This window comes from Ruegeria sp. CG4 (assembly GCF_056537185.1).
Map to the genome: position 1 here is coordinate 169908 of NZ_JBQFRB010000008.1, position 55489 is coordinate 225396.

Annotated in this window: 61 protein-coding genes, 1 tRNA gene and 1 pseudogene (2 of these 63 only partly in view); 26 read left to right on the forward strand and 37 right to left on the reverse strand. The window is 55.3% G+C overall.

Annotated features, from left to right (window positions below; genetic code table 11):
- From ACR0J2_RS18885 to ACR0J2_RS18950, 14 genes are all read right to left on the reverse strand, one after another.
- On the reverse strand, positions 1–718 hold the 5' portion of the coding sequence (locus tag ACR0J2_RS18885) for a TraB/TrbI/VirB10 family type IV secretion system protein (protein ID WP_170575215.1). Its footprint begins 116 nt before the window's first position; only the first 718 of its 834 coding nucleotides appear in the window; its start codon is at positions 716–718; the stop codon falls past the left edge of the window.
- Positions 719–729: 11 nt separating this feature from the next.
- Positions 730–1410, reverse strand: coding sequence for a hypothetical protein (locus ACR0J2_RS18890; RefSeq protein ID WP_152460677.1), 681 nt, complete (start codon positions 1408–1410; stop codon positions 730–732).
- Positions 1410–2225 (reverse strand): TrbG/VirB9 family P-type conjugative transfer protein, encoded by an 816-nt coding sequence (locus ACR0J2_RS18895; protein ID WP_152460678.1) that lies wholly within the window; start codon positions 2223–2225, stop codon positions 1410–1412. The genes ACR0J2_RS18890 and ACR0J2_RS18895 overlap by 1 nt, the downstream gene beginning before the upstream one ends.
- Positions 2225–2869: a VirB8 family type IV secretion system protein gene (locus ACR0J2_RS18900; protein ID WP_152460679.1), complete on the reverse strand. Its 645-nt coding sequence runs from the start codon at positions 2867–2869 to the stop codon at positions 2225–2227. Before ACR0J2_RS18900 ends, ACR0J2_RS18895 begins: the two co-directional genes overlap by 1 nt.
- A gap of 17 nt (positions 2870–2886) precedes the next feature.
- A complete protein-coding gene (locus tag ACR0J2_RS18905; protein WP_152460680.1) occupies positions 2887–3942 on the reverse strand; it encodes a TrbL/VirB6 family protein in 1056 nt (351 codons plus the stop codon).
- Positions 3939–4439: a hypothetical protein gene (locus tag ACR0J2_RS18910; protein ID WP_152460681.1), complete on the reverse strand. Its 501-nt coding sequence runs from the start codon at positions 4437–4439 to the stop codon at positions 3939–3941. The genes ACR0J2_RS18905 and ACR0J2_RS18910 overlap by 4 nt, the downstream gene beginning before the upstream one ends.
- Positions 4436–5182 carry a type IV secretion system protein gene (locus tag ACR0J2_RS18915; RefSeq protein WP_152460682.1) on the reverse strand — a complete coding sequence of 249 codons (747 nt, stop codon included), beginning with the start codon at positions 5180–5182 and terminating at the stop codon, positions 4436–4438. The genes ACR0J2_RS18910 and ACR0J2_RS18915 overlap by 4 nt, the downstream gene beginning before the upstream one ends.
- A complete protein-coding gene (locus ACR0J2_RS18920; protein ID WP_170425207.1) occupies positions 5182–5319 on the reverse strand; it encodes a hypothetical protein in 138 nt (45 codons plus the stop codon). Before ACR0J2_RS18920 ends, ACR0J2_RS18915 begins: the two co-directional genes overlap by 1 nt.
- On the reverse strand, positions 5316–7700 hold the full coding sequence (locus tag ACR0J2_RS18925; RefSeq protein ID WP_480813478.1) for a VirB4 family type IV secretion/conjugal transfer ATPase: 2385 nt from the start codon (positions 7698–7700) through the stop codon (positions 5316–5318). The genes ACR0J2_RS18920 and ACR0J2_RS18925 overlap by 4 nt, the downstream gene beginning before the upstream one ends.
- Positions 7675–7953 (reverse strand): VirB3 family type IV secretion system protein, encoded by a 279-nt coding sequence (locus ACR0J2_RS18930; RefSeq protein WP_170474365.1) that lies wholly within the window; start codon positions 7951–7953, stop codon positions 7675–7677. The genes ACR0J2_RS18925 and ACR0J2_RS18930 overlap by 26 nt, the downstream gene beginning before the upstream one ends.
- Before the next feature lie 3 nt (positions 7954–7956).
- Positions 7957–8238: a hypothetical protein gene (locus ACR0J2_RS18935; protein ID WP_170474368.1), complete on the reverse strand. Its 282-nt coding sequence runs from the start codon at positions 8236–8238 to the stop codon at positions 7957–7959.
- The gene (locus ACR0J2_RS18940) at positions 8235–8918 is read right to left on the reverse strand and encodes a lytic transglycosylase domain-containing protein (RefSeq protein WP_367396996.1); all 684 of its coding nucleotides are present in this window, start codon (positions 8916–8918) and stop codon (positions 8235–8237) included. Before ACR0J2_RS18940 ends, ACR0J2_RS18935 begins: the two co-directional genes overlap by 4 nt.
- A gap of 466 nt (positions 8919–9384) precedes the next feature.
- Positions 9385–9696, reverse strand: a complete 312-nt coding sequence (locus ACR0J2_RS18945) for a thermonuclease family protein (protein ID WP_171676710.1) — start codon at positions 9694–9696, stop codon at positions 9385–9387.
- 153 nt (positions 9697–9849) lie between these two features.
- Positions 9850–10206, reverse strand: a complete 357-nt coding sequence (locus tag ACR0J2_RS18950) for a hypothetical protein (RefSeq protein ID WP_171676708.1) — start codon at positions 10204–10206, stop codon at positions 9850–9852.
- 491 nt (positions 10207–10697) lie between these two features.
- Between ACR0J2_RS18950 and ACR0J2_RS18955 the strand changes: the two genes are divergently transcribed.
- The 3 genes from ACR0J2_RS18955 to ACR0J2_RS18965 all read left to right on the forward strand — a co-directional run bounded on the left by ACR0J2_RS18955 (position 10698) and on the right by ACR0J2_RS18965 (position 13884).
- The gene (locus tag ACR0J2_RS18955) at positions 10698–11084 is read left to right on the forward strand and encodes a hypothetical protein (RefSeq protein ID WP_171676706.1); all 387 of its coding nucleotides are present in this window, start codon (positions 10698–10700) and stop codon (positions 11082–11084) included.
- Between the two features lie 369 nt (positions 11085–11453).
- Positions 11454–12722: a helix-turn-helix domain-containing protein gene (locus ACR0J2_RS18960; protein ID WP_171676704.1), complete on the forward strand. Its 1269-nt coding sequence runs from the start codon at positions 11454–11456 to the stop codon at positions 12720–12722.
- Positions 12723–12930: 208 nt separating this feature from the next.
- Positions 12931–13884, forward strand: coding sequence for a helix-turn-helix transcriptional regulator (locus ACR0J2_RS18965; protein ID WP_171676703.1), 954 nt, complete (start codon positions 12931–12933; stop codon positions 13882–13884).
- Between the two features lie 417 nt (positions 13885–14301).
- On the opposite strand, the gene ACR0J2_RS18970 is transcribed toward ACR0J2_RS18965, so the two are convergent.
- Together ACR0J2_RS18970 and mntR are read right to left on the reverse strand one after the other, a co-directional pair.
- The gene (locus ACR0J2_RS18970) at positions 14302–14799 is read right to left on the reverse strand and encodes a L,D-transpeptidase family protein (RefSeq protein ID WP_171676746.1); all 498 of its coding nucleotides are present in this window, start codon (positions 14797–14799) and stop codon (positions 14302–14304) included.
- 472 nt (positions 14800–15271) lie between these two features.
- Positions 15272–15724 carry a manganese-binding transcriptional regulator MntR gene (gene mntR / locus ACR0J2_RS18975; protein WP_171676701.1) on the reverse strand — a complete coding sequence of 151 codons (453 nt, stop codon included), beginning with the start codon at positions 15722–15724 and terminating at the stop codon, positions 15272–15274.
- Between the two features lie 116 nt (positions 15725–15840).
- Between mntR and ACR0J2_RS18980 the strand changes: the two genes are divergently transcribed.
- From ACR0J2_RS18980 to phnE, 4 genes are read left to right on the forward strand one after another with little or no spacing between them, the layout of a single operon-like run.
- Positions 15841–17694, forward strand: a complete 1854-nt coding sequence (locus ACR0J2_RS18980) for a cytochrome c peroxidase (RefSeq protein WP_170634649.1) — start codon at positions 15841–15843, stop codon at positions 17692–17694.
- Positions 17694–18554 carry a phosphate/phosphite/phosphonate ABC transporter substrate-binding protein gene (locus ACR0J2_RS18985; protein ID WP_171676699.1) on the forward strand — a complete coding sequence of 287 codons (861 nt, stop codon included), beginning with the start codon at positions 17694–17696 and terminating at the stop codon, positions 18552–18554. The genes ACR0J2_RS18980 and ACR0J2_RS18985 overlap by 1 nt, the downstream gene beginning before the upstream one ends.
- Positions 18551–19321, forward strand: coding sequence for a phosphonate ABC transporter ATP-binding protein (locus ACR0J2_RS18990; RefSeq protein ID WP_171676697.1), 771 nt, complete (start codon positions 18551–18553; stop codon positions 19319–19321). The genes ACR0J2_RS18985 and ACR0J2_RS18990 overlap by 4 nt, the downstream gene beginning before the upstream one ends.
- A complete protein-coding gene (phnE, locus tag ACR0J2_RS18995; RefSeq protein WP_171676695.1) occupies positions 19321–20064 on the forward strand; it encodes a phosphonate ABC transporter, permease protein PhnE in 744 nt (247 codons plus the stop codon). The genes ACR0J2_RS18990 and phnE overlap by 1 nt, the downstream gene beginning before the upstream one ends.
- Positions 20065–20266: 202 nt before the next feature.
- On the opposite strand, the gene ACR0J2_RS19000 is transcribed toward phnE, so the two are convergent.
- Together ACR0J2_RS19000 and ACR0J2_RS19005 are read right to left on the reverse strand one after the other, a co-directional pair.
- Positions 20267–21028: a transglutaminase-like domain-containing protein gene (locus tag ACR0J2_RS19000; protein WP_171676693.1), complete on the reverse strand. Its 762-nt coding sequence runs from the start codon at positions 21026–21028 to the stop codon at positions 20267–20269.
- 97 nt (positions 21029–21125) lie between these two features.
- Positions 21126–21554 (reverse strand): MerR family transcriptional regulator, encoded by a 429-nt coding sequence (locus tag ACR0J2_RS19005; protein WP_170424832.1) that lies wholly within the window; start codon positions 21552–21554, stop codon positions 21126–21128.
- A 249-nt stretch (positions 21555–21803) separates the two neighbouring features.
- On the opposite strand from ACR0J2_RS19005, the gene ACR0J2_RS19010 reads away from it, so the two are divergent.
- The 7 genes from ACR0J2_RS19010 to ACR0J2_RS19040 all read left to right on the forward strand — a co-directional run bounded on the left by ACR0J2_RS19010 (position 21804) and on the right by ACR0J2_RS19040 (position 26167).
- A complete protein-coding gene (locus ACR0J2_RS19010) occupies positions 21804–22331 on the forward strand; it encodes an SCO family protein (protein WP_171676744.1) in 528 nt (175 codons plus the stop codon).
- A 5-nt stretch (positions 22332–22336) separates the two neighbouring features.
- Complete coding sequence (locus ACR0J2_RS19015; RefSeq protein WP_171676691.1) at positions 22337–22759, forward strand: disulfide bond formation protein B; 423 nt, start codon at positions 22337–22339, stop codon at positions 22757–22759.
- Positions 22756–23415 (forward strand): DsbA family protein, encoded by a 660-nt coding sequence (locus ACR0J2_RS19020; RefSeq protein WP_171676689.1) that lies wholly within the window; start codon positions 22756–22758, stop codon positions 23413–23415. Before ACR0J2_RS19015 ends, ACR0J2_RS19020 begins: the two co-directional genes overlap by 4 nt.
- Before the next feature lie 54 nt (positions 23416–23469).
- Positions 23470–23913, forward strand: coding sequence for a copper chaperone PCu(A)C (locus ACR0J2_RS19025; RefSeq protein ID WP_171676687.1), 444 nt, complete (start codon positions 23470–23472; stop codon positions 23911–23913).
- Positions 23913–24539 (forward strand): SCO family protein, encoded by a 627-nt coding sequence (locus ACR0J2_RS19030; RefSeq protein ID WP_171676685.1) that lies wholly within the window; start codon positions 23913–23915, stop codon positions 24537–24539. Before ACR0J2_RS19025 ends, ACR0J2_RS19030 begins: the two co-directional genes overlap by 1 nt.
- Positions 24536–25903, forward strand: coding sequence for a M23 family metallopeptidase (locus ACR0J2_RS19035; RefSeq protein ID WP_171676683.1), 1368 nt, complete (start codon positions 24536–24538; stop codon positions 25901–25903). The genes ACR0J2_RS19030 and ACR0J2_RS19035 overlap by 4 nt, the downstream gene beginning before the upstream one ends.
- Before the next feature lie 99 nt (positions 25904–26002).
- Complete coding sequence (locus tag ACR0J2_RS19040; protein WP_170481525.1) at positions 26003–26167, forward strand: hypothetical protein; 165 nt, start codon at positions 26003–26005, stop codon at positions 26165–26167.
- 52 nt (positions 26168–26219) lie between these two features.
- Here the strand turns inward: ACR0J2_RS19040 and ACR0J2_RS19045 are convergent, their stop codons facing one another.
- On the reverse strand, positions 26220–28553 hold the full coding sequence (locus ACR0J2_RS19045; RefSeq protein ID WP_171676681.1) for a heavy metal translocating P-type ATPase: 2334 nt from the start codon (positions 28551–28553) through the stop codon (positions 26220–26222).
- A gap of 188 nt (positions 28554–28741) precedes the next feature.
- Between ACR0J2_RS19045 and ACR0J2_RS19050 the strand changes: the two genes are divergently transcribed.
- On the forward strand, positions 28742–29014 hold the full coding sequence (locus ACR0J2_RS19050; protein WP_171676679.1) for a hypothetical protein: 273 nt from the start codon (positions 28742–28744) through the stop codon (positions 29012–29014).
- 42 nt (positions 29015–29056) lie between these two features.
- Here ACR0J2_RS19050 and ACR0J2_RS19055 read toward each other — a convergent pair whose 3' ends face one another.
- Entirely contained in the window at positions 29057–29719 is a 663-nt protein-coding gene (locus ACR0J2_RS19055) for a L,D-transpeptidase (protein WP_171676677.1), read from the reverse strand.
- A 511-nt stretch (positions 29720–30230) separates the two neighbouring features.
- Positions 30231–31175, reverse strand: a complete 945-nt coding sequence (locus tag ACR0J2_RS19060) for an aldo/keto reductase (protein ID WP_480813479.1) — start codon at positions 31173–31175, stop codon at positions 30231–30233.
- A gap of 33 nt (positions 31176–31208) precedes the next feature.
- Here ACR0J2_RS19060 and ACR0J2_RS19065 point away from each other — a divergent pair, with 33 nt between their 5' ends.
- Both ACR0J2_RS19065 and mgrA read left to right on the forward strand, forming a co-directional pair.
- On the forward strand, positions 31209–31415 hold the full coding sequence (locus ACR0J2_RS19065; protein ID WP_480813480.1) for a hypothetical protein: 207 nt from the start codon (positions 31209–31211) through the stop codon (positions 31413–31415).
- A gap of 76 nt (positions 31416–31491) precedes the next feature.
- Positions 31492–32559, forward strand: coding sequence for an L-glyceraldehyde 3-phosphate reductase (gene mgrA / locus ACR0J2_RS19070; protein WP_170808341.1), 1068 nt, complete (start codon positions 31492–31494; stop codon positions 32557–32559).
- 336 nt (positions 32560–32895) lie between these two features.
- Here the strand turns inward: mgrA and istB are convergent, their stop codons facing one another.
- The 4 genes and pseudogenes from istB to ACR0J2_RS19090 all read right to left on the reverse strand — a co-directional run bounded on the left by istB (position 32896) and on the right by ACR0J2_RS19090 (position 38021).
- Positions 32896–33651 (reverse strand): IS21-like element helper ATPase IstB, encoded by a 756-nt coding sequence (gene istB, locus ACR0J2_RS19075; protein ID WP_480813481.1) that lies wholly within the window; start codon positions 33649–33651, stop codon positions 32896–32898.
- Positions 33648–35129 (reverse strand): annotated as a pseudogene (gene istA, locus ACR0J2_RS19080) (IS21 family transposase). Before istA ends, istB begins: the two are co-directional and overlap by 4 nt.
- Positions 35130–35605: 476 nt before the next feature.
- Positions 35606–36895, reverse strand: a complete 1290-nt coding sequence (locus ACR0J2_RS19085) for a glycosyltransferase (protein WP_170808343.1) — start codon at positions 36893–36895, stop codon at positions 35606–35608.
- A 7-nt stretch (positions 36896–36902) separates the two neighbouring features.
- On the reverse strand, positions 36903–38021 hold the full coding sequence (locus ACR0J2_RS19090; protein WP_480813482.1) for a GntR family transcriptional regulator: 1119 nt from the start codon (positions 38019–38021) through the stop codon (positions 36903–36905).
- Between ACR0J2_RS19090 and ACR0J2_RS19095 the strand changes: the two genes are divergently transcribed.
- The 8 genes from ACR0J2_RS19095 to ACR0J2_RS19130 all read left to right on the forward strand — a co-directional run bounded on the left by ACR0J2_RS19095 (position 38005) and on the right by ACR0J2_RS19130 (position 45414).
- Entirely contained in the window at positions 38005–39075 is a 1071-nt protein-coding gene (locus tag ACR0J2_RS19095; protein ID WP_170808339.1) for a polyamine ABC transporter substrate-binding protein, read from the forward strand. The two genes, ACR0J2_RS19090 and ACR0J2_RS19095, sit on opposite strands and share 17 nt — an antisense overlap.
- 78 nt (positions 39076–39153) lie before the next feature.
- Positions 39154–40008 (forward strand): ABC transporter permease, encoded by an 855-nt coding sequence (locus tag ACR0J2_RS19100; protein ID WP_480813483.1) that lies wholly within the window; start codon positions 39154–39156, stop codon positions 40006–40008.
- A complete protein-coding gene (locus ACR0J2_RS19105) occupies positions 40008–40790 on the forward strand; it encodes an ABC transporter permease (RefSeq protein WP_170808337.1) in 783 nt (260 codons plus the stop codon). The genes ACR0J2_RS19100 and ACR0J2_RS19105 overlap by 1 nt, the downstream gene beginning before the upstream one ends.
- 44 nt (positions 40791–40834) lie before the next feature.
- Positions 40835–41848: an ABC transporter ATP-binding protein gene (locus tag ACR0J2_RS19110; RefSeq protein ID WP_480813484.1), complete on the forward strand. Its 1014-nt coding sequence runs from the start codon at positions 40835–40837 to the stop codon at positions 41846–41848.
- 24 nt (positions 41849–41872) lie between these two features.
- A complete protein-coding gene (locus ACR0J2_RS19115; RefSeq protein ID WP_480813485.1) occupies positions 41873–43159 on the forward strand; it encodes a nucleotide disphospho-sugar-binding domain-containing protein in 1287 nt (428 codons plus the stop codon).
- On the forward strand, positions 43156–43521 hold the full coding sequence (locus ACR0J2_RS19120; protein WP_170808334.1) for a cupin domain-containing protein: 366 nt from the start codon (positions 43156–43158) through the stop codon (positions 43519–43521). Before ACR0J2_RS19115 ends, ACR0J2_RS19120 begins: the two co-directional genes overlap by 4 nt.
- Positions 43518–43862 (forward strand): cupin domain-containing protein, encoded by a 345-nt coding sequence (locus ACR0J2_RS19125; RefSeq protein WP_480813486.1) that lies wholly within the window; start codon positions 43518–43520, stop codon positions 43860–43862. The genes ACR0J2_RS19120 and ACR0J2_RS19125 overlap by 4 nt, the downstream gene beginning before the upstream one ends.
- A 34-nt stretch (positions 43863–43896) precedes the next feature.
- Positions 43897–45414: an aldehyde dehydrogenase family protein gene (locus ACR0J2_RS19130; RefSeq protein WP_170808333.1), complete on the forward strand. Its 1518-nt coding sequence runs from the start codon at positions 43897–43899 to the stop codon at positions 45412–45414.
- A 236-nt stretch (positions 45415–45650) separates the two neighbouring features.
- Here ACR0J2_RS19130 and ACR0J2_RS19135 read toward each other — a convergent pair whose 3' ends face one another.
- From ACR0J2_RS19135 to ACR0J2_RS19185, 11 genes are all read right to left on the reverse strand, one after another.
- The gene (locus ACR0J2_RS19135) at positions 45651–46025 is read right to left on the reverse strand and encodes an HGGxSTG domain-containing protein (RefSeq protein ID WP_480813500.1); all 375 of its coding nucleotides are present in this window, start codon (positions 46023–46025) and stop codon (positions 45651–45653) included.
- Positions 46026–46203: 178 nt separating this feature from the next.
- On the reverse strand, positions 46204–46935 hold the full coding sequence (locus tag ACR0J2_RS19140) for a hypothetical protein (protein ID WP_480813487.1): 732 nt from the start codon (positions 46933–46935) through the stop codon (positions 46204–46206).
- 125 nt (positions 46936–47060) lie between these two features.
- Positions 47061–47270 (reverse strand): helix-turn-helix transcriptional regulator, encoded by a 210-nt coding sequence (locus ACR0J2_RS19145; RefSeq protein WP_170546573.1) that lies wholly within the window; start codon positions 47268–47270, stop codon positions 47061–47063.
- Positions 47271–47370: 100 nt separating this feature from the next.
- Positions 47371–48021, reverse strand: coding sequence for a hypothetical protein (locus tag ACR0J2_RS19150; RefSeq protein WP_480813488.1), 651 nt, complete (start codon positions 48019–48021; stop codon positions 47371–47373).
- Positions 48018–49205: a tyrosine-type recombinase/integrase gene (locus ACR0J2_RS19155; RefSeq protein ID WP_480813489.1), complete on the reverse strand. Its 1188-nt coding sequence runs from the start codon at positions 49203–49205 to the stop codon at positions 48018–48020. The genes ACR0J2_RS19150 and ACR0J2_RS19155 overlap by 4 nt, the downstream gene beginning before the upstream one ends.
- 250 nt (positions 49206–49455) lie before the next feature.
- Positions 49456–49974, reverse strand: a complete 519-nt coding sequence (locus tag ACR0J2_RS19160) for a GNAT family N-acetyltransferase (RefSeq protein WP_170611015.1) — start codon at positions 49972–49974, stop codon at positions 49456–49458.
- Positions 49971–50525, reverse strand: a complete 555-nt coding sequence (locus tag ACR0J2_RS19165) for a helix-turn-helix domain-containing protein (RefSeq protein ID WP_480813490.1) — start codon at positions 50523–50525, stop codon at positions 49971–49973. The genes ACR0J2_RS19160 and ACR0J2_RS19165 overlap by 4 nt, the downstream gene beginning before the upstream one ends.
- A gap of 115 nt (positions 50526–50640) precedes the next feature.
- A complete protein-coding gene (locus tag ACR0J2_RS19170; protein ID WP_480813491.1) occupies positions 50641–51657 on the reverse strand; it encodes a Fe(3+) ABC transporter substrate-binding protein in 1017 nt (338 codons plus the stop codon).
- 193 nt (positions 51658–51850) lie between these two features.
- Positions 51851–53011: a WD40/YVTN/BNR-like repeat-containing protein gene (locus ACR0J2_RS19175; protein ID WP_480813492.1), complete on the reverse strand. Its 1161-nt coding sequence runs from the start codon at positions 53009–53011 to the stop codon at positions 51851–51853.
- A gap of 113 nt (positions 53012–53124) precedes the next feature.
- The gene (ykgO, locus tag ACR0J2_RS19180; protein ID WP_005648635.1) at positions 53125–53250 is read right to left on the reverse strand and encodes a type B 50S ribosomal protein L36; all 126 of its coding nucleotides are present in this window, start codon (positions 53248–53250) and stop codon (positions 53125–53127) included.
- A gap of 93 nt (positions 53251–53343) precedes the next feature.
- Positions 53344–53418, reverse strand: a tRNA-Val gene (locus tag ACR0J2_RS19185).
- Between the two features lie 147 nt (positions 53419–53565).
- Between ACR0J2_RS19185 and ACR0J2_RS19190 the strand changes: the two genes are divergently transcribed.
- A complete protein-coding gene (locus tag ACR0J2_RS19190; protein WP_480813493.1) occupies positions 53566–54426 on the forward strand; it encodes an N-formylglutamate amidohydrolase in 861 nt (286 codons plus the stop codon).
- Between the two features lie 2 nt (positions 54427–54428).
- On the opposite strand, the gene ACR0J2_RS19195 is transcribed toward ACR0J2_RS19190, so the two are convergent.
- On the reverse strand, positions 54429–55489 hold the 3' portion of the coding sequence (locus tag ACR0J2_RS19195) for a DNA polymerase IV (RefSeq protein ID WP_480813494.1). 193 nt of this gene lie beyond the right edge of the window; 1061 of the gene's 1254 nt are visible here — the last part of the coding sequence; its start codon lies beyond the right edge, outside the window; its stop codon occupies positions 54429–54431.

Consider the following 55489-nt stretch of genomic DNA (forward strand, 5'->3'; position numbering starts at 1 on the left):
TCTGCAGGTTAGACCCCACTTGCGTTGCCAGATCAGTGCGAACCGAGTTGTTGCTATCGTTGTCAGAGACCAGTGCCACCGGCGCAATGCCGATGATGGACAACAGCGCTGCAGTTCCGAACCGTTTCCCAAAGTGTGTGTTCACCCTGCCGGTCGCACCAGTCCGGCCTTGACCGTCCGTACCAGCCGATCCGACCTGAGTTGACAGGCCGTCAGGCGTGATGACACGGCTCCAAACGATCATGATGCGCGTTTGCGCCAATGTCGTGTCCGCTCGATACTCGCCAAAGAGCTTCGATCCGCGCGGCAGAAGCAAACGCGTGCCGTCCATCGAGTAGACGCCACGTGTAATCGTCGCCACGACACTGCCGGGCAACTCCGAGCTGACCGCGCCACCGAACACAGCCGACAAAACCGTGCCTTGCGTCAGGGTGCGCGACGGATCGTCAATGATCGAGGCCCCGACGATGGGGGGATATTCTTCGACCAGATTGTTTTGCCATGTCGTGTTTTGGTTTTCCTGATAGCCGCGTTGATCTTCAGGCAGGCGGGTGTCGTCTGGCTGGACTTGAACCGGCTGCGGCGCTGCAGGGAAGGGTTGGAAAATGACCGGCTGCGATCCACCATTGATCGGCTGGTAGTTTTGACCGGGTGCGTCCTGTGCCATCGCGCTTGAGGCCAACGTGACCAGGGCGAGGGTGAGTGCTGTTCTGTTCATCGTCAGCTCCATCAGTTTCTGCCGTATGGGTTTTCATCGAACACAATGCCGTCCGACTGGTTCTGCCGCTGGCGCATCTTCTTCAGTTCTTCGAGTCTGCGCCGCTCGTCATCGGTCAGACCTTGCGCCTGAAGGTGGCTTACGCTGGCAAGTGCCCGGGCCTCCGCATCTGCGATGGCCTGGGCAAGTTCCGTCTGGAACTTCTTCTCTCGCTCATCATATCTGACCTGAAGGCGTTCATTGGTCAGGTTCAGCGTTGCGATTTCACCGTCTTTTTCGGACAGCGAAACTTTGGCGTCCGTCAGCTCGTCTTGCAGATCGGAAATCCGACCGTTCTGTTGCTCGATAGTTTTCAAGGCTTGTTTCAGCCCTTCGGAATCGACCTGCGGCACTGTTGCCGGTGTTGCCACCTCAATTTCCTCGGGCAAAGCCTCTGGTTCCGGCTCATCGGCCTCTGGTCCCCGTGCGGTCAAAAGCCCGTATCGCTCGCCACCACCTTGTTGCAAAGCGTCAACGCGGACACCCGTGTTCGTGCTTTTGTTTTCATGGCCCATGACAAACCATACAAAGCCCAGGAACACCGCTCCTGCGATCGCAACGGTTATCAGCTTCTTTGGGTCGAACTTCTTCCGGACACGTTGCGACGGCTGTTCAGCCGCCGCCCGTGCCGCAATTGTCTGATTGCGATCCATTACTTGCTGCCCCCCGGTTTAACTGTCTGTGAAGTAACGGGCCTGCCCGTTGCACTCGCCTGCTGAAACGCGTCGCCATCGTTTCGTACACAGATCGAAGTGTCTTCGATGCGCAGTGTCCAAAGGTCGGAAAGGCCCTGCACCTGGATAATGCCGCGCTCTTTGACTGTGGTGTTCACCATCAGCTCGCGGCCATCAGGCAGGACACGGAAAATCCCCGGCAACTCCGCATCCTGCGGGATTTGCATATAGGTGTGAACGCCATCATCCCACACGGCGGTGGGCGCAAAGTCCGCTTTGCCCGAGCGCGAATAGTTCTGGTTCACAAACCGGCCAGTTGGCTTCGGCTCGCTCCGAGCGACTGTGCCGCGACGCGTTGTGGTCCCGCCGCTGTTGTTTTTGTTGTAGAACGTGACCCGAAATGGAACACGTTTGCGTTCGGCGGCGCTCTCGGCCGGAACCAGATAGAAGTTGTATGTCCCGCGATTGGTCAGGACGGTCAGGTTTGAATCCGAGTTCAGGATTTCTGGCTTGAACGCAATAACGCGACCTTCCTGCAGGCGGGTGATCTGAAAACTCTCAGTGTCGCCCGCGCCAATGCTGCGGACGGTCTCGCCCTGCGGAAAGTGAACATAGGTAATCAGGCGTTCACCTACAGTGATGCGGTACACCTGGTTCTCGACGTAATGGAAATGCGTGATGCGATGATCCGCATTCTTTCCGTCTGGCGTCGGTGTGATTTCAGCGAGCAGAGGCGTAGAGAATGCCAAAACTGCTGCGGCGGTGGCGGTGAGTGTTTTGAAAGAACGCTGCATCAGACCTTCCCTATGGCGTCTACGCGGTAGTTGGTGACGACGAAGCCGAACGGATTTTCCAGAAGCTCATCCATCGACGTCACGATTTTTTCCTCAAACCCGTAGGTCACAGTGACCACGTAGCGGGCTGAGGCCGTTGCTTGGTTTGGCACGATCAGGGACTTGCGGATCTCGACCTGCACCGTCTCATCGTTGACCGGCGAGACGCCCAGAATTTCGGTCTGCACCTTTGTCTTGGGCGTATAGATTTCGTCAGGATGGTTGTCGTTCGAACCGTCCCACAGTTCGCGGTAGGACGTTTCGGCCAGCTCATCAGAACGACGCAGCACCGATTTCAGGCGCTCGTTGTTGTCCTGGACATCATAGGTTTCCCGGTCGCGCACATAATTTGCGACTTCACGGAAGGCCATCGCCTCAGAAGGTTCCAGTTCTTCGACTTTTTCAGTCAGCAGGACCGGCAGTTTCGTGTCCGGATCAATGGAGAATGGCACCGCGCGGATTTCCTTCAGGGGAAGGAGCATCGCCCAGCCAATCATAGAGGCCACGCCCATTGCCATGCCGACCATGCCGAATACCTGCCATTTGAAGGCATCGCGGCGTGCGCCCAGAAAGAGTTCTTTTTCGTGATCTGTCACGTGTGACATTTGCTCTGTACCTCGATTTATGAAGATTTATTGGCGCGAGCTTGTCGAATGCTCTGCCGGTAACGGTCAGCGGCGTAGCTCTGACGAGCTGCCCCATCCTGATTTCGGGCTCTGTGCGCTATGTCCCGACGCGCTTGCATTGCGCGAGACGCGCTGTCACGAACGCCAGTCCCGTCACGTGCTGCGGAAGCCATAGCAGCGGCAGTTTTCCCACCGGCTACTGCACCCCTTGCGCCGTCGCTTGCAGTGCCCAATGCACTTCTTGCGGCTGCTGCAGCACCAGTTGCCACGGCAAGACCCGAGGATGCCGAAACGATTGCACCCGACATCCCGCCCGCGAGCGACGGGATCTGCGTGAGCATCACGATTGAAACAATGCAGATCGCCAAAAACCGGCCACTGGCCTCCATATTGTTCACATCCTCAACAGCGGTCAGTTCGGAGCTGAAAAGGGCCTGAATAAGAGAAACGATGCCTGTCAGAACGACGATGACCATGATCAGGCCAACAGTCGTTTTCGCCCAGGCTGCGAAGATATTGGCTGTTGCCGAGCTGAGCAGCGTTGCGATGAAAACAGGCGCTAGACCCAGCAGGACCGCTAGACCGCCTTTTGCGATCAGCGCCATGCCGGTGCCAAAAGCAACGATGACAGCCCCAACAACCCAGAGAATAGCCCCGGTGATGCTCAGACCCCAGGTTGCGTTTTCAATAGCCTGCTGGCCCATCAAGAAACACTGAAGCGCAATGTCATCGAGTGCTTCCCAGACATTTGTTGTGCCGGTCAGTTCTCCGGCAATCGTGTCTGGGAGGCTCGAAATGCCCTGATAAATGGGTTGAAAGAAGCTCCAGCTAGAAGCCATACCAATGATGATCGTCGCCCGAATGATCCAGCCGACATAGCCACCAAACCCGATTTCTCGGATTTGAAGCACACCGTTGATCAGCATTGCCACGAAGATCAGCGCGGCTATTGCCCAGAGGGCGGATGCTAGATCCGCCGCCAGGCTGTTGTATGCTTGCTGCGAGAAGTTATTTAGCGCAGCCTCAATCGAGCTGACGAAATCTTGGATCACGGCCCACAAGCCTCCTCAATTGCAGGGCGCAGAGCTTCCAGACGGGTCCGTTGCTCTTTTTTCAGCGCGGCAAGATTGTCGGACGGTTGGGTCCAAAACTCGTCTTGGTCAGCTCCGACCTTTTGGGCGGCGTCCTCACGGCTTAAACCGCCCAGCGGACATTCGGTGCTGAAGGTCTCGCCAGATTTGCGCAGAATGCATTGCTCGATGGTGGCCTCGTGCGCAGCGATGACCTGTTCATTCAGGATCACCACCGACCAGTTGGTCACAAGAGGCTGCTTGTCTGCGGATTGGCCCGCTTCGGCCATGCGCGCTTGATCGTTTTTGACGAATTGACGACCGTACTCACGCGCACCCGAGTACCCAAGGCACTTACGATATTCACCGAACGGCATATCGACCTTGGGTGATGGGCGCAGCTTCACCTGTGCCGATGCAGCCCCCGACATAACGGCGGCGGCTGCAATGGTCAGGATGAGAGTTGAGCGGAGTTTCATTGTGAGGTTCCTCGTACATAGTTGCTGAGTGTCGAAAGATCGGCAGCGGTTGCAGCCAGATCCGTGCCCGACGCCAGAGCATTAGCCGAGGTTGCGCGTAAGATTTCAATTTCAACCTGAAGGAGTTTAAGGAGAACCGCCGTGTTGTAGTCGATTGCATCCTTCAGATCTTCTTGCTGACCGATTTCACCGCGCAGCTTTTCTGCATCTTCGGAGAGCTGACCGGCCATGTCATAGCCATTCTCACCCAAGGCCGATGCCATCAAGCCAGCGCCACCTCGCTCCGAGAGAATGCGCCGGGCTGGCACGTCTGACGTACTGAATTCTTTAAGGATTCCATTGTTCAGCCCCAGGCTGATTGATCGGCGTTCCATCGCGAGTCCGGCGACGCCTGGAAGATCGCCAATCGTATCTTCGGTCGCGTTCAAGGCGTATCCAAGCGTGTCAGCTGCCGTTGCCAGTTTCAGAAAGCTGCGGCTGTTGAACTGGTCCAGATCCGTCAGACCACTGATGGTTTTGAGGGAGTTTTCGAGCAGTGCCCTCTGCTGCTCGAGCTTCTCATATTGTTGCATCAGCTGTTCGTATTGGCGGACCATTTCCGCGACTTCGCGGGCCGAATTGGCTGCGTCCTGTGCAATGGCCGTGGCGTCGATGGTCGGAACACCTTGGGCTGCCGTCATAACTGGCAGGGCGGCCAGAACCGAAACAGCAATGGTTGTGCGGAATTTCTTTGAAATATCCATCAGACAAACTCCAAGTTTTCAGGGGAGGTCATGCGCTCAAAGTCACAGGCGCATTTGCTGCGATAGCCCGAATAGGTGCTGGTGCAGGCCGAGACAGCGGCCAGAACTACAAGGGTGATGACAAGGCGGGCTTTCATGTGATTTCCTTCCAGAAGTTGGGGTTTTTTCGCCAGTCAGGATCAGGGAACGATTTTCCGTCTGATCCGCTCAGAACACGAAGAAGCGGGCCGAGCGCGCCGACATCGACATCGAGCCAAACACTCTCATCACCTTTCTTCATGAGCATTACGCGGTCGCCAAAATGCGCCCTCAGCGCGCCCAGCTCTGAATCGTTCAAGCCGATTGCCCGGTAGTCTGCTTCATTGCCGGATCGAGAGGGGAACAAGAGTTGCGTGCTGGTGTTTTCCAGGATCGACTTACTTGCCGCTGACGACAGGAGGTGATCGGGGATCTGCGTCATCATCATCATCATGACGTTCAGCTTCCGATACGTGGTGTAGGCATTTATGAGGATGCCAGCGCCATAAGGGTTGCCAGCAATTACCCATGCTTCATCAATCACAAAGACAGTGGGTATCTTGGTGGCGCAGCGGCGTTCAATCTGGCGCATGACGTAGCTGATCCATGCCAGCCGCACCAATTCGTCATCCAGAACCTCAGAAATATCGAACACAAGATGACGGTCGCCAGCAGCAAACGGATCTGAGCCACCCTCGCCAAACATCCAGGACAAGCGGCCTTCGCCCGCCCATTCACTTGCACGCTTGTACAGGTTCTTGTCATCGTCAAAGGCTCTGAACCGTTCCACCAGTGAATCGAAGTTCTGAAGCGCAGGCGGCAAAGTGGCATTGGCTTGGCAAGCCCTTGTGATTTCATCCTTCTGATCGGTGGTCAGTGGTTCGTCATAGCTCAACAGGGCAATGACCCAATTGGCGAGCCAGCTTTGCCCAGCCTCATCCGTCTCGGTCTGAAAAGGGTTCATGCCGGTTGGCTCACCAACTCGGACGCGGATGTACTGCGCACCGAGCGCCCGCATTGGAGCCTCCATTGCCCGGTCTTTGTCAAAAGCGATGATCCGCGCGCCCTGTGCAACCGCCATTGTTGCCAGCAGCATCGCGATCACAGTTTTACCCGAGCCGTTCGGTCCAAGAACGATCGTATGCCCGGAGGGCAGGTTTTCAGGGTCGTTACTGGTCTTGGGAAGGTGCAGCGAAACATCGTAGCTGTCCCCGTGTGTCGTCGGGAAAGTCGCCAATGGCCCCGGCCAAGGTAGCTTTTCCGCATCCAACCCTTTGGGGCGCATGTGGAACGCAACCATATCCGCAAAGTTCTGGTCCGTGATCAGTTCTTCACGGGCGCGGAACGCGAAATTGCCGGGGTGCTGTGCGAAGTACACGGCACGGGCCGACATCGCTTCGCGCTTCACCGTGCCACCCGAAATCTGGATTTCACCGATGATGTGTTTTTCGGCGGTTTTCAGATCTTCCTCGTTCCCAAACACGCAGATCGACAGGTGGTGCTTGCCGAGTGACATGGTGCCGGAGGCAATGCCGTCCGCCAGAATGGACAAATCCTCTTCAAGCGACTTTGCCTTGTCGCCTGCCGAGCGCATTTGTCCCGACTTGCGGCGTTCCATTTCCTGCGCCTGGGCGCGGCTGATCGGCAGGAAGGATTGCGAAATCACAACATCAACCGGCAGGTCCAGCCCGTCGAAAATGCCGGGGAACGAAACCATCGGGTAATTCTTCAGGGAATACACACGGATGGAGCGTTCCTGATCGTCGCCTGTGACCAGTTTGCCGGTCTTGCCCTGAAACAGCACATCCTCTTGCGGCATGTTGAAGGCGATGGGTTCTGCAATGTTTGTGTGAATGATCGGCTGATACCGACCGTTCAACAGCATTCCATAATAACCGAGCCAATGCCCCTCGCTGAGCTTCAGCCGGCGCACACGGGCCTCGCCCAGCGTGCCCGCCAGTGTTGTGAACACACCGTCGAGCTGTTCCATCATTTCTCGGCGTTCCTCGTCTATCGTTCCAGACGACATGCCGAACATCTGTTTTGCCCGCTCATCCTGCCGCTTTTGGAGAATGGCGCTGATGATGATCTTGCGTTCTTTCAGCTCTGCATCGACGGACGCTGAGCGCATGGCCTGCGCCACTGCACCGGCAAAACCGGTTGGATCTGTGATGACATGACCAGTCTCAGCCGGGACGGTCAGTCGATGGATATAAAAAGCCACCTCATTAGGTGTTGTGCGCAACACACGCTCAAACCGTTCGGCCAGGAACTCGAACTCGTTTTCGTCCAGCGTGTTTGCGTTGACACCGGTGATTTCCGCAGCGGCGATAAGACCACCGTTGCGTGTGGAAATGACCTCATCATCCACGACATAGCCATACGGCAACATCTGAAAGAGGCTCATTTCATCCTTGCGCCAGCTCGGCTCGATCAACGAGCGGGCAAGGGTCCACATGCCTCGGGCAGCAGGCTTAGGCACTATAGTAATCTCCCCCATGATGCTGGCGGTTTTTGGTGCGCGGAGTTTTGGAAAGGGTTACAGACAGGACGCGGAAGAAAGCCGGTTCCCATTCGTAAAAGAGGCGAAGCACGGTGTAGAAAGCAAAACCCGCAATGATTGCTGGCGCTATTCCGAACATGAAGAACGAAAGCATGGTCATCCCGAGGATCACCAGCAGATAGATCACGGGTAGGCCGCCCCATTCTGCGGGACGGCTTAGGCCGCGAAAGACGGTATTTCGGCGCGGCATCGATCAGGCTCCGATGAATGTATCGGCAAGGCCAATGACGGCACCCACAACAATCGCGACCACTGGACCCTTCAGCGAGCCCCAACCGAACACATAGGCAAGACAGCCCCAGATGAAGCCGACAGCGGCAAGGCTGACGCCAACAACCTTGGAGTCGGCCAGCGTTTCGTTGATAAAATCGCCAATGGCATCTTGCAGCCAGCCAGCGGAGGCGGGAGCTGCACTGACGATAATCATTGCCAGCGCGAAGAACGCGGTCTGTTGGATGAAGTGGGTTCTTTTCATGAGGAAGTGCTCACTTTGCTTAGGATGATCCGCACGTAGTTGCGGGTTTCGGTGAAGGGGGGGACGCCGCCGTATTCGACGACGCGGTGAGGCCCGGCGTTGTAGGCGGCAAGCGCCAGCTTCCAGGTTCCGAACTCGCGGTACTGCGCCGCCAAATAGCGGGCACCACCGTCGAGGTTTTCTGCAGGGTTCTTTGGGTTCACGCCCAGGTCTTTCGCCGTTCCGGGCATGAGCTGTGCGAAGCCATAGGCACCCTTGGGCGACAGAGCATCAGCCTGATACCGGCTTTCCTGCCAGACCAGCGCCATGAACAACTCTGCCGGAATGTCATGGCGTTCCGCCGCTGCGTGGATTTCTTTAACGATCCGCTCCTGCGACCAGCCGCCCGAGGATCTGCGAGGCCGCGGTGCCTTGCCCGCAATCTCGATCTTTTTCTGTGGCTTGGCCTTCGGAGCTTCCGGTTTTTCATCGAGAGTGTACTCGCGCATCCGGATTGGACAGACGATGCCATTAACGATTTCTGCCCGCGCACCGTTCAGATACACGCTGCCGTCCGGTTCGTATTCGATGACCTGTGCACTGGCATCCGTTCCCAAAGTCGCCGTCAAGAATGCCAACAACGGCCAAACGGCGTTGATCCGACATCTGTTTTCGGTGAAGCTTTTGATGGAGCTGGTCACTAATTTGTCCTCCAAATTAGGTCAGTAGTTTTTACATAATTACTATTATGGGGCGCGGCGTTGGGTCATCGGGGCAGCGGGTATTCAGGTGCCACGAAACAGCACTGTGCCCGTCACGGGCTTTGTAGAAAGCCAGCGTTTTGCTCGGATCAATCAGCCTGAAACTTTGGCCGAAGTGTTGGGATACCCTGCTCGCCTCGGTTGTCAGTCAGCGCTAAGCGGTCGGAGGTGCAGATACCTTGTCCAGGGTCGCACCCATTGACTCTGGCGCGGTGCTGTCCAATCTAGGATCGGCATCTGGGGTTACTGTTTTTACCATAGTACAGTTCTCTCTTGATGTTGGAGGAATGCCCGGATGGATTTGGGGCGTTTCTTGTCCTGTCGGTTGTTGGCGCAATCGACAGGACCGCTCACTGCTCGGTGGTTTTGTTCAGTTTTTCTTTAAGCCGTCGTTCAGTCCTTTCGTCTAACCGCACCAGGACCCGCGTTTTCCGCCCGCGTATGGGCGCGCGAGGCCTTCAGAAATCAGGATTGATCCAACCTCTTTTCCGCTGACACGCGCGGTCGCGAGGAGGCGGCCGTACCTGTCCATTTCCGGGTTAATTTCCAATTCCACCTGGCCGTTGGTTTGAATGATTTCCCTCAGGCGATCTTTGGCTCTCAGTCCCAAAGCTTTTTCGGCGTCGCATTGTGCGCGGAAGGTCTCAGGCGCATCAAACCCAACAAGCCGATACCGGTCGTCACCATGGTCGATCGTGTCGCCGTCAACGGCGATCACCTCAGATGCGCCAAGATTTTTTGTTTGCCTAGTTGGTTCAATCCAAACCGCAGCAATGAACAAAGACGTGAGTACAGCGCTGAGAAGCAAGAGCCGTCTCATGCGCGCAACCCAAAGACACAAGGCGGCAGCTCGTTCGCGCGTGGCCAGTCGTTAGGTTTTGGATTCCGCGTCCAGGGCTTGGGCTGCTTCGAGACCCTCCGGAGTGATCGACTCGATCGTATAATCCGACTTGACGCAGAGAATGCGCCCATCCCCAAATTCCTGGTGATGCTTAAAAAGCCCCGGCCAAAGATCGAACTCTCTGGGCTCAGCCCCCGCGCGTGAGATCTTCGACTTGCACAAGGCCCCGACATAATTCGGTGAGCTGTATATGCAGTGGTACTTAGGTCGTCCAAGGGAAGCGAGTCCGATAAATTCGTAGCGGCATGTAAAGGGAACCTGATCCTCTTTCAGGCCCCGGACCATCTCGATGGTTACCACAGTGTATTGTCTCTTGTTGTCCGCCATGACGACCCCCTATGGGCCGTCTTCTACATCCAAAAGTTGTGGACTAAAACACAATCTACGTCAATATAAGAAAGTCAGCCAATATACGAAATTGGATTGTCAGAAATATATTGGCCGGATATTGCTTAAGCGATTCGCAAGCAGGAGAGACCATCTTGAAACACTCAAAATCCGGAAATCGAACTCGCGCGAAGGCCCTTGCAGTCGCACTCGCCACACTGCCGGCATCGCAGGCCAGTGCCTATCCAATTGACTGCGCGATATTTCTTTGTCTCGCCGGAGGTTGGCCCGCTTCACCCGATTGCACCGCAGCCAGGGCGGAATTCATTCGGCGCATCACACCCTATCCGGTCGAGCCCCCGCTCCAACTCTGGCGCTGTCCGATGAACGCGTCACACAACACCTCAGGTCGGGGTCCAGTGGAAAGGCTGGAAGCTATCAAGCGCACGAGTGCCAGCCCTATTCCAGAGCTTCCATCTGACGATACGACAGTGCCATTGCTGGTAGATGCTGCGATCTCGATAGAAGCAATCCAGGCATTTCATGGCCAGTCCGGCGATAGCTTTCAAGCCACACCGATCAGCGTCGATCTTTCCTCACCCGATTTCGACGTTGTGAGATCCATCAGGGTTTGGGATGTGCGTCACTACAGCTATCGCCGTCGGTCACGGGAGGGAGATTGCGAGCGTTCGCTTGATCTGGTCGTTGGTAGCTATGACGACAACGTAAGCTTTCAATGGTCCGATCAGGCTCCCGCGCCAATCCCAGCCTGGCTGCCCCTTGGCAATCGATGTGAGCCTCCCAGCACCTTTCGCGGTGTTGGTGTTGAGTGGACAGACATATTCGGGTTCAGCGATTACGAACTCATCCGATACTGACGTTGTTTGCCTGGTAGGTGAATGCATTGCCACTGCAGAAGTCAGTGAACGTGCCAGCCGCATTGGCAACGAGGCCGTCTGGGCCAGAGGAACACCCCAAACCCTAAAACAAAAAAACCCCCGCAAGGCGGGGCCTCAGCGGGGATCTTCTTAAGTCAAGTTTGATCACCTGATTTATAGGAAATTCCCAAAATTCTGACAAGGATAAACGCATCTGTGCGAACGGTTTTTCTCTGTCTTTTTGCTGAGGTTCGACGCGCCTTGCTTCCCCGATGAGAAGCAGACCATGAGACCGTTGAACCATACCGAATACCCTGCCCCGCGAAGCTGCGATGACAATTCCGGCCTTTTAAAAGCGAGGCCAAAGCCATGAGCTTTCGGCACATTTCATCTGCCAAACTTCAAAGTGCGCGACGCTACCACAACGGCCTTCCCGAAGGCTGGAACCGTGACAGGTTTCGGCAGCTCTGTGTATGCTATGCCCAGATCAGGGGCGCATCGGCCCAGTGTATTCGCACCTATGAGATAATAATCGACATGATCTCGCCATCTGCTTTTCGGGACCCGTCTCTGGAACCCTTTTGCTACGCGCGACAGGAAACACTCATTGCCGGGCGTGGATTGACAGATCGGACAATCCACAATCATGAACGCGAGCTGGAAGCCATTGGCCTGATCGAGCGCAGGCTCGGCGCTAATGGCGCGCGGTGTAAGCGCAAGGGGCTTGGCCTATTCCTGACCCCTGCCCTGAACCTCATTCCCGAGATGCGCGACGCAGAAGTGCGGAGCAAGGCCGAGAAGAAAGAGCATGATGCGTTGCGCGGTGATCGATCACGGCTTTATCGATATGTAAAGTGCAGCCTCGCAGTGCTTACTTCACTTCCCTGCCCTCCTGACGGCGTGGAAGACATGATGAAGGAATTTCGATCCTGGCCGCGCGCCGACAAGCTGAAATACATGTCGCTGGAGGCGCTTAGGCTACATGTTCAGGCGGCTCACGACCTTTGGAAGCGGATCGAAGATCATATCGCAAAACCCGGTGAAATTTCGGGTGAACCCGAAGCTGGTTTCGGGTCCCATATACAAGACCATATTGAAGAAAAAATTCTGTCCTGTAACGCCGATGGCGAAGTAACAATGTCCTCGGCTGAAGCCTCGGAACCAGATTGTTCTGGCTCTGGGCCTGACGGCCCTCCGAATTGCTTAGAAAGCAATCATCCGACGGATCTGATATCATGCAAGGCCCAAAACCTGCCTCGGGTGAACAATCACATCCTGTATGACCTGGCCTCACCTGAGCTGCGCATGCATATCGATATTGCCGGGGGTGGAGTTCAGAATTCCTCTCCGACACTCTATGCGATCGAGACCGGCGTTTGGTCCCGGCTTTCGGAAATCGGCACCAATATCTCCGCTTGGCATGCGGCAATCGAACGGTTGACCATCATGGGGGCAATCGTGGCTGGAGTGGTCACGGATGCGAGGCTGAGTGATCCGCGGCTGCCGCCCGTGGTTAATCCGGGCGGATATCTTCGCGGAATGGTTAAGGCGGATGAACGAGGTGAATTGAACCTGATTTCCAGTTTCATGGGGCTGTTGGCGCGAAGGGCGCGGGAGGAGGACGACGGGCTTCGCTAGGATACGAGATCGTTGCTCCAACCCTGCTCGTTGGTATGTTGCCAGCTTCGCAAATTCATGGGCCTCACCGGCAAGATTTTGCTCTGTTTCCGCCTCCAGAACAGAACTGTATACAAACCTATGATTGGCTACGGGAATTCCCGAGTGGTTTGTTCGGCTTTAGGTTGCTACTGGGTCGCGAAGGCGACGCGGAACAGAAAGACGACCTATGAAAATCGCAGATATTGGCAATTCTGAACTGGATTTCCGGCAAACCGGGGAGGCACGCCTCCAGGAGATTTGCCAAAGGTTTGGATTGGAAAATGCTTCCTATGCCCATATCGACAAACATCACAACGTTGTCCACGGCTGCACCACGTTTTCAGCCGAATGGGTCAGGTATTACGTTGACAACGATCTGGTTCTGGCCGATCCCCTCATTCGGTTTGGCGCCACAATGATCGCACCGATCGACTGGTCAGTGTTCGACAACCAGGCTGACTACGCAGCGCTTTTTGAGGCAGCCCGAAAATTTGGCGTTGGACGTAACGGTCTTTCCATTCCGGTTATCAACCCCTTCGGGGAGCGGGGCGTATTTACCGTCACGTCCAATGCTCCTCGCACCGAATGGGACGCATTGGTCGCGAAAATGCTCCCTGCCCTGCGCCATGAGGCACAGGTTCTGCACCTGCTTGCCCTAGATGTCATTGAAACTGTATTCAACTTTCCCTCGGATTCCCTGTCAGGCGATGAGCTGGATGTGTTGAAGATGCTCGCGTCGGGTTTGATACCGTCTGTCATTGCCAGGCAGACGGGGCATTCTTCGCGAATGTTAGAGGCACTGACTGCTTCAATCACCACCAAGCTCAAAAGCCGGACGATTGAACAAGCAGTGGCGCGGGCAGTCAGTACTGGATTTCTTAAGTGGAGCGATTTCTTTGCCGACCCTGTGGCCGAACTGGTCAATATGGAAAGTCAGCGACTATGCGGTGGGATTGTCCGTTGGGGTGGCAGGTCTCACGAGTTTATCGCTTTTGAAGACGGCAGACTGGTTCGGAACGCTGATAGCTTTCAGCCGGTCCAGATCACGGATCTCGCGAGAGAGTTTAACTTGAGTGCAAACGAGGTGGTCGAGGAACTTGCGTGTAACCGTGATCAAAGATTGCGGATTAGGTATCTCTGAATTCGGCTAAAACGCACTGCTTTGTCTTTGAAAAAGCCCGCAGGTGCATGTTTCACATAATTTACCTTACGCCGCTGTGCCACCGTAGTAGAGCTCACTCTAACTCTGGTTTCTAAATCTCCTATTCTGCTGAAAATGCGTCACGTTCAAAGCTTGACTACAGAGCCCTTAGACGCGAAGGCAGTAGACGCTGTCACCTTCGTTCGAACAGCCAAAAATTGGAGATTGAGGCCGTATCTCTGCAATGCCCTAGTATAACGGAGGATCTTGCCCAGCGTGGTTTCACAGGACGTGCTTACCAGTTCGCCGAAACAGCGAGTCTGGCGTTGGCCGTGAAAGCTCCAGTAATAGCTTCTGACGCCGTCAACGTAGCGCCAAGGCAAGTCCGCAATCGTTGTCTATTTGGAACCTGTCCCTCTATGAATAGATTTCGATTGGCGTTCCGTCTTTGACCATAGCGTAGATCTCTTCAATCTCCTGATCTGTGACAGCGACGCACCCTGCGGTCCAGTCACGCTTGTTCGTGGGATCAATTCCAGGGCGAGGGCCGCCATGTATAAAAATATCACCGCCCGGAGAACGACCCCGAGCTCGGGCAAACGCAGAATCCGCCTCGTTCGGATAAGAGATTCCGATTGAAAGATGGAAAAGACTTTCGGGATTGCGACGGTCAATTACATAGGAGCCTTCAGGTGTTCGCCCGTCTCCTTCGAATTGCTTGTGACCTTCGGGGGCAAATCCGAGTCCAATCGGAAAAGTTCGCAAGACACGCTCACTACCATCGAGGATAAGTAGGCGCTGCCCTTTGTATAGTCGAAGCCGAGTCACAACCGGCCCATTGTAAGTACGGAACTTGCTTGCACAGCCAGACAAAAAGGCGGCTATGCAGCCAGAGAGAAACAGACGTCTTTTCATAGGAACTGCTCGGCTCATTTTGATTTTTGTCAAAAGAATACCACTAAAGGCCAGTTGAACAAAGGTGTATTGGATCTCGCTAGGACAGGAACCGAAAACTAACTGATCAGTTGTGGCCACCTCGTCAGCAGTGCAATGAGTGCCACTTTGATTTCGACATATGTTATTCTTACGCAGTCTTTTAGTTTCGCCCATTCAGTATGGAGATCGCTGCTTTATTCAGATATTTTGCCGCTGGAAATCTTAACGCCGATTATTAAGTGAGCCAGATCGTCTACCGAATTGGATTCTTGTTCTAAGGGTTCGTTCACTACGCTGCACCTGTGTCGATTTTCAGGTACCACGTAGTTTCGTGCCGCGGGCCACTCACCCTCAGATAGCGTCACTATCTAGCTGCAACTTAGGACAATCTCTGTCGATCTGAAATTAGATCTGCCAAATTTCGCAAACATATTTGAGGCTCTATTTGCTTCTACTTTGCTTCATCGGCCCGCCCAACGAACCGTTCAAACACTGCAAGAGTTTCGTCACTTACATGATGCTCAATGCCTTCAGCGTCATGCTCTGCGACTTCCGGTGAAACGCCCAAGGCGATCAGGAACTCCACGACAATCCGGTGACGCCTTCTACAAGCTTCCGCCAATTGACGCCCGGCATCGGTCAGCTGAAGTGAGCGGTAGGGTATTTGCTCAATGAAACCCTCTCGTTTTAAACGAGCCAAATTCTTGGAAACCGTAGGTTGGGTCACGCCCAATCGCTCGGCTATTTCGACCGGGCGCGCCGCGCCATTCTGATGGATCAGCTCCGCGATAAGTTCAACGTAGTCTTCAACCATTTCGCTTTGGTGGGCCTGTCGCACAGCCTCAAACCCGCTCGCCTGGGTATCAATACTACGATCTGAATTTACCGGTTTTGTTTCGGTCATCGGCTCATGATTACGTCGCTGGTCTAGTCTCCAGTGTATGCACCTGAAAGCCGAGCTTGACAATGAGCATGCCTTCATCATTAAATTAGACAAGGCTAACTTTAATAGACAGTGCTATGAAACATCTGATAGCGTCCACACTTCTTTGCGCACTGCCAGTGATCGCGGATGCCACGGCGATTGAAGAATCGCCTTGGGCCCCACGCGCTGCCGCGTATCGACTGACCTTGTTCATGGGGAACCTAACCCCGGTTCCCTGGGATGAAATTGAGAGGAGTTGGACTTCGCCCGCACCTGGCAGTGACATTCAGGTCGCTCCCCTATCACGCGTCTCCGACAACGAAGCGCTTGCGATCAACCAAGCTATGCAAGCCGAAGATCGGCAGGCGCTGTTCGAAGCAAGCACAACTGCCATTGCGGAGGGAATCCTGCGCCATCTGGATGTCGCAAAGACCGCGCTGGGTCAGCCTGAGGCGGCCCGCGAGGTCGCGCAAGCGGCTGCTCTGTTCCGCGCATTCGAAGATGGTATCAAGGCTGCGGACACGTCGGCGGCTCGCGACCTGGGTCGGGCATGGCTGGTTCTGAACTCCACCCTTGGCAGCGCAGGAGTACTGGGCAACGGCGCCCAAACGGTGGATGCCGACCAATTTGCAGAAGCTCAGGCCATTGTCGCTGCCTATATTCGTGCCAACTATCTGCCATCCGAGTATGCCCAACGCGACAAGTTAACACCGCTGCCTGAAACAGTTGTGCTTTCCGGCGAACAAATCACAATGCCCGCCACGCTGCCGCCAGGGTCAAACATCGGAGATCAGGCGCAGCTGCCGCGGCTGGTTCTTCAGTTTGAGGAGGCGGGTGAGGATGAAGCTAATCTACCGCTGGTGGCCTACGGTGACATGCTGTTCGACAGCCCCGAAATCTTCGGCGGCCCGGCGCGTGAGTTGGGCATCGCCTGCTCGACCTGCCACAACCGCTCCGACGTGAACCGGGATTTCTTCATTCCGGGCCTTTCATCCCATCCGGGTGGGATGGATGTGGACGGATCGTTTTTCAATCCAATGTTCAATGACCGGACCGATGATCACTTGGACACGCCTTCTATGCGTGGCATCCGCTTTACCGCACCTTATGGCCGCGACGGGCGCGAACCCAGCCTGCGCCGGTTCATCCGAAATGTGATTGTGACCGAATTCGCGGGAAAGGAACCAACGCCGTTCCAACTGGACGCGCTGGAAGCCTATGTCAAACAGTTCGACTTTCTTCCCAACCCAAAGATCGACCGGTCCGGCAAGCTGACCGATCTGGCGTCAGATGCCGCCAAGCGCGGGGAGTTGCTGTTCAACACCAAATTTGCCGGACTTGGTGACAAATCCTGCGCTTCGTGTCACACGCCTGACCGTCAGTTCCGCGATGGTCTGACCTACGACATCGGCAGCGCTGAACCACCATTCCCCGGCGGCACGGCTTCTGCGTTCGAAACCCCGACGCTGCGCAACGTCAATTTCACTGCACCTTACATGCATGACGGATCGCTGCCGACGCTGGCCAGCGTTGTTGACTGGTTCAATGATACCAAAAATTTGGGTTTGGACGAAGCACAGCGCGCAGATCTGACGGCCTACGTCGAAGCTGTTGGAGACGGTGAAGACCCCTATCAAGTATTCGAAGGTCGCAACAGCGTATTCCGCTTGTCCTGGGAAGAGCTGACGACATTCGCCAGTACGCTCGATACCCTGCTGCCGATGCAGGATGCCGAAAACATAGCGGTTCTGATCGACACGGTAGCTCCTGATCTGGCCGCGGATGCCAGTGTCATGGTCAATCAGAACGCCAAGCCCGAAATCTACGAATTCGCCGCGATCCTGCGAGCGGTTGGCGATGCCAGCGCCGAAGGAAACTGGACCGAAGCCATCCGCCAGTGGGAACTGTTCAAGTCCATGCAGGCCGAAATTGACGAGAGGATGTTCTGATGTTGTCGCGCCGCAATTTTCTGGTCGCTGCAGCCGCATCTGCAGCCATGCCCGTAATGGCTGCAACTGACCAGGGGCTGAAGCTGGCCTTCATCCCGCAGGAGAACCCCGAAAAGCTGTTGGGTGACATCAACGTCATCACCGGCTGGCTTTCAGAGCAGATGGGCGTCCCGGTCACGGGGTTTGTCACGTTCGACCACGCTGCTGCCGTTGAGGCGCTGCGCAACGGTGATGCCGATATCTCGTTCATGGGAGCGTTGCCCTTTGTGTTGGCCGAAGACCAGATCGGCGCCGTACCGCTATTGTCCGAGGTTTATCGCGGGCAACCCAGCTATTCGGGCCGGGTCTTCGTGCGGCGTGACAGCGGAATCGAAACGCTGGCCGATCTCCGGGGACGTGACATCGCCTTTTCCGATCCGGTCTCGGAATCCGGTTACATCTATCCGCTTGATCTGTTTGTGCGCGCCGGGCTGTTCGCGGGCACGGGCGATGCCGACAGCTTTTTCGGGCAGAAATTCTTTGCTGGCGGATATCAGCAAGCGATGCAGGCCATGGCCAACGGACTGGTCGATGCGGCAGGCGCAAGCCAGTATGCCGATCTCTATCTGACCCCGGATCAGCAGGCCGAGGTCAAGGTGCTGGCGGAATCAGAACAAATTCCCAGCCACGCAATCATTGCCCGCCCTGATCTGGACGCCGGGCTGCAGGCAAAGTTCATTGAAACCATGCTGCGCCTCAACGAGAGTGAGAACCGTCATCTGTTGGCCTACCTCTATGGCCCGGATGGCTATCTTCCTGCTGATCCATCGGTTTACGAGGGCGTGCGCGAGACTGCGCGGCGGTATGGGTTTCTGAAATGAACCCTGTAGTTTCACTCAACGCGGTATCGCAGCACTTTGCCAGTGCGGCAGCTCTTACAGATGTTTCAATATCAGTGCAGCCCGGTGAAAGCGTCGCGCTACTCGGTCCTTCGGGTGCGGGCAAATCAACGTTGCTGGCGTTGTTGGACGGTCGTTTGAGCGGTTGGCAGGGCGAGGCTCAGGTTTTGGGCCAGCCACTTTTGGCAACAGGAATTCCATCCCGCGAGGACCGTGCCAATACTGGCTTTGTCTTCCAGGAATTCGCATTGGTTGATCGGCAGAGTGTTTATCAGAATGTGATGAACGGTCGGATGGGCCGGATGAATATCTGGTCCTCACTCTGGGGTCGGTTCCGGGAAGAGGACCATATGTGCGTGACACGAGCGCTTCAGGATACGGGGCTGTCCGATCTGGCAAGCCGCCGTGCCGATCAGTTGTCGGGTGGACAACGGCAGCGCGTTGCGATTGCCAGATGTCTGGCACAAGAACCCGAGTTGATCCTTGCGGATGAGCCCGTCAGCAATTTGGATCCTGCTCACGCCGAACGAATTCTGAGCCTGATCACCAGCTCTGCACGTAGCCGCGGAATCGGCGTCATTTTCAGTTCGCATCAGCCAGACCTGTCGCGCCGCTTTGCTGAGCGCATCATAGGCCTGCGAGATGGCGTGGTATTGTTCGACAAACCGTCGGCTCAATTGACCAACGGGGACATCGATGAACTGTATCACGGTGCCGGTGTCACATCGGGGCTGCGTGTAGTCAGTTGATGGGCCGATCTGTCATTTGGGTCATGCTGGCACTGGCGATCCTATGGTCGTTGACCAGCGGGGATATGGGATTGGGCAAGCTGCCAGGCGCGGGCCCCCGTCTGGCAGAGTTTCTGGGGCGTATGATTCCACCTGACCTGTCCGTTTGGCGCGAGGTTCTGACGGGGCTGGCCGAGACACTGAGGATCGCCATTCTGGGAACATTGTTTGCTGTAATCCTGTCCGCGGGACTGGCCGTTCTGGCGTCTGAAACTATGGTGTCACCAGCGATCTGGCGTCCCGTCCGTGCCTTGCTTGCGGTTATCCGTTCGATCCCGCTGATCCTGGTCGCTATGCTAATGGTGGGCGCTGTTGGGTTGGGTCCACTTCCCGGTATTCTGGCAATCACATTTCACGCGACCGGCATGTTGGCAAAGTTCTATGCGGAAGCCATCGACAACGTTGCTATCGCTCCTGTGGCGGCGCTTGAAAGCGCGGGAGCCAACAGAATTCAACAGTTGCGTTGGGCGATCTGGCCGCAGATGGCGCCTGTGATCATGCGCGATACCGTATTTCGGTTTGAACTAAATCTGCGCGAAAGCCTGATACTGGGCATTGTCGGTGCCGGTGGCATCGGGTTGTATGTGCAAACCTATGTACGGTCGTTTCAGTATGAAAAGGCTGCGACCGTGACGTTGGCAATCATTGTTCTGGTTTTATTGTCAGAGGCGCTGAATACGGCCTTGCAAAAACGATTCAACTAAGCCGGAATTTCCGAATTCTCCAAAGAAAAGGCTCGCGTCTTTCCTTTTCTTCCATCGCGGTTGAAGGTTGGATGCTTCGCTTGAAACCGGGACGGTGTAGTCTGCTACACACGCCCTCACGCTGGTTTGTTAAAGCCTCAAGCTTGCTTGATTGATTGAAAATCGCCTGCGTTGAGGAAAATTCTTGGTTCCAATCTAGCGTTCAAACGGATTCACCGCTGTTTCCATGGGAATGTGTTGCCGAAACAATTGCTACCAGCCTGCCAGTGCGTAGTGCTCTGACACGTGCGTTCATCCAATGCCTCACGACGACTCGGTACATCAGTTCACGGAAAAAGCCAAAGTTCTGCCTGTGACGGACATAGAAGGAGTCAGGGGAGTCAAAGACCCCAAAATCCTGCACGATGCCGTTTCTTTGAATGTATGTGTCACGGCCTTCCCATTCGACCTGGGGATCGCTCAGGCAATCCGTCCCCACACCATACCCACACAGGCTTTCTGTTTTGGGAAATGTCTGCTGCAACACGCGTAAGAAAAGCTCATCCAGAATAAAGCCTTCCAGCTTTAGCCACGTACCCTCTGCTTCGACTTCGACCCATGAATGCACAATCTCCGTCGGCGCCATCGGATAGAAAAGCTCGGGAACCACACCCCTCTGCAATTCTTTGTGGATCGTAAAGCCATGCAAACGGCATCGGATACCGCTGCCGCGAAACAGTGCCATCAGAAGAGTGCCCTTGGTATTGCATTGCCCATAGCCATTGGCGAGTACCTCTGACGCCGGGATATCGTCTGCACGGTTGTAACCAAAGGCAATCTCGTTACGCACGAAATCATAAATAGCGCCAATTCGATCCAATACAGGCAGATCGGGCCAGCTCCGTTCAGTTATGAGCCCCAAAATTGCGGGTGTTTCAAAATCAAGCAGAGGTGTGGCGGTTAGCAACGGGTCTCGGTTCAGCATTTGGTCTCTCGTCGAATCAACTCAGAAAGACTTGTAATTGCTATAGTGACTATAGCTTCAAGAGGCTAATTCCAGTTCGCAATAACGCTGCCCGGAGTTAGGCGCCGATGTCTTCGTGATCAGTAAGACATTCGGAATGATCGCGTAGAACTTCGAGAACGCGACAATCCGAGGTGTTGCCGCCACTGCATTCATGCACCATGCGCTCTAGCTCGGTCCGCAACGCTTCTAGCCGCGCCATTCTTTGCTCAATCTGTTTGAGTTGTCGGCGCGCGATACTGTCGGCTTCATGACATGGGCGATCCGGATCGTCGGACAAATCAAGCAGTTCGCGTATCGCCTCAAGCGAAAACCCCAATTGGCGGGAATGACGGATGAATGCAAGGCGATCCAGTTCGGCATGGCCGTAACGCCTCTGGCCACCTTCGGTGCGCCCCGGTTCCGGCATAAGTCCGATCTGCTCGTAGTAGCGGATCGTCTGAACCTTGGTTCCGGTCTTTTTTCCAAGCGTTCCGATCGTCAGCATCTGGGTCTCCTTACAAAGCTACAGCTTATGTAGGCTCGGGTTGACGCCGCACAATAGCACCTTCTAGACGGTGGACCTGTGACACCCAGCCGCAGGCTCAAAATCCCCTTTGAACCTCTAGCAGGTAGAGGGTGTACATGCCGTTCTGAACCAAGAATCACAGGCGGACGGCTAACTTTGAAACTGACCGTATTTCAAAAAATCTTATGGGTACTGGCTGGTGTCGCAACGGTGGCATTTGCCTATCTGATGCTGTGGTCAGAATATAGACCTGCGCGGATTGAGGAGGGGTCTGTTCCGTTCGAAGCCAGGTTCGAACTGACAGATCACTCTGGTGTTGTCCGTACCCAGAACGACTTTGCAGGCAAGTGGATGTTGGTGTTTTTCGGTTTCACCAACTGCCCCGACGTTTGCCCTACAACACTGTCCGAGGTGGCAGCAGTGCAGGAAGGTCTGGGAAATCAATCAACCCAAGTGCAACCTATCTTCATATCCATCGACCCCGAGCGCGACACTCCGACCGTCCTGGCCGAGTATATACCACTTTTCGATGCGGGGATCATTGGGCTTACAGGCACGCCAGAACAGATTGCGCAAACGTCCAAGACCTTTCCGATTTTCTACGAACGGATCGAACAAGCCACTGCGCCGGACGGTTATACGATGGGGCATACCTCTCATCTGTTTCTGTTCAACAAGGACGCTGGATTCGTTCAGTCCTGGTCATATGGCACGCCTGCCGAAGAAATTCTTGCGGATCTGAAACAGAGACTCTGAGCACCATGTCCCGGTTTTCCAAAGATACACTTCTTGGCCTGGCCTGGGCGATTGCCCTGGTTGCGTCTCTTTCTGTTCTGTTCATTGGAGAGATCCTGGGGCAGACGCCCTGTGTGCTGTGCTGGTTCCAGCGTGCGTTCATGTTCCCATTGGCGATCGTACTGGGGCTTGGCCTGTGGTGGCAGGACCAGAACGTGGGCCGATATGGGATAGCACTGGCATTGGGGGGCGCTGCTGTCGCCTTGTGGCACATGGGCCTGTATGCTGGTCTAATCCCCGAAAAAATCCAACCATGCTCGGCCAGTGGTCCGTCCTGCACGGACGCAAATCAAAGTGTTTTGGGCATCCCGATTCCGCTGATGGCGCTCGTTTCATTCGCGCTAATCGGCGTTCTGTGCGCCCTTTCACTCAAGGAGAAACAAGTATGAACAGACGTGGCCTGATTTTGTCCGTTCTCGCATTCGGTGGTGCCGGATTCGGAGCCGCTTCCTGGTACGTGAACCGAACGACCGCTTCAGGCAATACCGAGCCTGTCGCACCCGAAATCGCTGAAACACTTATCCGTTCCTACTCGCCTGTTCTCGGCCCAAAGGACGCACCGGTTACAATCGTCGAATTTTTCGATCCGGCTTGTGAAGCCTGCCGCGCCTTTCATCCGGTCGTGAAGGACATCATGGCACAGCATGGAGACGCCGTGCGCGTTGTGATCCGGTACACCCCTTTCCATGGCGAGGGCTCAGAGGAGGCGATCCGCGTGCTTGAAGCGGCACGCATGCAGGGGGTCTTTGAACCAGTGCTGGAAGCCGTGTTGCGAGAGCAGCCCAAATGGGCCGCGCATGGTGCGCCTGAACCTGGTCTTATTATTCGAATTGCAGCAGCAGCGGGACTGGATGCCGAGGCCGCGCAGGCACAAATGCTCGCACCCCAGACAGTCGGTGTGCTCAATCAGGATCGCGCTGATGTCGAAGCGGTCGGTATACGGCAAACTCCGACATTCTTCGTCAATGGCAAATCTCTGGATCCGTTTGGTGAGGCTGAATTGAGACGCCTGGTCGCTGCAGAAGTTGCAGCACTGCAAAGCTGAGCAGTAGCGAGAGGTACTATGAGACTCACTGCAAAAAATACATTTCCAGCAGGAATGCTAAGTGCATTCGGTCTGACGGCCATTCTATCGGCACCGGTACTGGCAGGGGTCGATGATGTTGTCGTTGAAGATGCCTGGTCGCGCGCTTCTATTGGTACCAACCGACCTGGCGTCGCTTACATGACGATCCGCAACACCGGCAACGAGGCCGTAACGCTGACGTCTATCCGCACCGATCTTGCGATGATGCCCGAGATCCATCAGACATCGACCAATGCAGAGGGCGTCAGTTCCATGGCACCAGCTGGCGAGCTGGAAATTGCGCCGGGCGGTTCCGTAGCGCTTGAGCCGGGCGGGCTCCACGCAATGCTCATGCGGCTGCAACGCCCTATGACCGAAGGCGAGAGCTTTACGCTGACTCTTATCTTTGCCGATGGCGCAGAAAAGACTGTCAACGTGCCGATATTTGGCATTGCTGCGCGAGGCCCTGGGAACTGATGCAGCGGCGACGCGTTCTCAAATTCGGGGCTGCTGGACTTGGTGTAATCGGCCTGACACTCTTTGCTGGATGGTGGCAAGTGGATGGGCCGGGAGCGGCTCAATCTGATCGCCTTCGTCCCCTTGCGTTGTCGGGCATGAGTTTTCGCATGGTCGATCACGAAGGGACTACCGTCACCCCGCAATCGCTGGTCGGACGTGCAACAATGGTGTTCTTCGGCTTTACCTACTGTCCGGATGTTTGCCCGACGACACTCTCAGATATTTCCCTCTGGCTGGATGATCTGGGCAATGACGCGGATGAGGTGAACGTCGTGTTCATAACTGTAGACCCTGAAAGAGACACCGTTGAAGCCATGGCCGATTATGTCAGCTACTTTCATCCGGCAATTCGCGGATGGGTCGGCGTTTCGGACCAAATCGCTCAGGCCGCGGACGATTTTCGCGCCACTTATGAAAAAGTTCCAATGGAAGATGGCGACTACACAATGAACCACACTGCAAGTGTATTTCTGTTTAGCCCCACAGGCGAATTTGTCAGCACCATCGACTATCATGAGCAGAAAGAATTCGCTGTACCCAAGATCCGCCGCGCTTTGAAAAGTGGAGCGGATACAACATCATGAACGCACGATTTCTAGCAACCTCGGCGATCGCGATCAGCAGCGTCTCGATTGCTTCGATCATGTTCATTGCCTCGAACAGGTCTGAAATGACGGCGCCTGCGCCCACGGTCTTTCAGGTGCCCAAACTTCCTGCGGAACCGCAGATCACATCGGCTCCGTTGCTGAACGTACCATCGGCAGAACTCGCTCCAAGCCCCGTATCGATTCGACCTGCTCAGCCGGAACCCATTCAGGCAGAGGAACCTTTGCCACCTGTTGAACCACCTTCACGAACATGGACGCGCGAGCTTGCAGTGGGTGACACACTCGACAGTATGCTGTCTGACGCGGGGATCGACGCAACCGATCGCGCCGAAATCGCACTTGCACTTGGCGCTGAATACGACTTGCGGCGCTTGCGGCCGGGTCACTCGATAACAGTCGTTGCAACGGCAGCGGATCAACTGCGGAGTGTGGAGCTCGCCGTGGACGATGGCGTGAGAATTGAAGTGACACTTAGCGAGACGTTGTCCACGCGCGTGGTCTCACCGGAACCCGACACTGTCATTCTGGCCCGCAAAACAGAGATCGAAACTTCGATCTCAAATGCTCTGAGCAGCGCAAAGATCCCGGTTCGTTTTGCGGTGGATCTCGCTCAAATGCTGAGCGGCACAGTGGATTTTCGACGCGATCTGACCGGTGGCGAAACGCTTCGGCTTCTCTGGCGTGAAAAGAGCATTGATGGCGAGAAGGTAGGCCAGTCCGAGCTCATTTTTGCGGCGCTGGAAGTTGATGATCGGCTTTACGAAATAGCATGGCCAGACGACGACAACGGTCGCGCCACGATCTATGTTGATGGTGAACTTCTTCGTGTCTTTGCCCAACCCGTCGAAGGCGCGCGCCTGAGTTCAGTCTTTGGTCGGCGAAAACACCCGGTCTACGGCAATGTGCGGATGCATACAGGTGTCGATTTTGCTGCTGCACGCGGCACGCCGGTACATGCGACAGCTCCGGGCCGGGTATCCTATGTTGGTTGGCGCGGGGGGTATGGGCGTGTGGTGGAAATCGCTCATGGATCGGACACGGTCACGCGATATACGCATCTTAGCGCAACCGCCGAAGGTCTATCCAAAGGTCAGCGCGTGGAGGCTGGCGAGATGGTTGGCCGTGTCGGGTCGAGCGGCACTGCGACCGGCCCCAATCTTCATTATGAAGTATTGGTTGACGGGCGCCCAACGGACCCGCTTTCTGACGATCGACTTGCTGCCGCTGCGAACAACGAGGTTGAAAGCGAAGCAGCGCGAAAACGCTTAAGAAATGCTCGGGCACAGCTTGAGGAACAGCTGGGCAATCCCGTCGCAAAAAAACGCGAATCTAGTTCGTGAGAGTTTCTTAAAACGGCTTCAGGAGCGCGGCTATCAGTTTGCAGGTATGCGCGCCTGAAGCGGACTGCACTCCAGAAGAACCAAATCAGAGGATGTAAAATGATGGCAATCGCGGGGGCCTTGGTTGGCGCCGTTTGGGGTGGGGTCCTGGCAAAGCGCCGGAATGGCAACAGCCTTGATATTCTTCAATACGCTACAGGATATGCCATCGCTTTTGGCCTGGTGGCGTTTTTTCTTTCGATCGCAGTTGTGCGCCTGATGTAACGCGCCAGTAAGCGAGGCGAAAGCCGGACACCTTGAAGTCCGGCTTCCACTCTTATGTGGTCGCAGCGCCTATTCCCTGCGAGCCAAGGGTATTTGCCGCAGTCTGGGCGGTGTGATCTTCCGGAGCTTTCAGAAGCCGTAAGGCATTGGCCACGACCAGCAAGGACACTCCGACATCCGCGGCGATTGCCCCCCACATGGACGCCAAACCAAAACCCGTCAGAGTGACAAACAATGCTTTGGTCGCAAGTGAGAAGCCGATGTTCTGACGGATGATCGACATGGTTCGACGTGAATGGTCGATCAGCCAGGGTACTTTAGCGATGTCATCAGTCATCAGAGCAATGTCTGCGGTCTCAATCGCAGCATCAGACCCAACTGCACCCATCGCAACTGCATAATGTGCCCGAGCCATCGCAGGCGCGTCGTTGACGCCATCGCCGATCATCGCAACCATCTCGTGCTGTTCTGCCAGTTCCTCAATCGCAGCGACCTTGTCTTCCGGTAGAAGCTGAGCCCGGACTTCGTCGATACCGACTTCGGCTGCCACCGCTCTCGCGGTTTGTTCGTTGTCACCTGTCAGCATGATGATCGACTTCACGCCCTGCGCGTGGAGCCGGGCCACAATGTTTCGGGCTTCGGGGCGAATGCGGTCCCGCAGCTCAAGCAAGCCGGTGACTCCGTTCTCATCCCCGACAACCACAAGTGTGCTTCCCGCGCTCTCAATTTGGTTGCGCAATTCGGCAGGGATGGACGCGCCAAAGCCCTTCTCTTCAGCGAAGCGGTCGGAGCCAAGCCAGATACCTCCGCGCTCGGTGCGGCCGTCCAGACCACGACCGGGAACGGTCTGGATGTCTGCAGCCGCCGATATCGAAATGTCGGTCTGTTCTGCCCTGGTCAAAATGGCGCGGGCCAGCGGGTGTGAAGATCGAACCTCAAGGCTGGCAGCGCTTGCCAACAGCTCCTGCTCGGATGCGTCGCCCAGCGGATACACATTGGCCACTTCGGGCTCGCCCATGGTGATCGTGCCGGTCTTGTCCATGGCCAGTGCGGAGGTACGCCCGGGGGCTTCGATATATGCACCGCCCTTAATCAGAACCCCGGCCCGGGCCGAAGCGGTCAAAGCCGCAACGATTGAAACCGGCGTCGAAATGACGAGTGCACAGGGGCAGGCGATAACCAGAAGAACAAGTGCATTGTAAAACCAGAAGCCCCACGATGCGCCAAATGCAAGCGGCGGGATCAGGGCGATAGCCACTGCGACGACCATAACGATGGGCGTATAGATTCGCGCAAATTTCGTAACCCACTGCTCAACCGGCGCACGGCGAGCATGAGCATCACCGACCATCCGGATGATCTTGGCAAGCACGGTATCGGACGCTGTTTTCGTTGCACGTATTTTGAGGGTGCCTTCACCATTGATTGTGCCGGCATAGACCTCATCACCCAGCTCTTTGGGAATCAGCGCGCTTTCACCTGTGATTGGAGCCTGGTCAACGGCACCCGCCCCTTCGATGACTTCGCCGTCAAGTGGAATGCGATCCCCACCCCGAACGATGAAGCTGTCGCCGACAAAGACATCCGCCGCCGGGACCGTTGCCTCTGAGCCGTCAGCACGAACCAGCCGAACCGTCGGGGGGGCCAGATCAAGCAGCGCGGATACCGCGTTCCGAGCACGTCCGACACTCCAGCTTTCCAGATAAAGAGAGAGCGAAAAGAAAAAAGCCACAGTTGCCGCTTCAAAAAACTCACCCAGAGCGATGGCACCAGCGACGGCAACAACCATCAGAAGGTTCATATCCGGCGAAAGTCGATGCGCCGAAGACCAGGCCTTGGGGGCCACCAGCCAGACGCCAAACAAGATCGCGACTGCGAACAAAGAGGCCTCGGCTAAAGGCATCGGAACCTCACCATGTCCCGAAAACAGCCCGAGCGCACCGCCCATGCCTGTTTCGAAAATGTGCCAACCAAAACCTGCCGCCCAAAACCCTCCGCTGAGTGCGGTGAACCGCCGCTGCCGCGCAATATGCGTCGCCTGATCCTGGGCGGCATTTCCGTCATCCCAAGGTTTGGCGGTCATACCGGTGCTGGCAACCAGCAGCATGACATCTTCGTCAGATATCTTGGCAGAACTTTCAAGAAGCGTCATTCGACCGTTGATGACATCAAAAGCGAGATGCTCTTCACCACCAACTTTCGGGCCGATAACCCGGTTCAGGATCGCAACCTCTTCGGCGCAATCTAGGCCAGAGACCTGAAAGCTTCTGCCACCTTCGGGAATCGGACCGGAGGGCGCGATGTCACCACACCCGCTACTGCCGCACGCGTTGTGACCTTGTATATTTTCGTGGCCATGGTCGTGGTTGTGGGTATCGGATGACATAGTTAGACCTCAAGAATCTCTGCGGTCCTTTGCAAATAGTTCCTACAGCAACTAGAGCTTCAATACCTTTTTCAATCTTTTTCAATCCGGTTCGTTGCCCGCGATATTGATGCTTCATTCCTTCTTGCGGGCTGGCCGTGTGGGTGCAACCTAGTTGCAGAAGACGTAAAAAAATTTGGAACAGGTCAATGCTGAAACGGATCGCAATTACCATCACGTTAGTCTCGATTACTGCCGGTTGCTCAGCCCAATTCACAGAGGGCAAGAGTAAAGCACTCGAACCAGGCAATCTGCCAGATTCGGTCGTTGCGCTGGCAGGGCCGGGGCAGGATCTGGCTACGGCACGCCTTTTACCAGATGACAATTGCTTCTGGTATGAGCACAGCGGACCTGTCGAGACGACATTGGTACCACTGCGCGCGACGAATGGCGCTCCGATCTGCGCTGCGCGCGACGCCTGATCAAAAAAGAGAGCAGCGAAGTCCGTATACGCTGCCCAATATTTAAGAGCGGGCTTTGACGCTATCTTCGGCCGAGTATAGAAAAGCGGTCGAGCCGATTTTTACATTTGGGTAGAGATCATTGATATGAGCCATGATCATTCTCACACATCCAGAACTTGCGCGACCACCGATGCTTCTGGGCTGAGGTGTGCCGTGAATTCTGAGATATGTATCTCGACCCCCAACGTATAGGTAGAGAGCTCGAGAGCCGAGAGCATTACTTGGCCCGGGTTCCATGCCATCCCGGAATTCCGCGTATTCGGGGTTGCGCTCGATCATTGAAGCCGTTGGCGTCCAATGTGGCCACTCGACCTTGCGCCGGATAGCATAGGTACCGGGCTCGTAAAGATTCCCACGCGCGATCGCTACGCCATAGCGCATTGCTGTCCCGCCTTCCTCGATATGGTAAAGATAGCGCGCGACGGCATCGACATGGATGTCACCAGGAACCAAACCATCATTTGCTACGACACGTCGTGGTAAAAAACGGTCATGAACGCCCCATGGATTTGAGGTCGCTGGATCGTAATCAAATGGCGTGACCTGGCTGTCCCAATAGGTCTTTTGCGACGAGGTTGGCCATGTTTTGGCGATCAATGGACTGGCCGCAGACGCCGAGAACAGTGCTGTGGTTGATTGAATGAAATGGCGCCGTGTCAGCATAAGTCTCGTCCTGGTTCACAAGTGTAATGTGGTTGCATCGCCTTTTTGCGATCAAATTCGAGTCTTAAAGCCTCTAGCAGCTAGAGCTTCAAGAGGTTTTAGGCAACACTTGGTTTATCCAGTCGATCATGTTGCCGGTTGCGCAACCACTGCTTTGATCGAGTTTGCTTTGGATTTGGTAATAAATACAACTGCAAGAACCGAAATTTCTATTGTAGCCGCTACATAGCCCAATTGGCCCTAAGCTGCGTATTTGGGCGTTATGAGGAACACGACGTGAACACGCAGCTATGATGTGTAACTTTTGAGTCTGCGAGGCTTGAAGACTGTCACATTAGGGAGAAATCGACCCATTTGAGACAGCATAATTCGTCACATTCGCATGTCTCCTACGGGTCTACCTTTTTGTGACGCGATACTGACAGCCGCCGTTCGCTCATGGCGCGGCGGATTAAACGATAGAGCCCCAAGCAGTCAATTGGCAAAACAGTATCCTATCCGAAAACCGACTCTACGCTTCTGGATCCTCCGAAGATTTCCCGAGCTCAGCGAGGTCCTCCCAAACACCTTCAGGAATGGACCACTCTGCCCATTCCATCGCCTGTTGAACATGCTGAGGCCATGTCACTCCGCAAATCGTCGAAGTGATGTCGTCATTTTTCAAAGAGTGTTGCAACGCGACCGCCCCGACTGGGACATCGTAGTGCCCGCATATCTCTTCAACAGCACGTATTGGCGCAAGTACTTCATCATCTGCAGGTCGATAGACATAAAAGCGATGGATCGCGCTGCCTCGGGCAAGCGCACCCCCGGAATAAGGTGCCGCGTTCAATATCGAAACCCCTCGTGACTTCGCGAGTTCTATCAGAGGTGCCGCGTTGTCGTTTACCAGCGTATGCCGGTTGTGTGTCAGGACTACGTCAAAATCCCAACCCTCCAAAATTGGCATCATCAAGTCGATACGTCCAGCTGCGATTCCGACCGCCTTTGCCAGACCTTCCTCCTTGATGCGGAATAACTCTTCAATCGCGCCACCCCGTCTTTTGACCTCAGATAGATCATTTGCATATTCGACATCATGGACGTGGAGTATATCGACGCTGTCGACACTTAGGGCCGAAATACTTTCCTCGAATGACCTACGTGTCTGAGAAGCATCAAAGGCACCGGTTTCCATATCCCGGTCGACTTTGGTGGAAAGCACCCGCCCGGCCGGCCAACCGCCAAGCTCACGAATGACTTTACCTATGCGCTCTTCACTTCGTCCCATGGCATAGCAACGGGATGTGTCCAGGAACGCATTTGGCTGCGAAAGAATTGCCCGAATTGTATCAATCGCGCGCTCTTCCTCAACCTCATACCCATAGATCTCCGGAATACTGCCCAACCCTGTCGACCCAAACCCGATGCGAGGGACTCGTATCCCTGTCTTACCAATTTCGCGTAGCTCTGCCATGCCAACCTCCCAATTGGATCTGGACATTCACAGATGTTGCGCCAGTGGTTTATTGAAAACAAGTCAGGCATGTCGCTGGAGTTACTTTCCGGCCTCAACGCAATTGTTCAAGCTGCAAATTTACCAGGCTTTTTCGCGAACGACCGGTTTGTCTGCGCAGCTGTCGTTCACGCCGAGCGCAGCGAAGTCAAAAAGGCCTACGGCCGAGTTTCGGCCGCAACTTCTGTTCGTTGGAAGTGATTGCAGCAGGCTTTGCTGATGCCTGATTGCGATCTCGTTGAATTGACAAGGTGTGATGATCTAGGATTATGGAAAGATGAGCAAAGTGCAACGCCCTCCGAAACCCCGACCGCACCCTTATCTTCCTGATCCCGATCGCTATGAGCAAATGGTCTATCGCCGTTGCGGTCAGTCTGGCATAAAGCTACCCGCGATAAGCCTTGGGCTGTGGCACAATTTCGGTGGGGATACGCCGCAACTGACAAAGCGCGAGCTTTGCCGGACTGCCTTTGATTTGGGTATTACACACTTTGATTTGGCAAATAATTATGGCCCGCCGCCGGGATCGGCGGAAGAAGCATTCGGCGAAATTTTAAAAACTGATTTCGCAGGCTATCGGGACGAACTCATCATATCAACCAAGGCCGGCTATGACATGTGGCCAGGTCCTTATGGGGAGTGGGGATCACGGAAATATCTTGTGGCATCATGTGACCAGTCGCTCAAGCGGATGGGGCTCGACTACGCAGATATTTTTTATTCCCACCGGTTTGATCCGGATACCCCACTGGAAGAGACTATGGGCGCTCTGGACTATATCGTGCGCTCCGGGCGCGCACTCTATGTCGGGATTTCAAGCTACAACTCGCAAAGAACGCGCGAAGCGCTTGCCATCTTGAAAGACCTTGGAACACCATGCCTGATCCATCAGCCTTCCTACAACCTGCTTAACCGATGGGTTGAACACGACGGGCTATTGGACACGCTTGACGAAATGGGCGTCGGATCGATTGCGTTCACGCCTCTTGCACAGGGTATTTTGACATCGAAGTATTTGAACGAAATTCCTGCGAACAGTCGGGCGACCCAAGGCAAGTCGCTCTTGGACGGTATGATCAACGAACGTTCACTGGCGAGTGTCCGGGCTCTAAACGAGATAGCGGCATCGCGCGGTCAATCATTGGCGCAGATGGCGCTCGCTTGGGTCTTGAGGGGTGATCGGGTAACGACTGCACTTATTGGCGCTTCTCGACCCGAGCAGATCGTGGATTGCGCCGGTGCGGTCGAAAATATGGAATTTACCGACGCGGAACTCTTCAGGATTGATGAGGTCAGTGCGGAAGAGGACATTAATTTATGGGCGCTATCCTCGGAAACTGCGTAGGATTGCTGACGACTGTTATTTTGGTGCGAAAAGCTTTCTTGTACGATCGCTAGACACTTCCGGTTCGGGCTAGAAGCGGTCTTGCGGCGAGTCAGCAGCTCGACTTGCAACCTAGTCCCAAAAGCAGTCATTACACTAGTTGAGCTGATCTGGTGTTTTCAAAGGCTTGGCCGAATGCTCTGACAATCGGCTTGTCAACGGCGGCGTAAAAACCGGCCATGGGACGGAGCAAATGCCGTCCACTGATTGGGTGACCGGCGCCTTGGCAAACGCGCTCCCATAAAGCTGGCGATTGCCAAGGCGTCTTGGTCCGCCAGGACCAATCTTTTTTGTGTTTTAGGAATTCTGCCGAGCCCTGCTCTGTGCCAGGCGATAGCTTTCTCCGTTCATCTCCAGAATGCTGACATGGTGTGTCAGCCGGTCGAGCAAAGCGCGTGTCAGGCGCTCTGATCCGAATGTTTCCGTCCATTCATAGAAGGACAGGTTCGAGGTGATCAGGATGGAGCCGCGTTCGTACCTCTGGGAGATCAGTTCGAACAGCAACTCAGCGCCGGTTTTGCTGAGGGGCACGAAGCCCAGTTCGTCGATGATCAGCAGCTTCTGTTTCACGAGTTGCTTTTGAAGCCGCAGGAGCTGGCGCTCGTCTCGTGCTTCCATCAACTCGTGGACGATTGCGGCAGCGGTTGTGAAGCGAACCGCCAGGCCTTTCTGGCACGCGGCCAGGCCGAGGCCGAGCGCCACGTGGGTTTTACCGGTGCCGCTGGGGCCGAGGGCAATGACGTTCTCGCAACGGTCGATCCATTCGCAACGGGCGAGTTCGAGTACCTGCATCTTGTTGAGGTTTGGGATCGCGGCAAAATCGAAGCTATTGAGGCTCTTGGTCGCGGGGAATCTCGCGGCCTTGATCCGGCGTTCGATCATGCGCCGTTCCCGGTCGATGAGTTCGAGCTCGATCAGACGGGCCAGGAACTGGACGTGATCTCTCCCTTCGGCAGCGCAGAGCCGAGCCTGCTTGTCGTAATCCCGCAGGATGGTCGGCAGCTTCAGCTTTTTGAGTTGGTGGTTCAGCAGGATCTGTGGCGTCTCCTTCATGTCGAGGCACCTGTTGTCAGGCACATGTAGCTGGCCGGAGATGTCGTCGCCACCTTGACCGGTGGCAGGAACGGTTAGACATCCAGATCGAGCCTCGGCGGCCGCCGCTCCACCCGACACAGCACCAGATGCTTCACTGCATCAAAACTGATTGCTCCCATCTGGAGAGCCGTCTTCACGGCAGTATGAACCTCCTCCATCTCGAAGTTTTCGAGCAGCCGTAGGACCCGCACGTATTCGCGCCGTCCGGCTTTCAGCATGCGTGCCTCCATTAGCTTCTGGAGAGTATCAAACGCCTTGGGAAGCTCCCATCCGGCCAGCGGAGCCGCCTGTCCTAGAGCGTTTATCTTCTTCTCAATCAGCGGCAGGTAAAGAACCGGATTGAAGACCATGTCCTCGCGGTTGTAGCTGCGAACATGCCGCGCGATGACCTCACCACCACATCCGGTGACCACCCGGTCAACATAGGCGCGGATCCAGACATCGCGATGGCCGTAGGCAACCGGCACGGAATAGTCGTTGGTCTTATAGCGCAGCAGCGACAGGGAACTGACCCGGCCCGATGCCTGGTCACAGGCTTCGAAGGACCGGGCGGGAAGCGACGCCATGATTTCCAGATCGAGTTGAAGCCGCTCTCCAATCGTCTGATTGTGCCCGCGCAGCTTGTCGTTTTGGCGATTCCGGCACTGCTCTTCGAGCCAGTTGTTGAAGGCATCCCAAGTCGGATAACTCGGGACCGGCACCATGAAGTTGCGCCGGGAATAGCCAACCAGCCCCTCGACGGACCCCTTGTCGTTGCCCTTGCCAGGACGCCCATAGCGGTCCCGGATCACGTAGTGGGACAGCATCTCGCTGAACATCCGAGCGCGTCTGCGAGTTCCGTCGGGCTCGATCTTCGCCACAAGGCACCGGTCGTTGTCGTACAGGATCGACTGCGGAACCGCACCGAAGAACGCAAAGGCATAGACGTGCCCGTCCATCCAAGCCTCGGCCGTTGCCGCTGGATAGGCTCGAACGTAACAGGCATCGCTGTGCGGCAGATCCAGGGCAAAGAAGTGAGCCTTCTGCTCAATGCAACCGATCATCACCACTGCTTCGCCGAAGTTGGTCTGAGCATGGCCCGGTGCATGATTAAGCGGTACGAACAACTCGCGATGCCGTCGACCCTGCTCCCGGACATAGTCCTTGATGATGGTGTAACCACCCTCGAAGCCATGCTCATCGCGAAGCCGTTCGAAGATCCGCTTGGCCGTATGCCGCTGTTTGCGCGGTCGCTGCCGATCTTCCGACAGCCATTAATCGATGATCCCGGTGAACCCATCCAGCTTGGGCCGCCGGATCGGTGCTGACCGCCGGTATCCCGGCGGGACCGAGGACGCCAAGACCTTGCGAACGCTGTCACGAGATATCCCGAAATGCCGGGCCGCTTCTCGCTGGCTCATACCCTCGGCACAAGCCAAACGAACTTTGCGATACATATCCACGGTGAAGATCCTCCCACCCTCACTCCGTCAAAAGAAAGGGCAAAGATGGACGACTTTTACGCCGCAGCAGCAGGCTCATCCCGCCGCTACCGTGGTCGACTTTCTCACCGCCGTTCTCACCACGATAGGGGCACGTGACTGAAAAGGAAAAAGACCGGCGCAAACGCGCCGGCCAGTCCAATAGGGAGAATGCAGAGTTGACCTCTGCATTGTGCAGTCACCACATAGATTTGGCGTTAGTTGGACCTCTTTGTGGACTATTGTGCGGTTGTGGCTTCTTTACCGGCACAGCAAGCTACTGAACTTCAGACAATGGTTGCTCCGTCCGCAACTCGGTCATTGATGCGCTGCGCAACGAACAACCGCTCCGAGCCCAAACCGACACTTTAGGTTCAGTGATTTAGAGGTCGTTGCGATGTACCCTTCCATCCTTCTTGACGAAACGGATGACCAACGGGACTAAACCAGTTTCAGTTATGTTCCACACAATCCAAGATTTTCTGAGCAGCTAACTGAACCGACTTTCTGAACTGCATGATCTCTGAGTTCGCGGTCAGCCGGGCCTTCATCTCTGTGTTCCCCAGTAGTTGGTTAATCGCATTCTCCAACTGATCCGGTGTCCAGTCCCATCGGTTTAGCCTGAGGCCGACACTGGTATCAACTGCCCGCTGGGCGTTGTCATGTCCGTCCCAGCAATAGGGGAGGATAAGCGACGGAGCCCCGAAATACAGTGCTTCGCAAAAGCTGTTGTTACCGCCGTGGTGAATAAACAGATCGCATTGTTCAACCACGGAAGGCTGCGGGAACCATTCCTGCAGGTGAACATTGTCTGGCACTCTGGAATAGGCATCGATCTGGGCCCCGACATTGACCAGAAACCTCATGTCCATTGTCTTGAATACGTCGAAGAGGCTTTCAAAGAATGTGATATCCATGGCACCCAGACTGCCAAAACTCACGTACACCAGAGGCCCGTCGTTACGGGGCATTTGAGGTACACGGCAGGGACCTTCCTTGCGTACGCAGCCTTCGAGAAAGGTGAATCGTCCAGGGTCCAGCATCTGATCACGATCATGGCGAACGATAGAAGGCGCCAAAAGAAGGTTTTGATGCGGTGATATTTCTAGGAACTCACCTTCAGGCAATAGCTCAAGCCCCTTATCCTGGCGAAAATTGTTGTAGCGAGCATGAATTGGGCCAAGGGTCTCCAGGTACTGGTCTCGGAATGCCGCACACCCGGCAGCGTCAGATGCCGGCAGACCGGACAGGTACGGCGGTAGGCACTTGTCTGGCAACTCGGTTTCCGCGCAGGAAATGACCCTGACCCATGGGCGCTCGGATCGTACGATGGCAGGGAACATGATGACGTTGTCGAGGACGACGACATCCGGGTTGACCCGCTCTAGCGCCGATTCCAACCCCTGTTCGACCGATTCCGCTGTCTCGACGATTGCGTTCCAAACGGGCTCCACATAGGTGGTCAGTTGGTCAGTTGGATGCATGTTAAAATGCGGCAGATGATGGCTCAGGAATTCCTGCCAGTAGGTCTGGGTTTCCTCTTCTGTCAACTCTGACTGAACAGGGACGGCGAGCTCGTCAAAACCGTAATCTGCGAATACGCCACCAAAGCCACCGTGGGTTAGGAAAACGGGGTGTGCACCCATTGCGCGAAGTTCCTGAGCGATCCCCACACAATTCAGTGCTGCCCCAAAACTAGCTTCGGGGAAAAACGCGATTATGGGTGCTTCCTTGCGGCTCATCATTCACTCACCGGATTGACCCGCGGGTTGTTTGGACTAGCGCCGGAGCACCACGATTGGCTACGCTGGGCCTTTGGTGCATTGAAAGCCGCAAATGCACCCTCATCTGATCCGCCGCAAGATCGAAATGACCCTGTTCGATGAAATCAAGTATACGCAGATGTTCATCGAGCGCCTGCCGCATCCGAAAGTCGATCATACCGAATGATCCGCCTGGCAGGTGGCGCAACCCATGATGGGCCATGAGAGCAGAAGCTAGATACTGGTTTCCGGACGATCGAGCGATGAGCTGGTGAAAGGCAAGATCCGCGTCTTGGAAATCCTGGCTATTGAAAGAGTTTTCCGACTGCGCCAGAAGCGCTTCGGTCTGGCTGCGGACCAGATCGGCGCGCTTGGTGTCCAACTTGAAACCGTCGGACAGAATGGCCTGAGGTTCCAGTATCAGACGAAATTCGTAGCTCTCTATTCGTCCGGAGCGGTCTCCCGGCATGCGCGTGAAAACCCAGGATTGACCTTCGGCTTTCTGAATCACACCCTGGGCCAGGAGGGCTTCGAGCCCACGCTGTGCAGCGCTGCGGGAAACCGAATATCTGCGGATCAGGTCTGTGACATTGATGGCACCGCCCAGGCGTCGGGCGCCGCGATCTCGTAGGATGGCACCAGCGAGATCCACACCTGCTCCGACCGCATGTTGGTTGAGTATCGAATGCCCCTTTTCGGGTTCGCATTCTAGGACAAACCCGCCTTCTGCCGCCTTGCGTGCCATCCCCTCCTTTTCCAGCAGCCTCAATGCGGATCTAACCGGAGTGCGAGAGACGCTGCACGAATCAGCAAGGGTTTTCTCCACCAGTCTGTCGCCCTGATGCAAATCGAGATCCATCGCAACATCCAGTATTTTTTGAGCAAGTTTCAAGTGTTTGCTTGGTGGCATAAGAAGACGGCTTTCGTCGTGCCTAATTAATATACAATAAAAACGGTATCTTAAATGGCTTCGCTGGGCCATACAAAAATGATTCAAATAATTGTTGAGTTTTATTTCATCAAAAAATACCGTGATTGCATCAAATATCTCGCCCCAGAAGCGAGCGCGGATGTCAAGGGAGGAAGACATGATCAACAAGTTCACCAATTCGTTCCGTTTGCCATTTGCTTGGCTCACCGCCGGGGCGGCCTGCGCACTCAGCGTATTCGCCGGAGCGGCCCAAGCAGAAAAAATCGTGATCTCGAACTGGGACGGCTACATGCCGCCGGACCTGCTGGAGAATTTCACAAAGGAAACCGGTATCGAGGCCGAGCTCTCGGTGCATGGCACCAACGAAGAAATCATGGGCAAGGTCGTAGCCGGTGGAGGCAAGGGCTACGACGTTCTTTTCGTCTCGTCGCCTTTTGCCGAGGCGTTAAACAACCTGGGGCTGGTGGCCGCAATCGACCACGACAAGGTTCCGAATGCCTCCAACCTGTATGACGATGCTAAAGAACTAGCCCATGATCCGGGCAACAACTATTCAATGCCATACGCTTGGGGCACGACGGGCTTATGCTACCGGTCAGACCTGATGGCAGAGCCAACTTCGTGGAACGATCTGCTCAAACCCTCTGACGACCTTAAAGGCAAAGTGACAATGCTCTCGACGGATCGCTGGCTGATGGGGGCCGCTGCGCTAGCTCTCGGAAAGTCGCTGAACGATACGTCGGATGAGACGTTGGCGGCTGCAAAGGACCTGCTGGTTGCGGCGAAGCAGGATCTACTGGCCTACGACGACGCAACTTTTTATCTGAAGTTGGTATCGGGCGAAGCAACGATGGTTCACGCCTGGGATGGCTGGTGTAACTACGGCATCGGTGAAAACGCGGACATCAAGTACACGATACCATCAGAAGGATCGGATCTGTGGGTAGATGCGCTAGTCATCACGGATGCATCTGAAAACAAAGACGCCGCGCATGCCTTTGTGAACTATGTCTTGGGCGCGGACGTCGGTGTCTGGGTTGCCAGCAATATCCTTTACAAAACGCCAAACAAGGCTGCGATGGAGGCGCTGGACCCGTCCTTGATCGAAACCTTCCCGAACATGGGGATGTCGCCTGCAGACCTTACCAAGTACGAGCAGTTGCGCGATCTCGGCAATGGCCAGAAACCCTTTGCACGGACCGTGACCGAAATCATGGCCGCACAGTAAGTGATCAAATCCTGAGCAAAACCCGACCCGAACAAAGGGTCGGGCCGATACGACATCACTCCACAGATTGCCAAGTATATGACCAATCGACTTAAATCGGTGATCTTGCTGGGGCCGGGCCTTGGCTGGCTTGCGCTTCTTATGGTGGTGCCGTGTGGTCTTATTTTTACCTATGCGTTCTTTGAACGCGGTATCTATGGCGGCATCGACCACGTCTTTACGATTGAAAATTTTGTGCGAGCCGCCGATCCTCTTTACCTCGGGATCTTCTTACGCTCGGCCAAGATTGCATTTCTGGCCACCATAATCGCGATCCTTATCGCCTATCCGGCGGCCTATGCCATCACGCTGGCGCCGCGCCGTTGGCAGACCGGTTTGCTGATCTTGGTGATCCTGCCGTTCTGGTCCAACTACTTAATCCGCACTTACGCCTGGATCGTAATGCTGAACCGCGAGGGCTTAATCAATAATACTCTCAAGGGGGCAGGCTTGATCGATGAACCGCTGTCTCTGCTTTATAACAATTTCGCAGTGATCGTGGGGCTTGTGTACAACTACACCCCCTTTGTGGTTTTGGCGATCTATTCATCGCTGAACCGCATAAATGTCGAAACCATAGAAGCCTCGGAAGATCTTGGAGCGCCCGCTTGGGCCACTTTCTACCGGGTGATACTGCCACAGACCGTTCCCGGCATCGCGGCTGGTGGTGTCTTTGTTTTTGTGCTGTCGATCGGCAATTTCATAACGCCCGATTTGCTTGGTGGCGGGCGACTTCAGATGGTTGGAAACCTGATCTATGACCAGTTCCTGAGCGCCCGCGACTGGCCGTTCGGAGCAACGCTGTCGATGTTCCTGATTGCGATTATGATGGGGCTTTTGTTCGCACAGGCGGTATTGGCCAATCGCGCAGCGGGACAGAGAGGGCAGGACTGATGCGGGGCCGATCTAACATGGGCCTAAAGCTGCACCTGGTTTTGTTTTACACCTTTCTCTATGTGCCGATCCTTGTGCTCATGGCGCTAAGCTTTAACCGGGCCGGACTTCCAACTGTATGGACCGGGTTTTCGTTGGAATGGTACGGCAAGTTGTTTACCGCGGATCCAATACTGTCGGCAGCGCGCAACACGCTAATCGTGGCCTCAATCTCGACCGTTCTGGCGACAATAATCGGCACGCTTTTGGCGGTCGGTGTCGAGACACGGCGTAATTCTTCAGTTCTAGACGCGGTTCTGTTCGCACCGATGATCATCCCCGACATAGTTCTGGCCATCGCGCTCTTGTCCTTTTTCACCCTACTCAACATGACGCTGGGGCTTCATTCGATCATCCTCAGCCATGTCGTATTTAACATAGCCTTTGTTGTCGCCGTGGTGCGAACGCGGATGCGCAATTTCGACCATTCGATACTTGAGGCCAGTGCCGACCTTGGGGCCAGCGAATTCACCACCTTTCGCCGCATTCTGTTGCCCGCCATCGCGCCGGGGGTTATCGCCGGGGCGCTGTTGTCTTTTACCCTGTCTGTGGACGAATTCATTATTGCCTTCTTCACCGCAGGTGCTGGGCAATCCTCGACCACGTTGCCGATGCAGATTTACGCAATGATCCGATTTGGCGTTACGCCGGAAATCAACGCGATGGCTACCATCGTCATGTTCGTTTCGTTCACGCTGGTCTTCTTCGCGCAGCGTGCCGATAAAGAGGTTTTCAGCCGATGAGCCAAGGGATTCAACTCAGGAATATAACCAAGCGATACGGTTTGGTGACTGCGATCGACAACGTTTCACTGAATATTCGCGATAACGAGTTCTTTGCACTTCTGGGCCCATCGGGTTGCGGCAAGACCACATTGTTGCGGACGCTGGCGGGGTTCGAAACACCACAGGAAGGACAGGTAATAGTTGCCGGGCAGGACGTGACAAACATACGCCCCAGCAGGCGGCCCCTGAACCTGATGTTCCAGTCATATGCCTTGTTTCCGCACATGAGCGTCGAAAAAAACATCGCCTATGGGTTAGAGATGGAGAGATTGCCCAAGGAAGAAATCGCCATGCGGGTGGCCGAGGTTCTGGAAAGCGCGAAGCTTTCAGGCTTTGCTGGACGCAAGCCGGATCAGCTTTCCGGTGGGCAGCGACAGCGGGTCGCTTTGGCGCGCGCGCTGGTCAAAAGGCCAAAGGTCCTGCTGTTAGATGAGCCCCTTTCGGCTCTGGACAAGAAGCTGCGAGAAGAGATGCAGTTGGAACTCAAACGGTTGCAGCACGAGGTGGGAATTACATTTCTGATTGTGACTCATGACCAGGAAGAAGCTCTAGTCATGGCCGACCGGATCGCGGTCTTGCATGATGGCAAGCTGGCGCAGGTCGGTACTCCTCACGAGCTCTACGAACACCCCGGATCGCGCTTTGTCGCAGATTTTATCGGCGTGATGAACTTTCTGGATGGTAACGCCGTCGACGGCGGTGTCGATGTCGACGGGGCGGGGGTGCTGAGGGGCGTTTCCGAGCTACGCGGTGCTGCCACGATTGCTGTGCGCCCGGAACGGGTCAGCCTGATGCAGACCGCCCCTCAAGATGGGCGCAACTGCCTTCCCGGCACTGTCGAAGAAGTCGCCTATCACGGGTCAGACCTGGGTGTGAATGTGCGCGTTCGCGGCGGGAGGAGCACCCTTTCCGCCCGTGTTCCCGCCAGCCAAGCCGACCGTGAAAATATTCAGCCGGGTCAAGATGTCCACTGTGTATGGGATGCAAAACATTCCCGCATCCTTCCCAACTGCTAAGCCAAATCTAACCGGAGAACTACAATGTCACAGAAAACCATCGCCTTCTTCCCCGAAGCTGCCTTTGGCCCTGCGCTGAATTCGGTTGGTATCGCGCAGGCCTGCGAAAAATTGGGCCACAAGGCAGTATTTCTAAGCGATCCAGGCTTTGTCGAGGTATACGAAGGTTATGGGTTCGAAGCACATCCAGTAGCCCTGTCCGAGCCTATGGAACCCGAGGCGATGGCAAAGTTCTGGGAAGATTTCATCAACGGTCACATCCCAAATTTTCGCAAAAGCCCGATTGACCAGATCGATAACTACGTCAAGGATTGCTGGGAGGCGATCGTCGACAGCGCAAAATGGGCGCAAAAAGATCTGCCCGAGGTACTGGCAAAAATCAAACCAGATATGATCTGCGTGGATAATGTCATTATGTTCCCAGCCATTAAGCAGTTCGGGGTACCGTGGGTGCGGATCATCTCATGTTCCGAAAACGAAATCCCTGACCCGATTGTGCCGCCGCACTTATCAGGCTGCCGGGTGGATGACCGCGAGGGCATGGCGGCCTATGAGGCTAAGTTCCACGAGGTGATCAAGCCGATCCACGACGACTACAATGCGTTCCTGGCCAGATGCAACGAAGAGGCCTATCCGATTGGAGAGTTTTTCGAAGCGTCGCCCACAATGAACCTTCTGCTTTATCCTGAGCCGGCAAAGTACGAACGGCAGAACCCACTGGACCCAAACCGGTTTCAGTATCTTGAAGGTTGCGTGCGCGAAGAAGAACCCTTTGAGGTGCCAACGTTTAAGTCCAACAATGACAAACCACTTCTCTATGTATCTTTCGGGTCGCTTGGCGCAGGCGACACCGACCTGCTAAAGAGGATCATTTCGACCATTTCCAGGTTGCCCTACCGGGCGCTCGTAAATGTCGGGGATTACATTGACGAATACACAGACATTCCCGACAACGTGCACATACAGAGCTGGTATCCCCAGCCTTCGGTAATTCCGCAGGTTGACGCGGTGATACATCATGGCGGTAACAACTCGTTCACAGAGTGCCTATATTTCGGCAAAGCAGCAATCATTATGCCCTATGTCTGGGACGGCCACGATAACGCCACCCGTGTTCAGGAAACCGGCCACGGGTTCGGGTTTCACCGATACGACTGGACCGATGATGAATTGGCTATTGCCCTTGACAAATGTATCAACGATCCAGGAATGCAGGCGAAGATGGCGGCAACCTCTGCTCATATGCAGTCACGGCATGGCCCGACCAAGGCAGCTGGCATTCTCGACGAAATCCTGAAAGCCGCGGAATGAGCAGCGCCCCGCATCTTTCGGAAATCTCGACCCGCACCGACCTCACGGACTGGGGGCTACAGCCGGACATGATTGAAGGCCAGTCGCATTCATCGGGTATGCTGGTTCACAAGGGTCCTGACAACCGGCCGGAGATCGGCGCGTGGGTCTGTACTCCAGGCCGCTGGCGCCTAACGATACCGCGTGACGAGTTCTGCTATTTTGTGCAGGGCCGCGCGGTCTATCGGTCGGATGCAGGCGAAAGCATCGAAGTTACGCCCGGAACGGCCGTTCTATTCTTCGCCGGTTGGGTAGGGGAATGCACGGTCGAGGAAACATTGCGCAACACCTACTACCTAACGGATCGCGAACCTGAAACATGACTACGGCACGTATGCAAAACCCGCTCCAGCAGACTGATCTTGTCGATTGGGGGGTAATCCCGACGATGATTGAAGGGCAATCCCGCACCTCGGGAAAGCTGATCCACAAGGGGCCTGACGGCCAGTCCGAATGCGGCCTTTGGGTCTGCACTCCCGGTAAGTGGGAATGTCACGTCACCAAGGACGAGTTCTGCCACTTTCTGGAAGGCCGCTGTACCTATGTCCATGAAAGCGGCGAGGTAATTGAGATTACGCCCGATACGGCGGCCTTTTTTCCGCAGGACTGGAAAGGCGTTTGCACTGTCCACGAGACGGTCAAGAAAGTGTACATGATCCGCTAACGGCGCAATGCCTGTCAGACAAGGGGGCTGCCCAATGCGTGACCCGTTCAAATCTACCTACTACCTCAACCCCAAGCATGTGCCATTGGAGGGTGGTGGGACCACTCTGGTCAACCCGTCTACCTTGCAGCCCGTCGGGGTTTTTGGTGAGCCGTCGCCGCAGATCGTGAACCAGGTCCTGGACCGGGTCAATGCGGCGCAAAGGAGGTGGTCTGCGATGGACTGCAAATCTCGCGCGCGGTTATTGCACCAGATCGCCAACGACATCGAAAGCGGCGACATGACTGAGATCGCCCGCTTGATGACATTGGAAACGGGCAAACCTTACCCTGAATCGATTGGCGAGATTGCGAACATCCCGCCGGTTTTCCGCTATTATGCCGAGATGGCGCGCAATGACGCGGGCAAGATCGCCGGCACTATGCAAACTGGATCATTTCAGTATCAGACATACGAGCCCTACGGCGTGTCCGTGCATGTGGTTCCGTACAATTTTCCCCTCATTCTTGGCTGCTGGTCGATGGCAGCATCACTTGCGGCAGGTAACGGTGTAGTGTTGAAAGCCTCACCCGCAGGAACTTTGTGCACGATGGCGTTCATGGAGTTTTTTCGGGCCTTACCCCAAGACCTGATTGCTTGCCTGCCGGGTGGTGCAGACGTGGGCAAACAGCTGATTGCCAGCCCCAAAACCCATGTGGTCGCTTTTACAGGGTCCGTGCCGACAGGTCGTGCAGTCGCAGTGGCCGCAGCAGAGAACCTAAAACCCGCAGTGATCGAGGCTGGGGGAAGCGATCCACTGATCGTCAGTAAACACGCCGACATCGCGGTCGCTGCTGCCGGGGCGGTTACCGCTGCGTTTTTGCAGTCGGGCCAGGTTTGCACATCGTCTGAACGGATTTTTGTAGTGGATGACGTGTACGACGATTTTGTCGATGAATTCGTGACCCGAACCCGGAAACTGCGCATCGGCGACGGAATGGGGGTGGCGGAAATCGGACCTTTGGCCTCCAAGGAGGCACGCGACAAGGTCGAGCGGTTGGTGCGTGATGCAACTGAGAAAGGCGCGGTGGTTGAGGTAGGAGGCGGTACCCCGGATCACGCCGGGCCGGGTTGGTTTTTCGAACCAACGATCCTGACCGGCGTTACGACGGACATGGCGCTAGCTCAGGAAGAGGTCTTTGGGCCAGTCGCCTCGGTCATTCGGGTGAGTGACTTTGACCAAGCGCTTGAACTGGCAAACGCGTCACAATTCGGTCTTGGCGGATGCCTGTTTACCGGCGACTTGGACGAGGCATTTCAAGGGGTGAACAAGCTACAGGTGGGGATGGTCTGGGTCAACAACCCGCTCGTGGACAACGATGCCTTGCCTTTTGGCGGCGTCAAGAATTCTGGGCTTGGGCGCACGCTAGGCCTTCAAGGCCTCGAGGCTTTCAGACGGCCCAAGATGGTCGTGATTGATCCGAAGGCGAAGGAGGCGGACTGGTGGTATCCATATCCCGACGACTGGTTCTATTCAGATGACGTACAGGGCGGGAGAAAGCACAGCGGCTAGGATGGTCGGTGCGACCTGATCGACTCTGCAACTGAAGAAGAGCTAACGGCAGGATTGTCCCGCATAGCGGTAATTGCAAAGTTTGGTTGTGAATACCTGGTTCGAGCTGAGACAGTGTGGAAACTCTGGTGTGGGATATCTTGCGAAAACTTAGCTACCGTTGACGGAAATTGTCGAAAAAACGGCCAACTGTCAGATCACATTGCGACCACTGCACCTTAAGTTTTTACAGTTGGTCAAGATTCGGTTTTCTGTTTCTCCCATCTTTTACGCTGCGCTTCAGCGATCCGCGCTCGACCTTCGATGGACTTCGGACCGGTAGACAAGCCTCCGTGGTAGCGACATCGCCGTTTTCCTGGAACAACCGGAAGCTGACAGTTTGAACCCTGGCGTGTCTTCGCGCCACAGCGAACTCGCAGATGTGTTGGAAGCGGTTGCCCCTCATTGTCCAAGCCAATGTGCTGAAGATCCTGACACTGGTCACCAGTACATTCGGAGCACGTTTTTTCTCTGCCGCGCCCAGTAACTGTTCGAAAGGGGCAAATTTGACAGCTCGGTGTCTCATTCGTAGCGAACTCTTCCTGGAGTGACAGCAACACCTCGCGAAGCATTAGGTTCAAACTCAAAAACACCTCCAAATGTAAGCAATTCTAAGCATCGGCCTAAGACCCCATGGACTTTTAAAACCTCCATAAAGGTAGGCGGCATCAAATTGGACGAGTTGCCTAGGGGCCTGTTGGCAGAAAGGAATAGGTCAGTTGCACTCGTCGTTGCCTAAGCCTGTATTGACTATCGACCGGCAATTCCGTGCACAGTAGCTTTTCGTTCAGCCAAGTTCAGGAACACTCGGTCAAAATACTGCCAAGACATTATCGCTCCATCGCCTTTTCTGGCTATCACGTCGTTTACGTTTGAAACGATTTGCTCAGAGCTGAGTTCGAGCGCACACCACCGTTCCACCGAGCGTTTTGCCGCGTCGCTATCAAGTGCATCAGCGAGTGTATACGCGCCCTTGCTCTGTACGAGATTTCTGACCGCTGCGATCAGACGATCAAATTCCAAGGTGAGTTCATTTTTTTCAGCGTGACTCAGCAAATCCGCCACGCTGAGCGCGCTCGTAGCCTGATTAGACAGATCACAATGCACATCCTTTGCTTGCTCCAAGATTGCTTTCAGTTTTGCTCTGTCGTTTCGGCAGGAGTTTGCGAACTTGCCATTTTCGGATTTCGCTTGGAAATGATTGATCGCGTTTTCCGCGAGAGCGACCATTATTCCGTCATCGGTCGCTTTCACTTTTCCAGTCTTGATGAGCGACGATAGCAGACGCGCCAGCGACTTTTTAGATTTGCCAAGGCCGACACGATACGCAAGCCTTTCCTCGTCACGCTCCAATGAATCCTGCGCCTCACAATTCTCGACAAGAAACGAGAATAGCAGTCCGCGCTCTTCAAGCGTCAAATCCTGTATTGTTCGGCGCATATCTTGGATTGAAAGTTGGGCGAAAATCATTTGTCCAGCCATGGAGGCTCCATACAAGGTTGGCTGACCGTGTGCTCACGTGCGTCCACCGTGAGGAAACTGGTCAGTTGATATTAGAAAAGCGGAGGAAGACGTATAGCCGCTCGCAAGCGTTGTTGTCCGGTTTGTTACCGGTTGGCTTTGGCTTCAGCGATGACAGCAAGGATTTCGGAACGAGGCCACCGAGAAGATCCACCAAGTTTGATTGGCTTGGGGACCGACCCATCCGCTATACGGCGCCAGAAGCTCGGCACGCTGATTGCAAGCAGCTCTGCGGCTTCCGCCACCTTAAGCAACGGATCGATTTCGGTTTGAATTGAGTTGGCTTCAGCGTTCATGTGACTAGATGCCTCGTTTTGATGAGCGTTGAGTCATCTAGAGGCGATCTAAAATGGTATTGGGAGGGGAGAAAAAATTTCTCCCCCCCAAATTCGGCTTTTAGGCTACGCCGATCAGAGCCTTTTCTTGAACGCTCAGTTTCGTGAATTTTCCTTTAAAGGTGGGAGTAAAATGCTCCGGAACGCGCCACGGGTTCCATTTCAAACTTCCTTGCGCAGAGACCCAGTCTAAAAGTTCCTCTAAGGCTTTGGCTTTCGAAAGGAACTCGTCGAACTTCTTCGGGTCATTTTCAAAGGTTTGAAACCTTGGACCGTCTGATCGATAAGCGGCTTCCAGGTGGCAAGTATTGCGAAACCGGCTGAACGCCTTTCTCACTTGCTCAGAGACCGAGCTTTCCAATCTGGCGCTTTGTTCCTCCAGCAATGGCTGTGTAATCAGCTTTACCGCTTTGCCCAAAGTTGGCGCTACGTCGTTGAGATAGAGTCGCGCGATCTCGTGCACCACCATTGCAGCGTATCTACGCTCGGACATGTTAGACCTTACGAACTTTCTTTCGAGTATTGCGTCTAACGGGTTCAATTCAACGCTACTGTTATCTGAGATCTCTGACATGTGTCGGTAGGCCTCCCAGATGGTGCTCTCTTTTTCGTCGTCTGGAGCGCCCATTCTAACCAAAACAAAGAGATCTGGGCGAGAGATCCATTTGCCGTTTCCGTTGTACAAGGGAAGATAACGACGATCCTGATTCATGCTGTGGCCAATTTTATGATTGTATCTGTATTGTCAGTGAGGTGGGACGCCCAGCGCTCCAGCAGCACACGACGTTGGTCGAGAAAGTCGGTTCGACGATAGGCGCGTTCGACAGAGCTGCCCACAACATGACCAAGCATGGTTTCTGCAACTTCGTGACGCGCATCGGTTGCCTCCGCCAACCACACGCGGAGACTTGAACGAAATCCATGCGGACGGGCGCTCATGCCACGACGCTCCATCAATCTCGACATCGTGGCGTCCGAGATCACCCCTTTTCGAACACTCGGAAACAGATAGCCATCGCGAGCATGTCGCCGCGCGTCTCCAAGAACATGAAGCGCTTCATTCGAAAGCGGTACACGGAACTCAGCAGTAGCGCCCTCACGTCCTTTCATCTGCTCTGCCGGAATGGTCCAGACATCACCGTCGATCTGCTCTTCCCTCAAGTACCGTATTGGCCGTGACCGTACCCCGGTCAAAATTAGAAGTTTCAGAGCGAGGTGGGTGACTGTACCTTCGTCCAAGCTTTTGTAGAACTCAGGCACTTCACTCCAGGCAAGCGACGGAATGTTGGTGGTGGCCTTACGCGGTTTGCCAAGCAATGCACGTGCCTTCCTGGGGGCCTGCAAGTCAACATCAATGCCCAGCGCGGCTGCATGCTCCAGGCAAATAGATGTCCGTGTCAACGCCTTCCGAGCAGTCTCGGCTTTCTCATGCCAGATAGGCGCAAGGCAATCCCGCAGATCGATCTGAGTAATTTCAGCAACCGGCATATGACCAAGTTTGGGTATGACGTGTAACTCCAGCGGGCTAAACCAACGCCCCGCCTTTCCGCCACCCCGCAACTCAGACTTCCGCGCTTCAAACGCGTCCCGAGCGATGTCTCTAAACAGATGCAAATTGCGCTGGGCTTCTACACGCCGCTTTTGCCGCTCTCTAATCGGGTCTCGGCCTTCTCGCAATTCGCGTCGTGCTGCGTCAGCTGTTTCCCGGGCTTCCGCCAAGCCAACATCCGGCCACCGTCCGAGGCCCATTTCCCGTCGCTTACCGAAAACCGTCAGTCTAAGAACCCATTTACCGCTTTTGGAGTCTGCCTTCACAAGCCAGAGACCAGCGCCATCGCAGTGCTTCCCGCTCTCTAATGCAAGAACGCCGCGCGCGCTCAATTTGTTTTTCGCCATATATCTCTCTACCAGTCCACCTATTGGTCCACCCCTGGGTATGGTATGTGTTGCCGTTAGTCGAGATCAATTGAGGCTGGATGAGGTAATTAAGTTGAACCTTTTCATATAGTTAATATCTATCTGAGACTTTTTGAGACATCCACATATAGGGTTTCAATGCCCTCCACCCGCACCACACGATCTTCTGAACTCACTGATGATTAGCAAAACATTGAACTGTGGGTTCGACGGCCCTCATGCGCCGTTCTTACTCCAGCAATTTGAACATGAACGTTGTGGGTTCCAAGCGGTCTTCAAAGGGGTTGCGGCAGTAATTTGGGATTTCCCCGGCACTCCGGAATCCAATACTCTGGTACAAGATTCTGGAAGGGTCTGTGCTGCGCGTATCCAGAACCAATACGGATCTGCCGCGTTCGATCGCACGCCCCTCAAGCGCTGCCATCAGTTTTCGCCCAAGACCGCGCCTTCTTGCATCAGGGTGAACTAGTAACTTGGCAACATCCGCGCGATGCGGTTGGTTTGGCATTGCTGCGGGGACAAGCTGGACCGTTCCCAAAACGCGGCCCCGGTCCAGAAACACAAACAGATCCAAAAGACCGGCCTGTAAGTCCGGCAGTATCCTGTCCAGCCAATACGCCCGCGCATCCTCGTGGGAAAAAGGGAGAATGAAGCCAATACTGGCCCCTGCATGAACGCAGGCGTGGAGTATCTCGCTGAGATCGGGCAGGGCGGCTTCAAAGCTGTTTTCGTCAAGCCGCTGTATCACAACAACACCAGAATATAACGCGCGCCTTTCAGTGCGCCTGTTTCAAACCGGGTCGGGCCAGACAGGTGATACCGCAGACAATCTCCTCCGGCCAGTTCATGTGTTGTTTCATCCAGCGTCAGGGAAAGGCCGCCGTCCAATACGACTAAATGGTGTTCTTGCCCCGGATTGGGGGGTGCGTCATAGGAAATCACGGTGTTCCGCGGCAAGTGACATTCCAGAACTTCACCGCTAAGCCCGGGTGCGGGCGGTGAAACCGAGCGCCGCGTGAAACCGGTTTCCGGATCGCGCCATTCTGCCTGTCGTTCGAACGGAATTTTGGGGTCGAAACTGTCTTCGACCATCATTAAAAGCCGGGACATGGGCAACCGGTAGGCTGCGCACAAACGCCCGAGGCTTTCCGCCGTCGGGCTGACATCGCCTTTTTCAAGGCGGGACAGGGTCGCCCGGCTAAGTCCGCTGCGGCTGGCCAGCTGGTCCAGGGACCAGCCTTGTCTTCTGCGCAGTTCACTGAGCTGGCTTGCAAGCCGGTTCGAGATACTATCCAGCATTTTTCAGAATCGAGAATTTTTCCCCTATTTGGGAATACTGGCAGATTTTTAGCCTTAATCAACAGAAAAAGAGGCGCGTCTGACCGCGCCTCGTTCCCGCTCGAATGGAGCCAGCTTATTTCCAGCCGACCTCATTGAAGATCTTCTGCGCATCCGGAATGTTTTTCGCAACTTCGGACAGGTTGACACTGTCAGCCTTGAAATCACCCAGAGCAGCGACCGGCTCAGCCAGAGCAACACCTTCAACGGCCGGGAATTCGTCATTGCCAGACGAGAAGTATTCCTGAGCCTGTTCGCTGGCAAGATATTCAAGAAACTTGATTGCGTTTTCTTTGTTCGGGGCATGTGCCGCAACGCCCGCGCCGGAAAGGTTCATGTGTGCGCCTTCGGCTTCCTGAGCGGGGAATTGCACGCCGATCATGTCAATCTGGTCGCTCAGGCCCTTCACGTCCTTACGTAAGGCACGTGCGAAATAGTAGGAATTGGACACCGCGATTTCGCATTCACCCGAAACGATGCCGCGGAGTTGGTCTGTGTCACCACCCTGTGGGTCACGCGCCATGTTGGCAACGACACCTTCGGCCCATTTTTTTGCTTCTTCCGCGCCGTGGTTGGTAATGATCGAGGCCAGCAGGGTTTGGTTGTAGGTATTGCTGGACGAACGAATGCAGACTTGACCTTTGAATTCGGGTTTGGCCAGGTCCAGGTAAGTAGCCGGCGGGTTGGCGACGCCTTCCTTGTCAAAGAAGATGATGCGGGCGCGCTGCGAAAATCCATACCATTGATTGTCTTCGTCCTGAAGATTTGCCGGAATGCGGTCTTCCAGAACTTCGCTGTCCACGGTCTGCAGAATGCCTGCGTTCTTGGCGCGCGCAAGGCGTGATGTGTCAACTGTCAGCAGGATATCGGCCGGAGAATTTGCGCCTTCGGCTTCCATCCGAGCGATCAGTTCGTCTGCCTTGCCTTCGATGCGATTGATGGTGATCCCGGTGGCATCTTCAAAATCGGTGTAAAGACGCTCATCCGTGTCGTAGTGGCGCGAAGAATAAAGGTTCAGCTCGCCGTCAGCGGTGGCGGAGGTTGCAATCAGGGCCGTCAGAGCGGCAGCAACGCATGTAGAGGATTTCAGCATCATATTTCCCAACGATTGAAGTTGTAGCGGATCGTTATCCGACTGAATTGGTCAATTATACGATTCTCAGGAGGATGCAAGGAAATCTGACAAATTTACTCGGTCAAAATGGCGCAGCTTGTGTCTTCACACTCTTCATGACCAATCGAGCCGCTGGCCGTGATTGGATCAGTGTCTCATCGCCACGAATGATCTATTCGTGGTCCAGAACCTCAACAGAGAGAATGGTGGGCAAATGTCGGGCCACTTCGTTCCAGGTGTCCCCTTCATCACCGGTCGCAAAAACAGACCCGCTGTTTGTCCCAAAATAAACCCCTGCGGGGTCTCGGCTGTCTCCGGCCATAGCCTGACGCAGTACCGAAAAATAGCAGCTTTCCTGCGGCAGCCCGTGCCGTTGATCTTGCCATGTCGCGCCGCCGTCAGTGGATTTCCAAACCGCTGCTGCTGCGTGGGGTGGATAGCGGCCGATGCTGTCGCCGTTCAGGGGTAAAGTCCAGATCGTGCCGGGATCTCGCGGATGAACATGAATTGGAAACCCGAAAGTCGATGGAAGGCCCTCGGTAATATCCTCCCAACTGCGCCCCCCGTCGGCCGAGCGCCAGACCCCGTGGTGATTCTGTTGGTACAACAAGTCCGTGGTCTTCGGGGCCCTCACCATGTTGTGCACGCAATGGCCTGTCTCACCATCTCTTGGGGCCGCGGGATGATTGTGGTGATCACAGCTTTCCGCGTTGGACAGGCGGTTGCGCCGTTCCCAATTCCTGCCCCCGTCTTCTGACGCAAAGACCCCCGCCGCTGAGATGCCGACCCAGAGTTTTTGGCTTTCACCCGGGTCCGTCAGGATTGTGTGCAATACCAAACCGGCGCCCCCTGGATTCCAGTCCGGCGCTGAAGGATGGTTGGTAAGGCCTTCGACACTCTCCCACGTCCGCCCGTTGTCATGGCTGGTCAGCAAACGCGCTGGTTTTGCGCCTGCATACAACGTGCCGTGCCCGTAGCTCAGCGACCAGATTTGTGAAAATGCGTCGGTGAAAGGCATAGGTTCACCGGTCCAGCCGACCATCTTGGCGAAATCAGGGTCATTGCTGGCCCATTCGTCCCTCTGACCAGTGGTGAGCCTTGTCAATTCCCAAGTTTCACCACCGTCTTCAGACCGCCAGATGCCCGCGCCGTGCCAATCGCTGCCGCCACCGGCCCAAAGCAGGCCCGTTTCTGCGTCGCCGATCACATGGTTTATCGGCCAGCCATCGCAATGCGGGCCTGAAACTTTCCAATTCGACCTGTCATGGTCGCTGGTGATGATGAATGTGCCTTTGGTCGTTCCGACCAGTATGTCGACGCCTTGTCCTCTCATGGAATTCGCGCTCCGATCAAATGAGGCAAGCGTACCATGTTGCGCGGACTAATGCAGACAACAAAAAAACCGCGCTCAACGGCGCGGCTTCTTTTAGCGGTTCAATGCAGTTCTTAGCCCTGACGAGCTTTGAACTTGCGCTGCGTCTTGTTGATCACGTAGACGCGGCCTTTGCGACGCACAACACGGCAGTCACGGTGCCGGTTCTTGAGCGAGCGGAGCGAGTTCTTGACCTTCATGGTCTGTCTCCAATCTGCGGCGCCTTCATCAGAGACGTGGCCAGCGCCTGGGTTAGCGGGTGCCCCGGGTCAGACCCGAAGCAGTGAAAACGATGGTGGGCGGTACAAGGATCGAACTTGTGACCCCTTCGATGTCAACGAAGTGCTCTACCGCTGAGCTAACCGCCCACTTACCTTTGCGAGATGTGCCCCATAACGAAATGGGGCGCGGAACCCCGCGCCGGTAGCGGGGTCTATAAAAGGAGTCGCAAAGGGGTTCAAGGGGTTTGGAAGAACTATTTTCCGGTCTATGTTGAGTGCGAACAAGGAGTCACCATGTCGAACGCAGCCTATATACTGGAATTGCCCGTCAAGCGTACGTCATGCGTGGTGTTTTCCTCTCCACACAGCGGGCGCGTCTACCCTGAGTCCCTGCTCAAGAAGACAGTGTTAAGCCCAAGCGTGATTCGATCCTCGGAGGATGCTTTTGTCGATCAGCTGTTTGCCCCGGCATCCGAATTTGGTGCGCCGCTGATATCGGCTGCAATGCCGCGCGCATACCTGGATCTGAATCGCAGTGCCGATGAACTGGATCCGGCCCTGATCGAAGGCGCGCGCAGACATGGTCACAACCCGCGTGTTGCGTCCGGGTTGGGTGTGATTCCGCGCGTGGTTGCCAACGGTCGGGCCATCTACCGCGGGAAACTGACGATGGACGAAGCACGCCTGCGGATCGACACATGCTGGCGCCCGTATCACGCACGCCTGAAGTCCCTTTTGTCAGAATCGCACGAGGCATTTGGGCAGGCTATTTTGATCGATTGCCATTCGATGCCACATGAAGCCGTCGCCATGGCCAGCAATGCACAGTCCAAGCGGCCGGAAATTGTTCTTGGCGATCGGTTCGGGGCATCGGCGACTGGTGAGGTCGTCGATCGAATCGAAGCAGCCTTTGCATCGGCTGGGTTGAATGTAGCGCGCAATGCCCCGTTTGCCGGTGCTTACGTGACCCAGACCTATGGTCGCCCAGTACGCCATCAGCATGCGGTTCAAATTGAAATCGACCGGTCGCTGTATATGAACGAAGACACCATTGAACCCAGCGAAAATTTCGATGAATTCCGCACCATACTGCGCGATGTGATCTCAGAGATTGCCTGCTTCGGCGCCGAGCCGGCCCGTCTGGCTGCCGAATAGCCCTAGCGCAACGCGCGCCCTTTCACGATCGCCTCAGATCCGAAACGTCGTCGGATTTCATCTGTGGCCCGCTCTGCCTGTGACCGCTTTGCCGCACCGGGGTCCAGCAGGTCGCCCGAAATGTCGGCCTGGTGTTCGGGGCACAGATCCGACAATCCGCAGCCAAGCAGGCGGTATGGTCCCTGATCTCCGACCTGATCAAAAAGCCCGCGTGCCGTTCGATAGATGCGGTCGGCGATCTGAGTCGCGTCCCGCAGGGAAACGCGCCTTGTTATGATCTTGTGATTGGCCTTCTTGAGTTTCAGTGTAACGACCCGTCCCGCCAACCCCTTGGCCTTGGCCCTGTCGGCCACTTTCTCGGACATACGCCACAAATGCCCGTCCAGAATGTCGATACTGGCCGTATCCTCGAAGAAAGTCGTTTCATTGCTGATTGATTTCATCGGCTCATTGCCGGAAACGCGGCGCTTGTCCTGCCCGCGCGCCAGGTGCCACAAACGATAACCCATCGACCCGAACCGTGCGGTCAAAGCCTCCTGATCCCAACGCAACAAATCGGCAAAGCTGCGAATGCCAGCCCGATCCAGAGAGTCCTGGGCCGCAGGGCCAATGCCCCAGATCAGCCGTACAGGCTTGTTGTGCAGGAATTCTGCAGTCTCGGCCTTGCCGATCACTGAAAATCCGCGCGGTTTATCAAGGTCGGATGCAACCTTGGCCAGAAACTTGTTGTGACTCAGTCCGATTGACCCGGTCAGGCCCAGCTCATCTTTCATGCGCTTGACCAACCGCGCCAGCATCACTGCTGGTGGGGCGCCGTGCAGGCGATAGGTTCCCGACAGGTCCATAAAGGCTTCATCCAGCGACAATGGCTCCACAACCGGGGTCAGTTCATCCATCATCGACCGGATCTGACGTGACACGTCCGCATAAACCGACATGCGCGGTTTGATGACCACAGCGTCGGGGCACAGCTGCAATGCCTTGAACATCGGCATGGCCGATCGCACGCCCCGAATGCGCGCCACATAGCAGGCGGTCGACACGACCCCGCGTTTGCCGCCGC

Excerpts from the sequence above, each read along its gene's own strand:
- ACR0J2_RS19170 (WP_480813491.1), bottom strand. The coding sequence starts at position 51,657 with ATGCTGAAATCCTCTACATGCGTTGCTGCCGCTCTGACGGCCCTGATT.
- ACR0J2_RS18925 (WP_480813478.1), bottom strand. The coding sequence starts at position 7,700 with ATGGGGGAGATTACTATAGTGCCTAAGCCTGCTGCCCGAGGCATGTGG.
- ykgO (WP_005648635.1), bottom strand. The coding sequence starts at position 53,250 with ATGAAGGTCAAGAACTCGCTCCGCTCGCTCAAGAACCGGCACCGTGAC.
- ACR0J2_RS19050 (WP_171676679.1), top strand. The coding sequence starts at position 28,742 with ATGCTGAAACGGATCGCAATTACCATCACGTTAGTCTCGATTACTGCC.
- ACR0J2_RS18930 (WP_170474365.1), bottom strand. The coding sequence starts at position 7,953 with ATGCCGCGCCGAAATACCGTCTTTCGCGGCCTAAGCCGTCCCGCAGAA.
- ACR0J2_RS19145 (WP_170546573.1), bottom strand. The coding sequence starts at position 47,270 with ATGAACGCTGAAGCCAACTCAATTCAAACCGAAATCGATCCGTTGCTT.
- ACR0J2_RS19140 (WP_480813487.1), bottom strand. The coding sequence starts at position 46,935 with ATGGCTGGACAAATGATTTTCGCCCAACTTTCAATCCAAGATATGCGC.
- ACR0J2_RS18950 (WP_171676708.1), bottom strand. The coding sequence starts at position 10,206 with ATGGCGGACAACAAGAGACAATACACTGTGGTAACCATCGAGATGGTC.
- ACR0J2_RS18915 (WP_152460682.1), bottom strand. The coding sequence starts at position 5,182 with ATGGATATTTCAAAGAAATTCCGCACAACCATTGCTGTTTCGGTTCTG.
- ACR0J2_RS19115 (WP_480813485.1), top strand. The coding sequence starts at position 41,873 with ATGTCACAGAAAACCATCGCCTTCTTCCCCGAAGCTGCCTTTGGCCCT.
- phnE (WP_171676695.1), top strand. The coding sequence starts at position 19,321 with ATGGGCCGATCTGTCATTTGGGTCATGCTGGCACTGGCGATCCTATGG.
- ACR0J2_RS19065 (WP_480813480.1), top strand. The coding sequence starts at position 31,209 with ATGTTGCGCCAGTGGTTTATTGAAAACAAGTCAGGCATGTCGCTGGAG.
- ACR0J2_RS18980 (WP_170634649.1), top strand. The coding sequence starts at position 15,841 with ATGAAACATCTGATAGCGTCCACACTTCTTTGCGCACTGCCAGTGATC.
- ACR0J2_RS19190 (WP_480813493.1), top strand. The coding sequence starts at position 53,566 with ATGTCGAACGCAGCCTATATACTGGAATTGCCCGTCAAGCGTACGTCA.
- ACR0J2_RS19045 (WP_171676681.1), bottom strand. The coding sequence starts at position 28,553 with ATGTCATCCGATACCCACAACCACGACCATGGCCACGAAAATATACAA.
- ACR0J2_RS19085 (WP_170808343.1), bottom strand. The coding sequence starts at position 36,895 with ATGAGCCGCAAGGAAGCACCCATAATCGCGTTTTTCCCCGAAGCTAGT.
- ACR0J2_RS18920 (WP_170425207.1), bottom strand. The coding sequence starts at position 5,319 with ATGAAAGCCCGCCTTGTCATCACCCTTGTAGTTCTGGCCGCTGTCTCG.
- ACR0J2_RS19155 (WP_480813489.1), bottom strand. The coding sequence starts at position 49,205 with ATGGCGAAAAACAAATTGAGCGCGCGCGGCGTTCTTGCATTAGAGAGC.
- ACR0J2_RS19150 (WP_480813488.1), bottom strand. The coding sequence starts at position 48,021 with ATGAATCAGGATCGTCGTTATCTTCCCTTGTACAACGGAAACGGCAAA.
- ACR0J2_RS19000 (WP_171676693.1), bottom strand. The coding sequence starts at position 21,028 with ATGCTGAACCGAGACCCGTTGCTAACCGCCACACCTCTGCTTGATTTT.
- ACR0J2_RS18990 (WP_171676697.1), top strand. The coding sequence starts at position 18,551 with ATGAACCCTGTAGTTTCACTCAACGCGGTATCGCAGCACTTTGCCAGT.
- ACR0J2_RS19010 (WP_171676744.1), top strand. The coding sequence starts at position 21,804 with ATGCTGTGGTCAGAATATAGACCTGCGCGGATTGAGGAGGGGTCTGTT.
- ACR0J2_RS19135 (WP_480813500.1), bottom strand. The coding sequence starts at position 46,025 with ATGCTTCGCGAGGTGTTGCTGTCACTCCAGGAAGAGTTCGCTACGAAT.
- ACR0J2_RS18970 (WP_171676746.1), bottom strand. The coding sequence starts at position 14,799 with ATGAAAAGACGTCTGTTTCTCTCTGGCTGCATAGCCGCCTTTTTGTCT.
- ACR0J2_RS19060 (WP_480813479.1), bottom strand. The coding sequence starts at position 31,175 with ATGGCAGAGCTACGCGAAATTGGTAAGACAGGGATACGAGTCCCTCGC.
- mgrA (WP_170808341.1), top strand. The coding sequence starts at position 31,492 with ATGAGCAAAGTGCAACGCCCTCCGAAACCCCGACCGCACCCTTATCTT.
- ACR0J2_RS19120 (WP_170808334.1), top strand. The coding sequence starts at position 43,156 with ATGAGCAGCGCCCCGCATCTTTCGGAAATCTCGACCCGCACCGACCTC.
- ACR0J2_RS19095 (WP_170808339.1), top strand. The coding sequence starts at position 38,005 with ATGATCAACAAGTTCACCAATTCGTTCCGTTTGCCATTTGCTTGGCTC.
- ACR0J2_RS19055 (WP_171676677.1), bottom strand. The coding sequence starts at position 29,719 with ATGCTGACACGGCGCCATTTCATTCAATCAACCACAGCACTGTTCTCG.
- ACR0J2_RS19040 (WP_170481525.1), top strand. The coding sequence starts at position 26,003 with ATGATGGCAATCGCGGGGGCCTTGGTTGGCGCCGTTTGGGGTGGGGTC.
- ACR0J2_RS19175 (WP_480813492.1), bottom strand. The coding sequence starts at position 53,011 with ATGAGAGGACAAGGCGTCGACATACTGGTCGGAACGACCAAAGGCACA.
- ACR0J2_RS18965 (WP_171676703.1), top strand. The coding sequence starts at position 12,931 with ATGAAAATCGCAGATATTGGCAATTCTGAACTGGATTTCCGGCAAACC.
- ACR0J2_RS18895 (WP_152460678.1), bottom strand. The coding sequence starts at position 2,225 with ATGCAGCGTTCTTTCAAAACACTCACCGCCACCGCCGCAGCAGTTTTG.
- ACR0J2_RS19020 (WP_171676689.1), top strand. The coding sequence starts at position 22,756 with ATGAACAGACGTGGCCTGATTTTGTCCGTTCTCGCATTCGGTGGTGCC.
- istB (WP_480813481.1), bottom strand. The coding sequence starts at position 33,651 with ATGAAGGAGACGCCACAGATCCTGCTGAACCACCAACTCAAAAAGCTG.
- ACR0J2_RS19030 (WP_171676685.1), top strand. The coding sequence starts at position 23,913 with ATGCAGCGGCGACGCGTTCTCAAATTCGGGGCTGCTGGACTTGGTGTA.
- ACR0J2_RS18900 (WP_152460679.1), bottom strand. The coding sequence starts at position 2,869 with ATGTCACACGTGACAGATCACGAAAAAGAACTCTTTCTGGGCGCACGC.
- ACR0J2_RS19005 (WP_170424832.1), bottom strand. The coding sequence starts at position 21,554 with ATGCTGACGATCGGAACGCTTGGAAAAAAGACCGGAACCAAGGTTCAG.
- ACR0J2_RS18910 (WP_152460681.1), bottom strand. The coding sequence starts at position 4,439 with ATGAAACTCCGCTCAACTCTCATCCTGACCATTGCAGCCGCCGCCGTT.
- ACR0J2_RS19105 (WP_170808337.1), top strand. The coding sequence starts at position 40,008 with ATGCGGGGCCGATCTAACATGGGCCTAAAGCTGCACCTGGTTTTGTTT.
- ACR0J2_RS19035 (WP_171676683.1), top strand. The coding sequence starts at position 24,536 with ATGAACGCACGATTTCTAGCAACCTCGGCGATCGCGATCAGCAGCGTC.
- ACR0J2_RS19025 (WP_171676687.1), top strand. The coding sequence starts at position 23,470 with ATGCTAAGTGCATTCGGTCTGACGGCCATTCTATCGGCACCGGTACTG.
- ACR0J2_RS18890 (WP_152460677.1), bottom strand. The coding sequence starts at position 1,410 with ATGGATCGCAATCAGACAATTGCGGCACGGGCGGCGGCTGAACAGCCG.
- ACR0J2_RS18960 (WP_171676704.1), top strand. The coding sequence starts at position 11,454 with ATGAGCTTTCGGCACATTTCATCTGCCAAACTTCAAAGTGCGCGACGC.
- ACR0J2_RS19165 (WP_480813490.1), bottom strand. The coding sequence starts at position 50,525 with ATGCTGGATAGTATCTCGAACCGGCTTGCAAGCCAGCTCAGTGAACTG.
- ACR0J2_RS19015 (WP_171676691.1), top strand. The coding sequence starts at position 22,337 with ATGTCCCGGTTTTCCAAAGATACACTTCTTGGCCTGGCCTGGGCGATT.
- ACR0J2_RS19130 (WP_170808333.1), top strand. The coding sequence starts at position 43,897 with ATGCGTGACCCGTTCAAATCTACCTACTACCTCAACCCCAAGCATGTG.
- mntR (WP_171676701.1), bottom strand. The coding sequence starts at position 15,724 with ATGACCGAAACAAAACCGGTAAATTCAGATCGTAGTATTGATACCCAG.
- ACR0J2_RS19125 (WP_480813486.1), top strand. The coding sequence starts at position 43,518 with ATGACTACGGCACGTATGCAAAACCCGCTCCAGCAGACTGATCTTGTC.
- ACR0J2_RS18985 (WP_171676699.1), top strand. The coding sequence starts at position 17,694 with ATGTTGTCGCGCCGCAATTTTCTGGTCGCTGCAGCCGCATCTGCAGCC.
- ACR0J2_RS18935 (WP_170474368.1), bottom strand. The coding sequence starts at position 8,238 with ATGAAAAGAACCCACTTCATCCAACAGACCGCGTTCTTCGCGCTGGCA.
- ACR0J2_RS19100 (WP_480813483.1), top strand. The coding sequence starts at position 39,154 with ATGACCAATCGACTTAAATCGGTGATCTTGCTGGGGCCGGGCCTTGGC.